A 57245-nucleotide genomic window follows, 5' to 3' on the forward strand; every position below is an offset into this window, starting at 1 on the left:
ATACTGTAGACGGCCTGAGGAATCATCGGCATATAAATCGCGACTCTATCACCCTTTTGAACACCCTGCTGTTTTAGAGCATTCGCTAAGCGGCCGACTTCATCGTGCAACATTTGATAGCTGATAGATTGGCTTGGTTGACCTTCTTCATCTTCTTCAAAGTAATAAGCAATTTTGTCGGCATTGTTTTCAAGATGACGGTCAATACAGTTATGGGCCACATTTAGCACCCCATCCTCGAACCATCGAATGTCTATATTGCCAGGGGCGAAAGAAGTATTTTTTACTTTGTTGTAAGGCACAAACCAATCGAGACGTTGCCCTTCTTTGGCCCAGAAACCTTCAGGGTCTTGTACTGACTCTTGATAACGACTGGCAAAGTCAGACTGACTCACATTTGCCTGATTCGCGATATTTTCTAATGAGGATTTATCGATTAGTTCCATGTCTTGCTCCATTGTTAAACTTGTTATTTGGATGCGTAATACAGACTACTATAATGGCACCGCGCTTTTAGACTATTCCACTTTAGTCGTACAAGCGCGGTTTAGGGTATCTAACAGAAGAGCTAAAAGCTTGAAATCAGCTCACCATCGTAACGGGTGACCAAACAGTCTTTTTGCTGTTGTTTGAGCATATTACAAAAGTCCACACTGTAAGCTTTACTGATAAAAGGGCCGACTTTAAGTTGGTGCATAACCCAACCATTCACCTCTTTGGTGTTCACTCGCGGTGCGAGGTCGACGTAATCACTTGGCGCTTCTTGACTGATCACACGCCATCCTCTTACGGCTTCTGCACGACTGCGATAGGAAGCGAGTTGTACACCGTAACCCGATGGCTCAGAAGGTTTTGTCGTTGATATTGAAGCAGCGGCTGGCTTAGCGATTGGTTCGGCTTGAGCCACTTTTGCTGTCGCAACTGGCTCGCTGACAACAGGAGCACTCGCCACAGGAGTGCTAGCAACTGGGGTAATCACAGGCACAGTTTCAACGGGTGTAATCACTGTTTCGTTAGCAGGCGCCGGATACGAACTGGTACTGCTAGAACTGTTTGGCTGCCCTTGCATTTGCGCCAGTTGTGCTTCTAGCTCATCAAGACGCTCCAACTTTGGCTGAATACTCTGCCATTTTTGGTCATGCTCTTGCACCATGTCTTGAAGCTTTTCATAAGTCATAAAAGTATTTGAACCATCTGTTGAACAAGCCACTAACAATGCAGAAGCAGACAACATAGACACCAGTCTTAACATACTCATCAATTATTCCTTAGCTTATTTAAGCAAGCAATTTAAAGAAGGTTCGACCCTTAAGCCCTATTTATAAAGATCGGACACTTTCTCTATCCATTCATAATTTGGTTTTGCGCATACAAAACTGCCGCATACCTGATAAGTTTGCCAATAAATACTATCGGCAAAAATAAGGTTAATGGCATTTTCAACACTCCTGATACTAAGGCAATTCCATCCCCAACAACAGGCAACCAACAAAAAAAGACACTCCACCAGCCATATTTAGAAAACCAGCTGGTGGCTCTTATATAAGTTTTCTCATTAACCCAACGCCAGCGCCGCTGGCTAAATTGATATGCATAGCGCCCTATGTACCAATTGAGCATAGACCCTAGAGTATTTCCCACACTTGCAACCAATAATAAGGTCACCACAGCGTATTCCCCTTGATCTGCATAATATAGCAACACCACCTCTGAGCCTAAGGGGAACAATGTGGCCGAAATAAACGCCGTCACAAAAAGGATAATTAAAGCCATCCATAACGCCTTCTGTCTGTCATAAAGCCACTCTAAAATCTCAATTTAAACAAATGATACAAGAACAGACACAAGCAATGACAAAAAAGGCACGATACTTGAAAGCAATATCGCGATAAGTGCTATATCATTGATTAGTCTCAATCTTTGGCTATAGTAGCTTAAACAATTTAACGCTACGCCAAAACTTACTATGTTAATTGTCCAAGGACCCAACATGTCGTTTGATACACAAGAAAAGCTCGACACTCTTTACAAACACATTCAGGCCGTTATTTTATCAAGACAACACCCAGTGACTGGCTTATTCCCTGCCAGTACCAGCATTAATAACCATGGTAACTACACGGATGCTTGGGTTCGAGACAATGTATACAGCATTCAAGCAGTATGGGCCTTGTACCTTGCCTACAAACGCGCAAATAATCCTGACAAACGAAGCCATGAATTAGAATACGCGTGCGTAAAAATGATGCGTGGTCTGCTGTTTGCCATGATGCGACAATCTCATAAAGTCGAAAAATTCAAATACAGCTTAGACCCTAAAGATGCCCTACACGCCAAGTACGACACAAAAACTGGCCTTGAAGCGGTAGCGGACGATGCTTGGGGACACCTCCAAATTGATGCCACCAGCTTTTATCTGCTCATGCTAGGCCAAATGACCAAAGCTGGCACCTCTATTGTTTTCTCTAGAGAAGAGTTTAACTTCATTCAGAATCTCATTTATTACATTGCCCGCACCTATCGGACCCCAGACTATGGTATTTGGGAGCGTGGCAACAAGGTCAATAATGGTAAGGCCGAAATTAATGCTAGTTCAGTAGGTATGGCAAAAGCCGCCATGGAAGCCTTAGACGGCTTAAACTTGTTTGGCGAAGATGGCCCTGAATGGGCCGTCATTCACTCTTTCCCTGACGCTGTTGCAAGAGCCGGCTCTGTATTAGAATCATTGCTTCCCAAAGAGTCTCAATCAAAAGAAGTGGATGCTGCTGTTCTTAGCATCATCAGTTTTCCAGCCTTTGCTGTGAACAACGAAAAACTCACCAACAAAACACGTAAAGAAATCATTTCAAAATTAGGTGGCCGTTATGGTTGCAAACGTTTTTTATTAGATGGGCACCAATCTGTCTTAGAGGACCAAAGTCGAATTTACTATGAATACGATGAGCTCATTAATTTTGAACACATTGAGTCTGAGTGGCCTTTATTTTTCACTTACCTCTATATTGATCGGCTGTTTGCCAGAGACTGGGAGAGTGCTAACTACTACCGCCATAAACTTGACACTCTAATGGTAGAAAAAGACGGCCAAAAATTATTGCCTGAACTCTACTACGTTCCACAAGAGAGTATTTTAGCTGAAAAAGAAAAGCCAGGTTCTCAAGACCGTGTCGCCAATGACAACTTACCTTTAGTGTGGGCTCAAAGCCTCTATTTGGTTGGCACTATGCTAGACGATGAGTTAATTCGAACAGATGATCTTGACCCTCTCGGCCTGCATCGTAATCAACACAAAGCCCATAAGGTAACCACTTCAATGGTTATTCTTGCCCAAAACACTCAGGTGAAAGACAGACTGCAAGCGGCGGGTTGTTTATGCCAGACATTGGATGAAATAGCGCCCATTAAAGCCATTAGTGCTGAGCAGTTGGTCAAAACCTACCAGCATTTAGGCGCTTCACAGCCACTGTCTCTGACCGGACGACCAGATCGAGCGCTAAACAGTTTGGCAACATCACAGGCTTTTTGCATCAATGAACAAAACTACTTATGCCTGTCTTGGATCCAGAATGAAGACAAAGACTACCGTAAAATAGACCCTATTTTATTTAAGTCTCATATTGAAAATGAATTAACGGCCATTGCTGAAGGTTGGTATTACCGAGCTAACGCTGTATTCACACTGCTCATCGACGAAGCCATTAGCACGATGCAAGGCAGTGATGAGCTATTTGAGTTCATTCGCCAACTGCAAAACCGCGAACTCGATGAGTATCGCGTCATTCCTCAGTCGGCAAAAAATTCATTTAAGTCTGGTAACCGCCGGACCATGAAAATAGAACCAAGATGGCAAAATGAACTTGGCATTCACCCAGCTCATCACGACTACAGTTGGCCACTTGGCAAGGATTACAAAGGTCTAAACCAAAATACCGAAGCGCAAGACACAGAGCAACTACTGGCTCATTTGCTTGAGCAACCTAGCTCGCAAGAAGCCCTAGATATACTGTTAGAGCTGGCCAATCGAAAAGCCTTATTGCAAACCGTACCCGGCTCTATTCCTGCCGTAACGGCTCAAAAAGTTTTAAACTCTGTTTATATACAAGCACTGCTAAAAGAAGAATGGCGCTCAGCAAGGTTGTTGTTTTCGCAAATTATTAAACCGTCTACGGACCTAGCTACCTATATTGCTGACATCACCGTGCGCCAGAGACAATTAGTCATAGGCGAAACACCTGAGACAGAAGTCACAATAAACTCCCCCATTCACCAAGATGACATTTTAGCCATGTTGCTAAAAACCTCATCGAGCTCTTTATCCTTGGTCATTGCTCATGAAGTCATTGCTGTAGTGGGAACGCTAATCAAACTTCACCCTGAGTCCTTCAATGGCATTCGCACCATTCGTGTTCACAACTTAGCTTGCTTGTGCGCTCGAAAGCTAGAGGAAAACAATCAAGCTTCAGTATTTGAAACCTTAGCGAACATATCACCAAGCCAACTCTATGATACTTTGAAGGAAGAATTTAACAGTAAGAACGAAGAGTTCCACTATGTTGCTAATCATGTGCGATATCACCACAGTTTAGATAAAGAAAACAGCCAACTTAATGATATAGATTGGTTTGAGTGGCGCTCAAAACAAGGCTTACTAACCAAACTGCCTAACTCTATGCTGCAACAGCTCTGGGAATGCCTCAGTCAAGCAGACACCATTGTGTTCGGTGATTTGCAAAGTAACACCACATTAGATTGTAAATTTGCCGCCAGCTCCATGACTCCAGGCGAAGATACTTTTGCGATACTAATTGAGTCTCTCACCGCAAACATTTACCCTAACTGGTATAAGAGTTTGATTTTTGAAGCGTTATACGCCTTTATCCAGTATTGTCAGCGTCATAAGGAATGTCATTTTTCAAATGAAGTGATTCTGCCCATACTTGTGTCACAAGCGGCTCAAGATCATGCTAAACATTATAATCTAACTCACCCAAATGAGGCCTCTTCAGAGGCCGCACTCGATGAGTTAGCACAGTTAACGCCAACTAAAGCAAATCAATATTTAAGCGTGGCCGTCGGCAAGTTACATCAATCTAATACTAATTAAATCGGTTACGTAAAGCTGGAGAAGTGAATGGATATACTTGAAACACAACTTGTAAAAGACATACTGAACACATGTTGCTCTGACCCATTCGGTTGCCTTGGCCTTCAATCATCTCCAAGCGGCTTAAGCTTAACTGTGTGGCAGCCAGATGCTGAACAAATAGAAGTCATTGCTATCGATACAGAGGATTCCTATGGCATCATGCAAATGAGCCAACAAGCAGGCTTGTTTTTATTGACTTGGCCAGATAAAACAGAGCCATTCCCTTACCGCCTAAGAATCACCTACGAAAATACTCGTGTGGATATTCTTGATCCTTACCAATTTACCGAAGCAACCTTTACCGACCCAGAACATCATCAGGCCTCCTTATACAAAAGCCAAGGAGCAATTGCAACGCAAGCCCCTCTTTCAAACTCTATAACAATTGATGGCACTCGTTTTGCGGTCTATGCGCCTGCAGCACGCTCTGTTTCTGTGGTAGGAGACTTTAATGGTTGGGATGGTCGTATCCACCCTATGTCTAGCAATGGTGATGGTATTTGGCGCCTGTTCCTTCCAGACGTTAAACATGGTGCTCGCTATAAATTCGAAATTCGTGCTAATAATGGAGAGTTACTTCCCCACCGCACTGACCCTTATGCGCAACAAATAGAGCAGTACCCGTCATTTGCGAGCGTTACCTGCTTTAACAACAAACACGATTGGCAGGACAGCCATTGGGTAAACCGTCCAATTGCAGGTATATATGAAGCTCCCATGAGCATTTACGAGCTGCATCTTGGCTCCTGGCGTCGAAAAGAAGGCAACCACCCTCTTAGCTATTTAGAACTCATCGACGAACTTGTTCCCTACGTAAAAGACATGGGCTACACCCATGTGGAGCTCCTTCCAATCACTGAGTTCCCATTTGATGGTTCCTGGGGGTACCAACCAGTAGGACTCTATGCAGTGACCTCACGTTATGGCTCTCCAGAAGAGTTTAAAGCGCTTGTGGATGCCCTGCACCAAGCCAATATTGGGGTCATTATGGATTGGGTCCCTGCGCATTTCCCAGCAGATAGCCATGGCCTTGCCAATTTTGATGGAACAAAACAATACGAATACCCGGACCCTAAAAAAGGCTGGCACCCAGAATGGAACTCCTTAATCTATGATTTCGGCAAAGAACATGTGGTGAACTACTTAATCAGTAATGCCGTTTATTGGCTCGAAGAGTTCCACATTGATGGCCTGCGAGTCGATGCTGTGGCGTCCATGCTGTATCTTGATTACTCACGTGAAGAAGGCGAATGGATTCCCAATCAGGATGGTGGCAATCACAATTATGAAGCCATAGCCTTCTTGCGGCGTTTAAATGAAACCGTGTATTTAAACCACCCCCGCTGCTTCACTGTTGCTGAAGAATCAACGGCATTTCCAGGTGTGTCCAAACCCACTTATATGGATGGCCTCGGCTTTGGCTTTAAGTGGAACATGGGCTGGATGAATGACTCATTAGAGTACATGCAAAAAGACCCTATTCACCGTCAATACCACCAAGGCGAGTTGAGTTTTAGCATGGTGTATGCCTTTGACGAGCAATTTGTCTTACCTATTTCCCATGATGAAGTTGTGCATGGCAAACACTCAATGCTGGATAAAATGCCTGGCGATAGCTGGCAAAAATTTGCGAATTTAAGGGCTTTTACCAGTTATATGTACTTTCACCCTGGGAAAAAACTCAACTTTATGGGCAGCGAATTTGCACAAGGCCAAGAGTGGAGCCACGAACGTTCCCTTGATTGGCACCTACTGGATACTGATTTCCACCTAGGCCAGCAACAGCTTTGTAAAGGCTTAAACCATCTGTACCGTGAGGAAGCCTCGCTGCATCTTGACCACTCGCCAAAGGGCTTTGAGTGGATCAGCCATGATGACAGCACAAATAGTATTTTAGCCTTTGTTCGTAAAGCAAAAAAATCCGATCAACATACCCTTGCGGTGTTGAATTTCACCCCAGTTCCTCATAGTCAGTACCGTATTGGCGTCCCTCAAGCAGGACGTTACCAAGTCATTTTCAACTCAGATGACAACCAATACATGGGCAGTGGGTTTGTTAAGAACACTCTGTACGAGACAGCAAACATCAGCAGCCATGGTCGTGAGCAAAGTATCGAATTAGAAGTTCCGCCACTGGCAGGTATATTGCTCAAATGGCTAGGAAATTCATAAATCCAACTAAGGTAGGCAATAAGCATGAGCGCAACTTGCAGTAATGGGCACCCGTTTCCACTAGGAGCCAGTATCACCCAACACGGGGTAAATTTTGCAGTTCGCTCTTTTGATGCGCAACAACTTTGGTTGTGCCTGTTTAACGAAGATGGCCAAGAAATTTGCCAGTATCCCTTTATGGCCAAAACTCACGACACTTGGCATATGGAAGTAGCAGGCCTGTCTGAAGGCCAAGCATATGGACTGCGGGCGCAAGGCCCTTTTGACCCATCTGCGCAATTTCTCTTCAACCCGCAAAAATTACTGATTGACCCTTATGCTTTAGCCTTATCAGAAAAGCTAGTTTGGCACCCAAATCAGTCGGCGATAGCACAAGACAATAGCGCCTGCCCGATTGACTCAGCCCCTTGGGTACCTAAATCCATCGTGGCATCAGCCGACACATCTGCTAGCCGCCCCGCACGAGTGAAGGTAAAAGACACCCAACGCTGTATTTATGAATTACATGTTAAAGGGTTTAGCAAGCAACTGGACATTGACCCCAAGTTGCAAGGTACTTATTTAGGGGTTATCAGCGAAGCGGGGATAACCCATTTACAACAGTTGGGCGTCACCACCATACAGCTCATGCCCTGCTTTAGCTTCGCCAATGAAAAACACCTACAAGAACTGAAACTCAGTAATTACTGGGGCTACAACCCTATTAGTTTTTTTGCCGTTGAAGAAAGCTATGCGCTCCAAAACCCTATTGAAGAATTTAAGCGCATGGTCGATGGGCTGCGCCTTGGTGGCTTTGAAGTCATTTTAGACGTGGTCTACAACCACACGGCAGAAAGTGAAGCCAACCAAGCCAGCGTGTGTTTTCGTGGTTTGGACAACCGGCACTATTATCGCCATCAAGACGGGCAATATCTCAACTACACAGGCTGTGGCAACTGCATCGACACCTTTCAGCCCAATAGCATTCGCCTAATTTGTGACAGTATGCGCTATTGGATGGAAGTCATGGGCGTAGACGGTTTTCGTTTCGATCTAGGTGTCGATCTTGGCCGCATGCAGCACGACTTTTCTGGGCAAGCTCCCCTATTACAGGCGATACGCCAAGACCCACTATTGAGCCAAGCCTGTTTGGTCATGGAGCCTTGGGACATTGGTCCAGGGGGATACCAAGTTGGTCAGTTTCCCAACGGGTTCTTAGAATGTAACGATAAATACCGTGACACCATCAGACGTTTTTGGCGCGGTGATCAGCACTCTATTGCCGACTTCGCAACTCGAATCATGGGCTCCAGAGATGTCTTTCATAAAGGCCATAGAGACCCTCTACAATCTGTTAACTATATCACCTACCACGACGGTTATACGCTCCACGATCTGGTTTCCTACCACGACCGCCATAACCTAGCCAATATGGAAGGAAACCGTGATGGCCATACAGAAAACATTAGCCAAAACTTTGGGGTTGAGGGTGAAACAGAGCAGCAAGACATTCTTGAGAAACGCCTCAATCAGCAGTTATGTTTTATCGCAACGCTACTGCTCAGCCAGGGCACACCACACCTGTTAGGCGGAGACGAGCTCAGTCACAGCCAACAAGGAAACAACAATGCCTACTGTCAGGACAATAAGTTAACCTGGTTAGATTGGCAAACCAGCCCAAGCCGAACTCAACTCGAAAACGCAACGGCACAGCTACTAGCAATACGCAAACGCTACCCTATACTGGCTAACATACATTTACCAGACGACGACCTTTACCAACACCTAACTGCAGATCAGATTACCTGGCTCAATGAGCAAGGTGGGGAAATGCAAGCTGATCACTGGCATGAAGCCGCACGAGGCTACCTTGCCATCTTATTAACACCCGCCCACCAGCAAGAAACGCTTTGGTTGGTGTTCTATCGCGATGACACGCCTATGCAAGTACCTTTGCCGAGCTCACCAGCCTCCCTAGAGGTGCTATTTAGCACTGCTGGAATGCAACTTGAAAAGCAACACCTTGTTTGTCATTATCGCGGCGTTTTAATTGCCCGCTACCGTTAACCGGAGACTCTTTTGTCACACCCTTTTTCTGTTCTTGTACCCGACGTTATTCTTGATGCTGTTGAATCTACTGGTTTATGGAGTGACTCTCGCATTTATCCACTCAACAGTTATGAGAACCGTGTTTACCAAGTCGGTATTGAAGACGCTGCCCCCATCATCGCTAAGTTTTATCGCCCTCAACGCTGGCAAACTTCACAAATTCTAGAGGAGCACCAAGCCCTACTTACTTTGCAAGGCAAAGGCGTTTCAGTTGCGGCTCCACTGTTGTTAAATGGTCAAACTCTGCATTCTTTTAAGGGCATCGAGTTTGCTTTGTTTGAACGCATTAGCGGACCTTATCCGGAAGCTGACAACCTGGATCACCTGTTTCAAACTGGAGAATTGATTGGCCAATTACATCAGGCTCTGGGTGACAAGCCCTTCGTTCATAGAAACAGTGCCACCCCTATTAAACACATTGAAAACGCAGCGCAAAGCATTTTAGGTGGACCGTTTTTGCCTAACAAGCTAAAAGCCGATTACCGCCATAAGATACAAGCCCTTAAAGATCTATGCCAAGCCAGCGTACAAGGCTATTGGCCAAAACAACTGCGGCCTATTCACGGCGACTGTCACCGTAGCAATATCATTATGAGGGATGAACAGGCTTACTTAGTCGATTTTGACGACTGCCAAAACGGTTTAGCGGTTCAAGATTTATGGCTTCACCTAACCCAATCCAATAACCCAGCTTTACAACTTAGTGAGCTCATTGAAGGGTATGAAAGTTATCAGAGTTTTGATCGTGGCGAATTAGGATTAATCGATGTCTTTAAATGCACACGCATTATCCAATACCGAGCTTGGTTACAACAGCGCTGGCAAGACCCCGCTTTTCCTAAAGCGTTTCCTTGGTTTGCCAGTGAAGACGCCTGGATAACGCACTTAAATGAGCTTGAACAGTGCCGCCAAGATTGGGGGCAATTTCATTTATGAGCCAGCTAGAACAAGCATTAACACGCCATTTCGGTTTTTCCGAATTCAGAGAGGGCCAGCGCCAAGCCATAGAAAATTTACTTCAAGGGCACTCTACTCTAGCCGTGTTTCCGACAGGTTCAGGAAAGTCCTTATGCTATCAGTTTACGGCTACTCAACTCCCTCATTTAACCTTGGTTGTATCACCCTTAATTGCCTTAATGCACGACCAACTGGCGTTTTTGGACGCAAAGAAGATTCCTGCCGCCAGCCTCGACTCCACACAAAGCAAAGAAGACAGCCTCAAAATCATGCAAGAGGTGAGAAACGGTCAAATAAAAATTCTCATGGTCTCTGTGGAAAGATTTAGTAACGAAAACTTTCGTCGCTTTCTTGCAAGCCTGGCCATTTCTATGTTGGTGGTTGATGAAGCACACTGCTTATCAGAATGGGGGCATAATTTTAGACCGGATTATCTTAAGCTGCCCAAACTACAAAGAGAGTTTCGTATTCCTACCGTTTTACTCTTAACCGCGACAGCCACTCGTCGGGTGCAAAAAGACATGGCGCAAAAATTTGCCATTTGCCCTGAACATATTGTTCAAACGGGCTTTTATCGCCCCAATCTGACTATTGAGCTCAAAGCCGCTCCTAATGATCTAAAGCACACGCTACTAATGAATGCCCTAAAGGAAGAACAAGGCGCCAGCATAGTGTATGTCACCTTACAAAAAACAGCGGATCAACTCGCTCAACAACTTCAAATACTGGGGCTGCAAGCGTCTGCTTACCACGCCGGCTTAGACAGTGAAACACGCAGTCACATTCAACAGAGTTTCATGTCTAATAAGTTGAACGTGATTGTGGCCACCATTGCCTTTGGTATGGGCATAGACAAAGCCAATATTAGGCAAGTGATACACTATGATTTACCCAAGTCCATCGAGAACTATAGCCAGGAAATTGGCCGCGCAGGGCGAGATAATCAAGCTAGTCGGTGCTTACTGCTCGCCAACTTAGACAACCTCTACACACTTGAAAACTTTGTTTATGCTGACACACCAGAAGCCCACAACATAGAGCAACTTTTGACACACATTCAAACCAGTTGTCAGCACAGCCAATACAACACTGAATGGCACACACAGCTTTTTGCCTTATCGCAACTTACCAATATCCGTTCGCTGGTGTTAAAGACGCTCTTAGTACAACTTGAGCTACAGAATATTCTTCAGCCCAAATACAGTTACTATGAGCAAGTTCGACTAAAATGGCTGCTCGCCAAACCAGACGTTCAAAGTCTTGACCCTAGTTGGCACAATGATTACCAGGCTATTTTGGACTGTATTCGCTACAAAAAAATATGGGGGACGCCGGATTTCGATTACTTAGAAGAAAAACATGCTATTGGCCGTGGCAGAGCACTCGCAATATTAGAACACCTAAATGAAACCCAGCATATCAGCTTAGAAACCAAGGTACTCACCGAGGTTTATCAGGTCAACCTAGCTGGTCTGAAAGAGCCTAATTTACTCCATAACTTAACCGCGTATGTAAAGGAAAAAGAAGCCTCAGAAATTGCTCGCATTCATACTATGCTACGATTTTTTAAGCTTGATCGCTGTTTAAGTCATAATTTAGCTCGTTATTTTGGTGATCAACAAGCCCCTGAGCAATGTGGTCATTGCTCGGTGTGCCGAGGTTCAGTGTTAAGCTTCCCCCCGTCTAACGTGGACACAACTTGCCAACCGACCGAGCAACTTCAACAAGACATGCAATCTTTTATGGCTCTGGTTGCCAATCAAGCATTGTCACTGCCGATCACAGAAACCTTAATAACACGTTTTCTCATGGGCTTTAGCCAGCCGATTTTCACACCATTGAAGGCTCGTAAACTCGCCGCCTATGGTAAATATGAACATGAATCCTACCTAGCATTACGCCAAACTGTCAGCCAGTTATTGGTCGATAAGATCTAACATTAACTATAATGTCGTATTTCAATAAGGTTGTTATCACAGTCATTTAGCAGTAAAAACTCATACTCTACATCCTGCTCTTGAGAAGCTGATGGCCCTTCTAACAGGGGTATCTCACAAGTCTTCATATGTTGCACAAACAATTCTAATGGCTCTGTTGTGGTTAAACAAAAATGGCCTGCCCCTTCCATAGCATGATGCCGAATTTCACTGCCTAACGTTTGAAATTGAATATGCACACCCGCCAATTGAATCCCCTTGTTGGATTCTCGTTCTGACGGACTAAGCTTGAATAATTTTTGATAAAAAGTGACTGAGTGCTCAGGACTCGCAACAGTGAGCACCAGATGATGAAATCCATGTATCATAGCGACTCTCAAAAAACAAAATATTAAGGCACCATGCTAGAAGCCTATGCCTAAAAATTCAAGTTAAGGAGGTATTTCAAATAGATCCGCTAAAGTAAGCTGACCGGTAATCAAAGCCAACTTTTGGCGTTTTGGTAAACGCTTAATACGATACTCTAACTGCATCGCTTCACGCTTCGACGCTACTTCACATTGCCACATTAATTCTAACGGCGCCTTTCCTCTAAGGTAGCGAGCACTTTTACTGGCCCCACTTTGGTGTTCCTGAAAGCGCCGATCAACGTCTGTAGTCACGCCTGTATAAAGCGTATTTAATCGTGTTTTAATCATGTACAAGTGCCAAGGAGCGCTTTCGTTCACTAATTTAGCCCTCTTGAGCACGGTTCGAACTGAGTGTTTTCCACTGGCATAAAAGACACAGCAGGATCAACCCACCAGCCAGAACATTACTCCATTGCCAACCTATGCTAGACATTAATAAAGCCGGTGTCATGGCACCTAGCATGGCCACAAAAGCAATCCCTGTGTCTCCTATACCTTGCCAACGTTTGGCTTGAGCATGACCTTCTAACAACACTGAAATAAGCGCACTGCCTCCCACGTAAGTGAAATTCCATGCTAGCCCTAAACAAATCAAGGACACCACCATAGCGGCATAACTATTAAATAGGTTATTGATCAGAGCCGTCACCATAAAAAATACAAAACCTGCCGTAATCACTTTCTGATGGCCAAAAGAAGTCAGTAAACGCCCCAATATAAAAGAAGGCGCAAACATAGCGACCACATGCCATTGAATGGCCAAGGATGAATGGTCAAAGTGCACGTGGCTATGGTGCATTTGCAATGAAGACTGAATCATAATGAGGTTCATCACACCAAAGCTAAAAGCCGCTGTCATAACGGCAAACAACAAACCTTTTGGCATACTAGACAGCCTATCGGCCTGCTGTTTTTGCTTCCCATTGTCACTATGCTTAGCAACTTGATCCTTCGGAAGGCAAAAAATTAACACTAGGTTCACTAGCGCTAACACAGACAAGGCACCGTAGCTTAGGGAGAACAAAGCAAAGCCATCCACCTCACGAAGCATACTCGCAATGCTAGGACCTAACACAGCAGCGACCAAGCCCCCTGCGACCACCAAAGACACCGCTTTCGATTTAGCAGCGCCTGATAACCGATCAACTGCAGCAAAACGGTAGTAATTGGCACAAGCGGTAAAAGCCCCTAGCAGTACATGGGCCAGCATTAATAACATAAAAGAGTGGTTAACCACGGCCCAATAACCGACTAAGCCTGCTAGCAGCAGTGAGCAAGCCCCTAGAACAAACCCTAAGTTTCGTCCTTTACGTGTCATCACAATGGAGACTGGGTAAGTCACCAGCAACATGGCTAAAAACTGTAACCCATAGGGTAAGGTCGCTAAGCTTTGCGAGGGAGCAATAAGGCTTCCTACTGTTGCAGCAACAGACACTGAAATGACCGCTGCGGTTAAATTAATTGCCTGACAAAAAAAGTAACCGTAAATATAAAGTGGTAATGTGGTTTTCTGCTGTTGTGCGCTCATGTAACCCCTTTTGATTCTTCGATGACGCTCTGGTCGCAATTAGTCCGCAACAATCATAGCTAATGTGGCGGCCGTTGCGAGCCCCATTATGACATTGAACCTTCTTTGTCTCACTTCATTAGTGAGTAAGCGTTTGATCCCCATTCCTAAACAAGCCCAAACTGAGATGACAGGAAAGTTTACTAACGAGAAGACCAACACAATCGCTAGACCAGATTGCCAGTAAAGATCACCGGACACACTAAAAGCACTAACAGAGCTAATGGCCATCATCCAAGCTTTTGGGTTAACGTACTGAAATAGCAAAGCTTGCACTAAGGTCATGGGCCTGGACTGGGCAGAGTCAGAAGCAATTTCGCCCACGGGGGAGCTGGCAATCTTCCATGCAAGCCAAAGTAAATAGCCTCCACCAAGCCATTGCAATAGAGTATACAAACTGGGCATCCAACTGAATAAAGCCCCCAAGCCCAATAACACTAGACTAATCAAGCTGGCTGTACCGATTGTAATACCGAACATATGAGGCAAGGTTCGATAAAAACCAAAACGTGCGCCAGATGCTAACAGCATAACGTTGTTAGGCCCGGGGGTACCAGACATGACTAAAGCGAACAAGGCTATTGCCAACAGGCTCGACCATACCATTACAGCCTCCTATTAGCAGCCCGAAAGGCGGCTATTTGTTTCAGCACTTTTGTCCATTTAGCTTTGTTTGCTTCAACCGCTTGTTGCTCTTTGCTTAAGCCAACATCCTTTAGGTGCTGAGCACTTAAACGCGCCAACTGGCGACGAGTTCGACAATCAACAAAACAGTTCTGTATGTGAGCTAATAACGCAATAATCATCATAACCACCCTCCTAACATTGAGATCAACCGGAATACCTACTAGGTTATGAAACTCCTCAAAAACAATACAGATATAAAATCGTAGAAAAATACACCATACAGAAAGCTAAAACTTACCCTGTATGCCCAATTAATCGCCTATCTGTATGGTAAATTTCAATACAGAAATAGACTATTATATAGAAAATCGTTTTTTTGGAGATCTGTATGCCTCTTTACAAAGACTTAGCTGAACGCCTTGAAGATCACATTAAACACGGCTTTTATCAGGGTGAAGGCAAACTCCCCTCAGTACGCCAACTTGCTCAGGAGCACGGAGTCAGTTTATCCACGGTACAAGAGGCTTATCGATTACTCGAAACACAAGCTTTGGTCGAAGCAGTTCCCAAGTCTGGCTATTTTATTAAACAAAACAACACACCCGTCACTAAGCTGCCCAACATTTCGCGCCCGCCACAAAGGCCATTAGAGGTCTCTCAGTGGGAAGAAGTTTTGTCGCTATTAATGAACCAAGGACAAGACACCGAAATTCAGCTACAACATGCTGTTCCTTATATGGAGGGCCCGAGTTTATCTCCACTACTAAAAAGCTTGGCCGATATTATTAAGATGAAACCTAAATCTGGTATGGCCTACAGTGACATACGTGGGGTACCAGAATTAAGACAAGAGCTGTGCCGTATTGCGGTAGCGTCTGGTTGTCACTTTCACCCTGACGATTTGGTAGTTACATCAGGTTGCCAAGAAGCACTCTCTGTTTGCTTACGAGCCGTTACCGAACCGGGTGATATCATTGCGGTAGAATCTCCTGGCTTTTATGGCTCGATGCAAGCAATAAAAGCCGCCAATTTAAAAGCTATGGAAATCCCGACCCATGCGGATCGAGGCTTGAGTTTAGAGGCTCTTGAACTGGCCTTAGACCAATGGCCCATCAAAGCGATATTTGTTACCCCAACGTGTAATAACCCGATGGGATACACTATGCCCGAGGAGAAAAAAGAGCGCCTTTATCGAATTGCACAAAGTTATGACATTGCCATTATTGAAGACGATATTTATGGAGACATCTCCTACCAATTCCCCAGACCCCGTAGCATTAAGTCCTACGATCAAGACGGCCGAGTTTTATTGTGTTCGTCTTTTTCAAAAAGTGTTTCACCTGGCATGAGGGTCGGCTGGATTGCACCTGGTAGATACCGAGATCAGGTCACCCATATTAAATACGTTAGCAGCTCCATGTGCCAAGTCTTCCCACAATTAGCCCTGGCCAAGTTTATTCGCCAAGGCCAATACGCTAAACACATACGTAAAGTGCGATTAAGCTATGAAAAACAAAGAAATCAGCTCCTAAAAGCCATAAAAGATTATTTACCAGAACATGTTCGGGTGAGCTACCCGCAGGGCAGTTTCGTTCTTTGGGTCGAGTTGAGTGAAGACATTGAAAGTCTTGAACTTGAAAAGCGCTGTCGTCAGCAGGAGGTTAGCTTTGCACCAGGATCTTTGTTTTCCGCAACCGGGAAATACCGACACTGTTTCCGATTGTGCTTTAGTGATTCAGACACAGAAAAAACGCGTCGGGGAGTAAAGGTAATTGGTGAGCAATATAAGGCTATGTTAGCTCAAATAGCGTAATCTAAAGTTAGACAATGATCGCAATGATACTGCCAAGAGTTCCTACGCCTTTAAGAATTTTGCCAGCGAAGTAGGCATCGTTATCTTCTTCCTCTACTAGTTTCTCCTGTTTAGGATCATCCAGGCCAAACACACCATGAGCAAAGGATTTAAGGCCACTGGCTTCTTCCTTATTAGACTCTTTTTCAACACTTTCCTGCGGTGCTTGAGACTCAGCTGGCTTAGACACAAGGGGCTTATTCTGCACCTGTATCGAGTAAGCATTAACAGCACTTTGGTTGATCGGAGATATCATTAACACAGTTCCACTAAAAGAGTCTTGCTAAGGGTATCGGCAGACTTTGCCATAACTTGAGTATTTTTTACTGTCGATCTGGGTCTGAATTTCCCTGTTATTTCACTCTTATGTAAAGAAATGAAAATAAGCTTAAGCTATACGTGAATTTGCGCATAATTTACGTATCACATCGAGTTTCAGATAACCCAAGCTCATTAGAATATTAAGTTGACATTAACATGACTGTAAACAACCTCATTAAGGTTGCGACTCTTTGCTCTAGCCTGCTGCTCATGGCATGTAGCACGACCAATGAGCAACCAGATTACTCACAGCTCGCCAGCCAAGAGCTGAGTCAGGCAGATACGTCATTGAGCCGTTGGCAACAGCTTGATGAAACTGAAACTACCCATTATTTAAATGATCTGATTAATAATCCAAACCTTGATCAACTTATTAATACAGCCTTAGCAGCCAACCCCAACCTGCAGCAAACCTTATTAACCTTAAAGGTCAGTGAGTGGCAAGCTACTAGTATTCTAGGTGAGCAGAAACCCAGTGCGGAAGCTGGGTTTTCCGGAAAGAAAACTGAGCACAGCAGTGCTAGCTATACAGCCGATGTTACCATTAGTTGGGAACTGGATCTTTGGAACGCCCTGTCTACCGAAGCCGCGATTGCGCAAACCAGTGTGATCAGCAATCAAGCGTTATATCAAGCAAGCCAAGACACGCTAGCGGCAAACGTCATGAAGTCTTGGTTAGGCTTAATTGCTAAGCAAAGAGCCATTAACATCGAGACCAAACGTTTAACGTTATTAGAAGCGAATGAACAACTGATTTTAAAACGCTTTCGTAATGGCCTTGGTGACTTAGAAGAGCTGGATGAAGCTCGTACCAGTACGTCTAAATCTCGCAGTGATCTAGCGGGATTTAAAGAAGCCCTTGCCATTGAGAAGCGCACCTTACAATTGTATTTGGGGCAAAGCTCTCCTCTTGAATTGAAATCTGTTAGTGATTACCCTGCATTACTCCCCGATTTATCTGCCTTTGCTCCCCAAAGCCTACAACGTCGTCCCGATTTAAAAGTAGCTTACCTTGCCATAAAGAGCGCGGATCTAAACACACAACTTGCTTATAAAAATATGCTACCTAGCGTGAGTTTAAGTGCTTCTTTGAGTGAAACCGCGCAATCTCCCAGTCAGGCTTTGTTTGGCTCACCGTTATGGAGTTTACTCGCTTCTTTAACTCAACCGCTTTATCAGGGAGGCCAGTTAAAAGCGGCGAAAGAAATTGCTCAACTGGAAACAGCGCAATCTTTCCAAGCTTATAGGGACACCTTATTAACGGCTGTCAATGAAGTGGAAAACGCTCTTGGTCAAGAAGCCGTTCTGGCCGTGCAAGAAGCACATACTCGCGAGGCGCTACAAAGTTCCCGTAAAAACCTACAACAATATGAAAACAAGTATCGCGCAGGGCTAGTGGAAATAAGTGATTTGATTAGTGCGCAAACCAGTACATTTGATCTTGAGGCTGATCTTGATGACATTATTTATCAGCAACTCAGTAACCGCATCACCCTTGGACTCGCCTTGGGGCTTGGAGTAAAAACACCATGAAGTCGATTTTTCAGTGGGTGAGCTTTCTTGTGGCTATCGCCCTATTAATTGCTACCTATTTTTTTATTAGTGATGCCCTTGAAGCTCAGCAATCTAAAGTGCGAAAAGCACGGCCTGAAGCCGCAGAAGAAGCGGTTAATATTACGGTAATGGAAGTCACGGCAGGAAGCTATGCAGCCAGTATACAGGCATCAGGGCTGGTTACGCCTCGCTATGAGCTGAATCTTACCAACCAGGTCAGCGGTGAAGTGGTAAAAATTTCTGAGCAATTCGAGCCGGGTCAAACTCTCGAAAAAGGCCATGTCTTAGCCAGTTTAGCGAACCCTCAATTACATACTGACTTAGCCAATGCCCGTAACACCTTAGCGAGCGCCACTCTTGCATTGAAAGAAGAGCAACGCCAAGGTACCCAAGCTAAAGCCGAGTGGCAAGCAGCTGGCTTTCAAGATGCTCCGGACTCTGATTTAGTCCTAAGAGAACCGCAATTGGCCGCAGCTCAAGCAGAGGTAGACGCCGCACTGGCACAAATACAAAACACTCAACAAGACCTTAAACATACCCAGATCCAAGTCCCATTTGATGCGCTGGTCGTAACGAGAGACATTGCTCTTGGTTCCTACTTAAGTGCCAACACCCAGGTTGCAACGTTATACAGCACAGATAGAGCCGAAATCAGCTTAGATTTGTCTAACTCCGACTGGCTTAAACTACCGGATGACAAAACACTTTTATCTGGCTGGCCAGTGACCATTCACAGCATAGATACTCAAGCTTCATGGCAAGGCAAGGTTCTGCGCATTGGTAAACACATTGATCAAGATACCCGCATGCGCACCCTCACGGTTAGCCTTGATCGACCTTTTGAACAATCACCGAACTTATTACCAGGCTCCTTCGTGACAGTCAACCTCAAAGGAAAAGAAATTGCTCAATTATGGCGTTTGCCGAGCTCTGCTTTAAGCCAGAAAAGTGAAATCTGGTACTTGGATCAAAACAGTCGATTAGCCGCCTTTGAGACCACCCCTCGCTTTGTAGATCAAAACTATGTTTATATCGATATCCCATCTGATATGCCGCAAGGCTCTTACCAAGTACTGGTAAACCCTTATAACAGCTATGTGCAAGGCACCTTGGTTGACCCCATTCTGCAGGCCCAGAAAGGCTCTATAGGGAGTCGTCCATGAGCCCGTTTGATCAACCTAAAGGGATTATTCCATGGTTCGCCAATAACCCTGTGGCAGCCAATCTCCTGCTCATCCTCATCATCACTTTAGGTGTCGTAAACATGGGGAGCATTAATAAGGAAGCTTTTCCCAGCTTATCTCCTAATCGGGTCAACATTTCGGTCAGTAACGACAGTGGCTCGGCGAAAGAAAATGAAGAAGGTATTGCCATTCCGATCGAGCAGGCGCTGCAGGGAACGTCTGGAATTAAAAACATCACCACCTCCTCCAACGCCAGCTCAACCTCTGTGTCCATCGAAATGGTGGATGGCTATGACATTGACACTTTAATGGATGACGTAAAAGATGAAGTTGATCAAATCACCTCCTTTCCCGATGATGCCGACCCCGCCGTCGTTTCTAAAGCGGTTCGAGAAGAACACTCCATTTGGATTCAGCTCTATGGGGACGCAGACCGCAGAACCTTACAAAAATTAGCCGATGAGCTAGAGTCTGACCTATTAGCTCAAGAAGACATCAGTGCCACCTCAATTTCAGGCTGGTTAGACCCCATCATTAAAATTGAAGTGGATAAAAATAAACTTCAATCTTATGGTCTAACGCTTACTGACTTATCCGATGCAATAAACGCTGAATCGTCTACTGCTAAGGTAGCCACGTTACGCAGTGAAGACATTTACTTGAGCATTAGTGCCGCCGAGCAAGCCTATGTAAAAAGCCAGTTTTCTAACATAGTGCTGCAAACCAACTCGAACGGAGGCCGTTTGCTCGTCTCTGATGTGGCAAATATTCAAGACACATTCGATGACGATGATTTCTCTCTATCTCGCTTTAACCGACAAAACAGCCTTGCGATTCAAGTTCTAACAAAAGGCGATACTGATATTTCAGACTCGGTTATTGCGGCAAAAGCCGTAATTGCAACATGGCAAGAAGCAGGTAAATTGCCTTCTAATGTTCAGCTGGGCACTTGGTACGACCGTAGTGAATCCATTAATCAACGCCTTGAATTAATGGTAGAGAACGCCGTCACTGGGGTACTTCTGGTGTTTGTACTCTTGGCTATTTTCTTAAACATCACCGTGGCTTTTTGGGTTGCTATGGGGCTGCCGTTCATATTTTTCGGCACTTTGTTTTTTATGGGTACCGACAGTATTGGACTAACTCTCAATATGTTTACCACTTTTGGTTTCATTATGGCGTTAGGCATAGTAGTGGATGACGCTGTGGTGGTCGGAGAAAGTGTCTACACTGTACGTTCAAATGAAGGTGATACTTTAGGAAGCACCATAAAAGGTACACTTATTGTGGCTGTACCCACATTATTTGGTGTGTTTACGACCGTGGCTGCCTTTTGGGCTTTGTCGAACATTGAGGGACGTTTAGGGCAACTCTATTCCCAATTTGCGATTGTGGTTGCCATTTGTTTGGTACTATCGGTAATCGAGTCAAAGCTTATCTTACCCGCCCACTTGGCTCACATAAACACTCGCAAATCCACTCGTAGCAACCCTATAGCGAAACTCTGGGCTTATGTTCAACATGGCGCTGATAGTGGTTTAAACTGGTTTAGCGATCGTATTTACCGCCCCACTATCGACCTTGCCTTACAATATCGCTATGCGGTGCTTACGGCATTCATTGCCATATTTGCACTGGTGATTGCTATGCCGTTTACCGGGGACATTAGAACCAGCTTTTTCCCGAGAATCCCTGGGGACACAGTTCGTGGCAATTTGACCATGTATAACGATGTTAGCTATGGACAAACTCAAACCGTGCTACTGGAGTTAGAGCGAGCCGCTTATCGTGCTGATAGACTGTTGCGCAGTGGCGAAGACTCTCCTAGGGGAGAACGCCCTAGGCCGCCTAGAGAGCAAAACGGTCAGCTGCTCAACAGAGAATTCGCCGATAAACCTCAGCGCGGTGAAGGTAAAAAGCCGTCCCCTGTGGGCGAATCCGCCATTAAGAATCTACAGGTCACCGCTAGTGATGATCAGTCAGGCAATATCCGCATTGAATTAATCACGGATAGACCCTATACCGCAGCGCAATTCGCCAGCAAATGGCAGCAATTAGCAGGCTTGCCAGAAGGTGTTAAAAACTTGCGAATTCGTAGTGCTCGGGAAACAGTAGATGCCCTTCGTATAGAGCTTAGAAGTAATGATAGCTCAGTGCTAGACGGTGCCATGCTGGCCTTATTAAAACAACTCGAGACGCTTCCTGCAGTCAGTGGCATAGAACAAAACACGGCCCCTACCGAGTCGAGAATGGTACTTGGGCTAAACGACCAAGGTAGACTCCTTGGCCTGTCTACCAGCTCCCTTGCCAGCCAAATCAGCAAAAACTTTGATGGCGACGAGGTACAAACGTATCAAAGGGATAATGCAGAAGTTGAAGTGCGCTTGGTATACCCTGACAGCCAGCAAGAATCCCCTGCAGAAATCATGAACACTAAAATCATTCTAGATGATGGTACACGTATTCCATTATCAAGTGTGGCGACACTCCACCAAGAAGAAGCAGAAACCACTATCGTTCGTATCGACGGAAAACGTTCGTTGTATTTATCAGCAGAAGTCGATAAAGACACCATGTCTGCCACGGAAGTCGTCGAATACTTAGAGAAAGCTGTTGTCCCTCAACTAACAAGACAATTTGGTGGCGTCAGTGTGTACTTTTCTGGAGAGGCAGAACAGCGAGCGGAAACGCAATCGTCCATGTCGAAAATGTTTATGATTGCTCTACTCATTATTTACGGCTTGCTGGCCATTCCACTGAAGTCTTACTCTCAGCCACTGATCATTATGATGGCCATCCCCTTTGGTATCATTGGCGCTCTGCTAGGACACTGGATGAACGATTTAACGTTAGGTATTTTCTCATTAAATGGCATATTGGCACTCAGCGGTGTGGTCGTAAACGACAGCTTGCTGCTAGTGTCACGGTTTAACAGCTTAAAACACGACACGGGGCATATCCATAAGGCCATCAGCCTTGCCTGCCGTAGTCGCTTAAGAGCCGTTTTATTGACCTCTTTTACCACTTTTGCCGGCCTTATGCCTATTTTGTGGGAAACCTCTCGTCAGGCACAAATGCTTATCCCTGCGGCAGTCTCTCTAGGCTACGGCATTATGTTTGCTACTGTGATTACTCTAGTGCTCATTCCTGTACTCTTAATGGTAAAAGAAGATTTGCACACCCTATATGGAAAATCCATAAACCTGTTCAAAAATCGCGACACAGTAAAGAATGTTTAGCCCTTTATTTAGATATAAACACATTTTTTTATGTTTCTTTTCACTATGATTGAGAACCAGATTTCAATAAACCATGGTTCACTAAAACAAGATTACAAACAACAAATACAAAGCCAACTAAAACGAAATTTAAATCTAATAAATAAAGAGAAATTAGAACAAAATGAACCTTGATAACATAGACATGCAACTCCTTGCTTTAATTCAAAGCAATGATAGTATTTCAACAGAATCTTTAGCCAACCACGTTGGGCTCTCTAAAACCCCCTGTTGGCGCCGTGTTCAAAAGCTTGAAAGCGCGGGTTACATTCAAGGTAGAGTGGCGTTATTAAACGCAGACAAGCTCGACTTAGGCGTGTCGGTTTTTGTGCAAGTAAAAACCAGCCAACATGTCGCTAACTGGGCAGAGGAATTCACTAAGGTTGTATCCGACTTCCCAGAAGTCATGGAGTTTTATCGAATGGCTGGGGAATACGATTACTTGTTGCGAGTACTCGTAAAAGACATACCAGCTTACGATCGTTTTTATAAAAAATTAATCAGTGCTACCTCTTTAACAGACGTCACTTCAAACTTTGCCATGGAGCAAATAAAGTGGACGACTCAGTTACCGCTAACCTTTGAAAACGAAGGAGCTAACGAGTAGCGTTAAGGTGTTAGCACTCAAAATGAGGCTTTACCATGCGTTGCGAATCATCAAGAACACAATCCACAACAGATCGCTTAATTGACAAAATTCGCCAAGGCATTATTGGTAAAGACGCTCTTATTGAAACTCCTTTTGGGGCCCGCCAACTGACCTATGCAGATTACACGGCATCGGGCAGAAGCTTGGAGTTTATTGAACAAAGTATTCTAGAAAAAGTATTACCCTGGTACGCCAACACCCATACTGAGGCTAACGCAACAGGCCAACAAACCACCCAGTATCGGGAACAGGCTCGTCAACAAATTAGAAAGGCCGTAAATGCCCATTCTGATGACCTGGTGGTGTTCTGCGGCCAAGGGGCAACCGCCGCTATTCAAGTTCTCATTCGTCAACTTGGTTTAATGAATTTGAGTGATCAAGAACGCCAGCGCACCTGTGTTCTGATTGGGCCATACGAGCACCATTCCAATGAGCTGCCTTGGCGTGAACTAGGGGTAAACCTTATACGTGTTAAAGAATCGAGTAGTGGCGGTATTTGCCTTGATGATCTTGAACAACATTTGCAGGCTCAACAAGGCAAACGTTTAATTGGCAGCTTTAGTGCGGCGTCAAATGTCACTGGGATTTTAGCCGACCAAAATGCCATCACCGATTTACTACAGCGTTATCAAGCTCTTGCCTGTTGGGACTTTGCTGGGGCTGCGCCCTACGTTACGTTAGACATGAATCCACAGGGTCATAGTGCAAAAGACGCCATTTTTTTCTCGACCCACAAATTTATTGGCGGCCCAGGCAGCCCGGGTATTCTAGTCGTAAAAAAACAGCTTATTGAGAACCTAAAGCCCAGTATCATTGGCGGTGGTACTGTGTCATTTGTGACACCAAATGACCATCAATTCCTTCCTGTTGGCGAGCGCCGCGAAGAAGGTGGAACACCAGGAATCGTAGAGTCTATTAGAGCAGGAATGGTATTGGCATTAAAACAGGCTGTGGGGTGTCACTATATTGAACAAAGAGAACAAGTACTAAACGAAAAAATCACACAACGCTGGTCTGAGCACCCACAAATTGAATGTTTAGGTCACACATCTGCCCCTGCCCTAACCATTACAGCGGTGCGCATTAAAACGCCAAAAGGCTATTTACACCATGGCTTTGTTACTGCGTTATTAAATGATTTATTTGGCCTTCAAGTACGCGGCGGTTGCTCATGTGCTGGACCATACGGACATCAATTGCTCAATATAGATAATCATAAAAGCCAACGCATTCAAGAAGCCTTGGCGTGTCAGGAAACGCTCCTTAAACCAGGTTGGGTTCGTTTCAATTTAAACTATTTTATTGAAGATTCAGAAGCCAACTTCATACTGCAAGCTTTTGAATTTGTAGCGCAACATGGTCTCAGCCTACTGCCTTACTATGCTTATAACAAAGCAGAGGATCTATGGCATTTTCAAAATAAAAAGGTCGCCCGTTCAAGCTTCGAAACACTCTGCCAGAGCTGGCTAAGCCCGAATGATAATGCAACTACAAAGTCTGAAAACTCACCTCCTAAAAGCCAATACATTGCACTGGCTCAAGAGGTTGTGAACGCTTGTTTGTCAGGCCAATATGAGCACCAAGAGCAGCCATTTAATCACCAATTTGATAACCTAAGAGATTTTGTACTGGTATCAGACCTAAAGCGAAGCGCCCTCACCTAGGTCAAAAATGTCGCCGACACCTAGTACGCCACTGCTTAACACATCAGCACGTAAACCGCCTCTATGGTGCCAAGCAGCAACAACCTGAGCAGGATGACACTGACTAGTAGCGAGCTTTTGCCCAAGTTGGGCACAAGGCTCGCATAATTCGACGCCATAGAAACGAACAGTTCCAACACTGAACTCTTTTCCAACTAATTGGTTTAACGATACACCTTGTGTCACAATGTTACGTCTGGTATCTGACAGGGTAATGACCTGACCGAACTCTTCGTTAAAGGCTTGAATTGCTTCGCTTTCGACAAAGGTTATGTTTTGACCTTCCTCCTGCATTAGACCGTAATGCCGATCCCCTACGATACCTTTCCCTTTGGTTACTTTGACTGCCGTCATTTCCTGTTGGACTGAATCATGTTGTGAAGCGATAAAAATGCCTGTAATCATCCTGCTCTCCCTGCACGTAGGTAATGTTTGCCACATCACCAATATAAGCTCATTTTATGATAAAGCACAGGCCCTTTATAAAAAGTATCTCCTTCAATTTGCATTGAAAACTTTTCGTAGAAGGAGGCGGCCGTCACTCGGGCATCACACCAAAAACCTGTAACCGTTGGGTCTCCTTGTAGTTCAGCCAATATCGAGCGCAACATAAAACCGCCCACACCACGACCTTGATAGGAGGCTTTGGTTGCAAATTTTCGTAATCTAGCTTGCCCATCTTGTATGAATATTGACGCTACGCAAACAAGTTCCTCCAGATGATATACCCCGTAATGATGGCCTTCGTCATCTTCTTTAAGGCGACAGGTATCTCTACTAAGTTCAGGCCACAACACGGCTTGGCGAATGGCTAACGTTTGTTCCGCTGAAATCTTAGTAATCTCTAGTTCTGAATTTGGTATTCTTTGCTTGTTCATCATAGCCACTTTAAACCGTCGTACGGATGACTTTTTAAATAAGCTAAGCGGCTGGCCAAGTTGCCCTGATGTAGCTCTAACTTGTGTCCATCTGGATCTAATAGATACAAAGAGTCGCCTTCGCTGCTATTGCTTTGCCAGACTCTTAAACCTAGCTCGTCCCTTCTTGTAATCAAATCTTGCATTTTTGCCTGATCACAAGAAAAAGCAAAATGACTGTAATCTTGGCTAACTTGTGGCTCGCCAAGAGTTAAGCAAAGCCAGCAATTTTCAAGGCTCAAATAAGCCCCTCTGCGCCAGCTAACATGGCCATGAAACCCTAGGGCTCCTTGATAGAATGCCAATGACCTTGCTAAGTCGGATACCGTTAGTGTTATATGGTTCAAGCCCCCAATTGACTGGGATTGATTAACACTTTCTTCTGCTTTGATCTGTGCATAAATTTTACTGGCTTTTTCAAAGTGGTTATAAGCGTGCTTTTCAATCCACCAGCGAGCAGCACTCATGAGTCGCTCTGGGTCATCATTCTTATTAGCAAAAAAGGCATAAAAAGAAACTTGTACGCTCTCGCCTTTCTGACGGATCTTATCTTCACAAACTGTGGCTATTTTTTCTCTTAATGCTTGATCCATTAGGACTACCTATACGACTAAAGTCTGACTTTCTTCTTGCCACTCCCCTGTTAAAGTGAAGAGGCTCATAAAAATAATTATAAGGAGATCTACCGTGTCCGATAATAGCACTAATGCAGAAAAATACTGGCAAGCAAACCTCCGGCTGATACTAGGCAGCTTAGTGGTTTGGGCGCTGGTTTCCTATGGCTTTGCCATTTTATTACGTCCTCTTTTGTCCGGCATTCACATTGGCGGTACTGATTTAGGTTTCTGGTTTGCCCAACAAGGGTCCATCATCTCATTCATCATTTTGACTTTTTTCTACGCGTGGAAAATGAACAAACTTGATGAAGAATTTGGCCTACAGGAGTAATGAATATGGATCAATTTACCATTAACCTACTCTTTGTAGGGGGCTCTTTTGCCCTGTATTTTGGTATTGCTATTTGGGCCAGAGCGGGCTCAACGAAAGAATTCTATGTAGCCGGCGGTGGTGTACACCCTGTGCTAAACGGAATGGCAACCGCAGCAGACTGGATGTCGGCGGCCTCCTTTATATCCATGGCAGGGCTTATTGCCGCAGGTGGGTATGCAAACTCAACATTCCTAATGGGCTGGACCGGGGGCTACGTATTACTGGCTATGTTGCTCGCTCCTTACCTACGTAAGTTTGGTAAGTTCACTGTACCAGACTTTATTGGCGATCGTTTTTACAGCCGAACAGCCCGTTTAGTGGCCGTTGCCTGTTTGATTATTGCTTCTGTAACCTATGTTATCGGCCAAATGACCGGTGCGGGTGTGGCGTTCTCACGCTTCCTTGAAGTAGACAAGAACACTGGCTTAACCATTGCCGCTATTGTCGTATTCTTCTATGCGGTACTGGGTGGTATGAAAGGGATTACTTATACTCAAGTTGCACAATATGTGGTCTTGATTATTGCCTATACAATCCCAGCTGTGTTCATCTCGTTACAACTAACCGATACGTTTATTCCAGCCATAGGCTTATTCTCTGAACATACTGAATCTGGCATTCCTTTATTGCAAAAGCTTGATGAAGTGGTGCGAGAACTCGGCTTTAGAGACTATACCGCCGATGTCGATAACAAGCTCAACATGGTGCTGTTCACCCTGTCCTTGATGATAGGTACAGCTGGTCTTCCGCACGTTATTATTCGTTTCTTCACGGTACCAAAAGTAGCGGATGCTCGTTGGTCTGCTGGTTGGGCGTTGGTATTCATTGCCTTATTGTACCTAACAGCTCCAGCAGTAGCTTCTATGGCTCGACTAAACTTGGTAAACACTATTTACCCTGAAGGCCCTACCGCTCAACCGATTGAGTACGCAGAACGTCCAGACTGGGTGCAAACTTGGGAAACAACAGGTCTAATCAAGTTCGAAGACAAGAACAACGATGGACGAGTTCAGTTCTATAACGACACGCCTGCCTTCCAAGAAGAAGCGACTGCACGTGGTTGGGAAGGAAACGAGCTAGTTGTAAACCGAGACATTCTTGTATTGGCAAACCCAGAGATTGCTAATTTACCAAGCTGGGTAATCGGCTTGATTGCAGCAGGTGGCCTTGCCGCCGCCCTATCTACAGCAGCAGGTTTACTATTAGCCATATCCTCGGCGGTCAGTCATGACTTAATTAAAGGGTCGATCAACCCTGATATAACGGAGAAAGGGGAACTCAAGGTTGCCAGGGTGTCCATGTTTGTTGCCATTGTGGTAGCAACCTATTTAGGCATGAACCCACCCGGCTTTGCAGCTCAAGTTGTTGCCTTGGCATTCGGCATTGCTGCCGCCTCTATTTTCCCAGCTCTGATGATGGGTATCTTCTCGAAACGCATCAACAGCACTGGGGCCGTTGCAGGTATGTTGGCGGGTTTGGGCTGTACTCTTGTGTACATTTTTATGTTCCTAGGTTGGTTCTTCATTCCTGGAACAGCGACCTTCGCTAACACACCTGATAACTGGTTATTTGGTATTTCTCCTCTGTCTTTTGGTGCCATTGGTGCGGTGATTAACTTCACAGTTGCTTTTGTGGTATCGTCAATGACAGAAGAACCACCAAAAGAAATCCAAGACTTAGTAGAAAGCGTGCGCTACCCACAAGGTGCGGGTCAAGCAGTTGATCACTAAGTAAACTCAAGCAGGCCTACCTAGTGTGGGCCTGTCTTCTTAACAAGAGAAAGTCTATGATTTGGGAATTAATTGCGACTATTTTTGCAGGTATTGGTGGTGCAGGTATCGCACTATTATTGTGTAAGCTGACTAGACAAAACGCACCAAAATGGCTGGTTCCTACCTTTGCTGGCATGGCGATGCTGGGTTTTCAAATTCAAGGAGAATATGGCTGGTACGAACACCAAGCGAGTTTACTACCTGAAGGTGTTGTTGTTGTAAAAGCCGTTGAGGAAAAAGCACCTTGGCGTCCTTGGAGTTATGTGGTTCCACAAACGATGCGTTTTATTGCTGTGGATGTTGCCAATTCAGCTCGTAATAAAGTAAACCCTGATTTAATTCTAGCGGATCTCTATTTTTTCGAACGCCGCAGTCTGGCAAAAAGAGTCCCGCAAGTTATTGACTGTCACCTTGGTGCCAGAAGCGACTTTTTAAAAGCCAATGAAGATTCAGTTGATCAACCTAAGTGGCACAATTTAAAAGCCAACGACCCTCTACTAACCACACTGTGCGGTTAGCTATATGAATAGCGCTCACCTTTAAGGGGTATTTCCTCACTTGGTGTTCAATGTCTCTTTCTGCATAATGGCAAGCTTTCAAATTTGGGTGTTATGCATTAATGATCAGTCCAACAGAGAGAGACGCCGTTTACAAGACCATATTTTCTCGACGTGATGTACGTCGTGAATTTACCCCTCAAGCCATTCCTAATGACGTTTTAGATCGTATCCTATTAGCCGCTCATCATGCCCCCAGTGTTGGATTCATGCAGCCATGGGATTTTATCGTAGTCAAGAATCCAGACACCAAGAAAGCCATCAAAGCAGGCTTTATAAAAGCCCATGAAGAAGCCGCAGAACTGTTTCAAGGTGAACGCCAAGCACAATACAAAAGCTTAAAGCTTGAAGGTATAGAAGAAGCACCTTTAGGTATTTGCGTAACATGCGACCGCAGTCGCACGGGTCCTGTTGTATTAGGTCGTACTGCCAAACCTGAAATGGATTTATTCAGCTCCGTTTGTGCGATTCAAAACCTATGGTTGGCGGCTCGAGCTGAAAACATCGGCATGGGCTGGGTGAGCATATTGCACGACGAGGTACTAAGAGAGGCATTAAGCATTCCAGACGATTTAGAAATTATTGCCTACCTATGCCTTGGTTACGTCAGTGAATTTCATGCCCAACCGGACTTACAAAGAGCCAATTGGCAAACCCGGCGACCAGTATCGTCTGCGGTCCATTATGAAAAGTGGGACAGTTCAAAAGAGAAGTCATAAATAGTTGAGTTTTTTTCAACTATGAAGGTAATTTTTATCGTTTGTCTTCTTAACAGCCGCTCTCTATCATTAGCTTATCCGGTAATTTTATTACTAACTAATGACAAGGAACCTATTATGGACACTCAAAAATCAATCGTTGAAATGCTTGAATCTGTTGACACTTCTTACCTTTCAGAGTCTGAAAAATACATGGCTATGGCCAATGCTCAGCGCGCTGAATATGTTGCAGACCTAATTGTATCTGCCACTCAAGGTGTAAAAGCTTTCTTCTCTGCACTTAAAGCTAACCTTAACCCTTTCACAATCAAACACGCTTAATCAGAGCATTTGATTTTTAAGCCACTTTTTCAAGCTGGCATTTAGGAATGGCTGCGAAAATAACAACTTAAACGCACCACCCCTAAGCCCTTCCCCACCTATTGAACTTTCCCACTACCCTGCACCATACGATTCTGCTCTTCACAAGATACTCTAATTGTCTGTTGTAATGACTTTTTCAAGCCAAATAAAAATAGCAATTCCACCAGAACAAACAAAGGCCCTATTATCAACCCAACAATATCGTCAACAAACGCTGGCTTTTTTCCTTCAATGTAATGACCGATAAATTGGAACACCCAACCTACCACAAATAAGCCTAGGCCTGTTGCTAACCAAATGACCGTATCAAGGCTGGCAACATAATGAGAAAACCAAACACAAACCAATAAAATTCCTGCCATTAAAGCACCAAGTCCTTTATCTAACCGTAAATAAAATAGCGACACTAGAATCGCTGCAACCATCGCCAAACTTATAGAAAATGTATGTATAGTGAAACTGACTTTGGCAAGCAGCACAGTAATGGCGATTAAAATCATGGGAATACCGACAAAATGAGTGGCGACATTACTCGGATTTTGATGGTAATAAGCGTATTGGGACAAGTGTTCAGATAAGTTCTTCATAAAAATTCTCTTTTTTTATTATTTTCTATATTTATATCAAAACTGAAGCTTTATACACCTTAATTATAATTTTGCGGTCCGCTTGTCAAGTTTGAACAATAATTTCCTTTACGAATGACACAGCTCGGGGCAAAATTTTCCTTTTAAACGAGCGGAGCTTGATATGTTTACTTGGCAAACTCATCCTTTTAGCCACTTTTCTACATTGCGCCTTTATCAAGTATTAAAGCTTCGCTGTGATATATTTGTGGTTGAACAAAACTGCCCTTACCCTGAATTAGACAACCTAGACATTATCGATGACACTTTTCATGTTTATGCCATTGATCAAGATCAGCCCTGTGCCTATGCACGCATCATGGCACCTGGTTTGGTTTATGAAAATGCCTTAAGCCTAGGCAGAGTATTGGTTGCACAATCTCATCGGGGTAGCAAGATAGGCCACTTACTAATGGACCAATGCCTTACTTTTTGCCAACAAAATTGGCCCAACACAAACATTAAAATAAGTGCCCAAGCTCACTTGCGAAAGTTTTATGAAAGCCACGGTTTCCATACAGTTTCAACTCCCTACCTAGAAGACAATATTCCACACGTTACCATGCTGCGTGAGCCTAGCTTGGGATTAATTGCTGAATAAGAATGCGAAGCTCAGGTATTAACTCGGCTTCAAACCAAGGGTTTTTCGCTAGCCAGAAACGATTTCTTGGGCTTGGATGGGGCAAAAGCAAACGCCCTTCTTTTAAACTACGGCGCCATAGGGCGACCTGCTCAGTCACTTTGAGGGTTTCATCGAAATGGTATTTTTGAGCATACTGACCTAGCACTAAAGTGAGCTTAATCTGTGTTAGCTGAGCGAGGACCTTCTCTCGCCAATGCTCTGCACACTGGGCAATTGGCGGTAAATCTGCCACTTTCTTCCCCGCTTGAACTTTATGGCCAGGAAAACAGAAACTCATTGGCAAAATAGCAAAGAGAGTGGGGTCATAAAAAAGTTCATCCGTCACTCCTAACCACTGCCTTAAACGAACCCCACTTTGGTCATCAAACGGCTTACCTTTGTCATGGGTTTGTTGACCAGGCGCTTGCCCTGCTATGAGAATCTTGGCCGAAGGGTGTATCTGCAATATAGGCTTAGCAGGGTTTGGTAGAATATTGTCACAAAGGCGACACTGGCGGACACTCGCTTCTAGCGCATTAAAGTCACTCACCTTGTTCATATAACTCTAATGGTAAGCCATCTGGATCATTAAAGAAGGTATAGGCTCGGTTAGTGTATTCGTCTATGCGGATGGGTTCGACTTCAACTCCTTTGGATTGAAGATATTGGCTCGCCATGGCGACCGATTCGACATTAAAAGCAAGGTGTCTAAGCCCTTGCGCTTCAGGCCGTGAGGGACGCTCTGGTGCTTTCGGAAAAGAAAACAACTCTATTTGCCCACCTTGAGGTAACGCTAAATCTAACTTATAAGATTGCCGAGCTTCTCGGTAGTTCTCTGCGATTACCCTTAAGCCTAAAATTTGCGTATAAAAGGCTTTTGACCTCGGGTAGTCTGAACATATGATCGCCACATGGTGAATAGATTTGAACACTTTCTCTTCTTCCTTATATCCGAAAAATAAATGGGGTTATCAGTATTTTATTGATCCCAATATGGGTTATCCCCAAAGTAACTGGAAAAGTAATCGATAAAAGCACGCACTTTGGGAGCTAACAAACGTGAGCTAGGGTACACAGCCCAAATGGCCGCATCTGCCGCCAACGGGTGATCCTCTAATACGACCACTAATTCACCGGATTTAAGCTCTTTATAGGCGCTCCAAGTGGCATTAATAGCCAAGCCTAAGCCTGCACTGCAAGCGTCACGCATGGCCTCGCCATTATCTGTTTGAAACTGCGCCTTGGTTTTTGCTAAGTACTCTCCCTGAGGAGACTTAAAACGCCACCCGTCTACGCCAATCAAATTAATACACATATGATTATCAAGATCCTTAGGGGATTGCGGATAGCCATGCTCAGCAAGGTAACTAGGAGCGGCACAGACAACACGTTTGTCTGTAGCCAACTTACGGGCAATCAAACTGGAATCCTTTAATTCTGCATTTCGAATCGCAATATCAAAACCTCCCTCCACCATATCGACAATGGTGTCTGATAAACGTAATTCCAGAGAGATATCAGGGTATTGGGTAAGGAACCCCTTAATAGCAGGCACTAGGTGCATACGCCCAAATGACGCCGGTGCAGTCACACGTAATTTACCTGATGGCGAATGATTACCTGCACCTACGGCATTTCGAGCAGCCTCCATGCTAGCAATGACCTCTTGTGCATAAGGTAGAAAGGATTCTCCCTCTTGAGATAACGACACCTTACGAGTGGTTCTATGCAGCAGTCGAACACCTAAGCTCTCTTCAAGCTTGTTGAGGTGATTACTGGCAACCGCAGGCGATAAACCTAACTCAGCACCAGCTTGGCTAATGTTATGAGTCGCTGCGAGACGAATAAATAGCTTGAGATATTCAGCATTCATTTTCAAAAATTCTTATAAAGTCATTCAAAATTAAACAGGATTATTTAAATATACACAAGAAGATAAAATAGTGCCACTTAACAACGAAGCATACCAAGCGAGAACATTATGGCCTATTACTCCGTACTTGAAGTCACTCCAATCTCTCAAGATTGGCTAGCAAATTATGTAGCAAAAGCTGGCGATCTGGTCACCAAATATGGGGGGCAATATCTAGCAAATACCAGCAACCACGAACGTCTAGAGGGCAAAATTACCGATCAAGAAGAACCTGCCGTTCGAGTCATATTGGTATGGCCCAATAGAAGTGCGGCAATCGACTTTATGAACGCCCCCGAATACCAACCGTTATTAAAAGCAAGAACCGCCGGCTCCCATAGCCAACATGTATTGATTGAAGGTTTGAACTAAACCTACGACGTTGCAAAGCATACTGAGATTCCCTCTTGTATGTTTTGCAATGAAATTCGAGCGTTTTTGTTATTTGTTTGCGGTTTCCTGCTCAGTACCCTTATGCAACTGGACATCATTAACAATAACAAGGATTCCATATGATAAGTACGGTACAAATTAAAGTTCGAGGCTTTCACTTAGACATATTTCAACACGTTAACAACGCTAGGTATCTAGAGTTTTTAGAAGAAGGCCGCTGGGCTTTTTTTGATGACTTTGGCATGGGGGCAGACCTCATGCAGCAGGGCATTGCTTGGGCGATCGTTAACATTAATATCAATTTTCGCAGTGAAGCCAGCTTTGCAGACATCCTAGAAGTACAAACTGTGTTTTCGAGCTTGGGGCAAAAAAGTATTACTATGTCCCAGCGTATTGTAAACGCTGACACTAAGGCGCTAGTAGCTGATGCCCAGGTCACTTACGTATGTTTTTCAAAACAACAGAAAGCTGCAATTGAGTTGCCCGAGGATTACCGCCAAAAGATTCAAGAAGCAATCACCACTTTTGAAGATGCGTAAGCTTTAGAACGAAAAAAGCGGCACTCGCTGCCGCTTTTAAGTGTGTAGGCCAATTTATGCTTTAGTGAGCACCACCTTCACCGTGAACATGACCATGTTCAATTTCTTCCGCTGTGGCTTCACGAACCTCGATGACTTCTACATCAAACGTTAGTGTTTTACCGGCCAGTGGATGATTACCATCTAGCATCACACCATCGTCTTCCACACCGATTACCGTCACAGGTTGCTGACCACCCGGTGTTTGCGCCATGAACTGCATACCCACTTGAATCTCATCAACACCTTGGAAATTCTCACGCGGCACTTTTTGAATAAGTTCTTGATGAATCGCGCCGTAAGCGTCTTCTGGGGCAACTTCCACGTCCAGCTTTTCACCCGCCGACTTACCTTGTAGAGCTTTATCTAAGCCATCAATAATGTTTTGCGCGCCACTTAGAAAAACTAAAGGATCTTGGCCCACTGAGGTATCTAGGGTTTCACCTTGTTCATCTTTCAATGTGTAATGCATGCTGACAACGGCATTTTCAGAAATTTGCATGTGCTTCTCCAACTTTTATGTGTCAGGAACGAGTGATTGATTCAAGCAAATTTTTGCAGTACACCGTCACGTCGCGACCCCTTAAGATAGCTTGAACCAAACCAAGCCATGATCGAATCAAAATAGATTGGGACTAAAAAACAAATTTCTAGCCCAAAGATATAATTCTCTCAGGATGGCGCTAGCATTTGACTATTTTGCACCGCTGTTTCTAGTCCAAAATAAAGCTCTACACCGGTTAGCGTCGCATTCACCGCCACAGCAGCCAGAATTAGTCCCATGACTCGACTAATGACACTTGCACCAGCTACACCAATGATTTTTTGAATATGCGTTGCTAGCAACATTAAAATAAAGGTAATCAATAATACGCTGAGCATCACCCCCGTTGTCACTGCCTGATGGACGACGGAAAATCGATTATTATCCGTTAGCAGCACGGCGGCCATCATAGCACCAGGAGAAGCGATCGAAGGGATAGCAAGAGGATAAACGGCACTGTGCATGCCCTTTTCGATCATTCCCACTTCTTCATCTGGCTTACTTTCCCCAAAGATCATAGTAAGAGCAAATAAGAAGAGCACCAGCCCTCCCGCAATCTGAAAGGCGGCCAAAGGAATCCCCATTTCATCCAGTAAATATTCCCCTGCAACTACAAAAAAGAGCAGTACTAAGCTGGCTATAAGTATGGCCTTAAAGGCCACTTTACGAGCAAGTTTTGGGTTAGTAAAACGCGCTGTAACGGCAAGGAATACAGGTATGGTTCCAATGGGGTCTATTACTGACCATAAAATAACAAACTGTTTGAACCAATCTTCCATTTATTCCTCCAATATTTACACCTGCCCTTTAAATAGGGATAAATCTAGAAATATCAAGAGCATAGGATTGACCTAACCAAGCTATACCCTGAGTATGATCTAAATAGTTATTCCCCGTAACAGGGTGTAAAAAAACATCCAAGTTCTGACGATTTAACATCAACCAAGGCACAATTTGAGCAAAAGTTTGCGGAGCAAAGGACAACTGACAACTCCATACAGGGTGCGGCCCAACTGGCCTTTCATGAAAATGCCCGACCTGAACTGGAAATAACTGACTCGCACGCTCCGCTATTTGCTTTGCTAACGCCAAACCTACTTTATCATGAAAATATAAATGCGCATGGTAAGCTCTAATGGAAGGTGAAGGATTATTAATCATTACCTGACGCTCCTCTAAGTGAATTTCCAAGATATTATCATTTCAAAAACTAAGTTAAGATACGATAAACAGAAAGGGATTTTTTCTAAAAACGAAATAATTTACCCTTCCTGCCGACCATAGTCGTAGAGGATTTTGGCCGAGTATGTGGTACATTTTTAGTGTTGTAACTTTGCTTAGCTTGGGTTGCTAGATATGACTCTATTCTGGATTTTGTTGGCTATTTTATATGTCTTAGGCCTTTTTTGGATCGCCCTTTGGGGAGACAAAGAAAGCCCATTAGCAAAAAAGCTCACTCGCCACCCTATCGTATACAGTCTCTCTCTTGCTATTTACTGTACCGCATGGACCTTCTTTGGCTCCATTGGTGAAGCAGCACGCTCAGGTTGGAGCTACCTTCCCATATTACTAGGGCCCATTCTACTCTACACCTTTGCTTACCCTTTCTTAAAAAAGCTAATTAATGTCAGTAATAAACAGAATATTACCTCTATCGCCGACTTCATATCATCACGTTATGGTAAGCGCCCTTTTACCGCGCCCTTAGTAATTCTTATCGCCATGCTGGCGGTAATCCCTTATATTGCCTTGCAACTTAAAGCCTTAGCATTCAATTTTTCTTTATTCGTTGATCAAGGCGAGTCTTCCGCCACGTTCGTTGTTTTCATTGCCACTGCCATGGTGGGCATCTTCGCCATGTTATTTGGGACTCGTAAAGTAGAAGTTACCGATTATCGCTCCGGTATGATGTTGGCGATTGGTACTGAATCACTCTTTAAGCTCATCGCCATTATTGCCGTGGGTGCGATTGCATTTTGGATGCTGAGAGATTTTGATAAAGAATCGATTATCGCTAGTGTCGACTCGAGTGTTTGGCATGCTAATAGCTGGGTTTCGTTTTCTTTTATTATGCAAACCTTTATGTCAGCGGCTGCGGTTGTCTGCTTACCCCGTCAGTTTCATGTGACCGTAGTAGATCATCAGCACGGCGCTCAATTTAATATGGCACGGTGGCTATTCCCACTGTACTTGATTATTTTCGCTGCCATTATTCCCCCTATTGCCATTGCTGGGCAGGTCCTATTTTCTGACCAGATTAATGCTGATACCTATGTGATTCAATTAGCACTGGGGTCTAACAACCTAGCCTTACAGATTTTAATTTTCTTAGGGGGCATTTCTGCTACCACGGCCATGATCATTATGGCGACCTTCGCCCTTAGCATCATGATCAGTAACGATGTCATTTTGCCTCTTATGTTGGCTCGTGCCTCTGCCCAACAACAGATCTTACCCGTTTATCAAAAGCGTATTCTACTTATTCGGCGCATCGTAATGCTGGGTATATTAATGCTGGCATTTTTGTACTATCAGACCATGGCCAACAGTGAGTCTCTTGCTGGCACTGGCATACTGGCTTTCTCTCTTGTTTTACAGTTAATGCCTGCGGTTGTCGGGGGATTATATTGGCGCAGAGGCCATGCTTATGGGGTCTATACAGGATTAACCTTAGGCTTTTTGTGCTGGTTACTGTTCACCATGTTGCCTTTAACAGGCAATATGGATTGGGGCCTCGAGAGAAACCAATCTCGATCCGATCTTATTAATATTGGCACCCTCATTAGCTTGGTCGCCAACATTTTTGGCTACATTGTGGGCTCTCTACTTTCCACCGAACGCTTAGTTGACCGTCTCCAAGCCACGGCCTTTGTTAGCCCCGCCACGGAGCTTGAAAACCGTTTTTTCAAACCAAAAAGTAAAGCCACTAATGGGGATTTTTTCGTCCTACTCGAAACCTTTTTAGGGCAGCAGAAATGTCAACAAGTGCTGTCCCATTTCCAGCGCGACTACAGTGATAGCCTTGGGGCAAACGCGACACCGAACCGCCTATTTATTGACTATTGCGAACGTATTCTTGGAGGCGTATTGGGAGCCTCATCAGCACGGACCATCATTAACTCTATCTTGATTGATAAACAGATCAAGGTAGAGGAAATGGTGACCTATCTCGATGAAACGACCCAAGCGATTCAGTTTAGCCAGAACTTGTTATTCGTTTCAATGGACAACCTGGACCAAGGCATTAGTGTGGTCGACAAGGACCTACGTATTGTTGCGTGGAATAAAACTTATTTGGCCCTGTACCCTTATCCCGATGGCATGTTAAGAGTCGGCTTACCTGTAGAAGAGCTGATCCGCTATAACGCTATTCGTGGGGAATGTGGCGTTGGTCCAATTGAAGAGCTCGTTCATAAACGTCTGGAACATTTGAAACGTGGGACGGCACACCGTTTTTTACGCCGCCGAGCCAGCGGCCGAGTCATAGAAATGGTTGGTAATCCATTACCGGATGGGGGTTTTGTTACCAGTTATACTGATGTCACTGATCATATTGAAAGCCAGCAAGCATTAAAAGAAGCCAACATTGATCTAGAAAAACGTGTTGCCGCACGATCCTTAGAAGTGCAGAGTGTGAACCAGGAGCTGATACAAGAGATTGATCGACGTAGTCAGGCAGAACAAGAACTGATTATGGCCAAAGCTGAAGCGGAAAAAGCCAATGCCTCTAAAACAGAGTTTCTGGCCCTTGCCAGCCATGACATTTTACAACCCTTAAATGCAGCTAAGCTCTATATGGGCATTTTGCAATCTTCAAAGTTAAACACCGCGTCGAGCCAAGTCACTCATAAACTGGCCGACGCCTTAGAATCTACCGAGGCCCTGATTTCGACGCTATTAGAGATCGCAAGATTAGATCAAGGGGCCGTTCAGCCTAATCTGAAGGACTTTAATCTACACGATATCCTGACGCCCATTATTGCCGAATTTGAGGTGATTGCAGAAAACAAAGGCCTGCGTTTAAGCACCTATCTACAAGCCAGTAGAGTACACTCAGATCCGCTGTATTTACGCAGAATTATTCAAAACTTTGTGTCAAACGCCGTTAAATACACACAACAAGGAAGAGTGTTGTTAAGCACCCGACAACGACCAGAGTATTTGTACCTACAAGTATGGGATACAGGGGTCGGTATTCCAGCTGCCGAACAGCAGAAAATTTTTGACGACTTTTACCGTTGGGAAAACACCCAAGAACCGGGCATGGGATTAGGTTTAGGCTTAGTAAGACGCATGCAAAATCAATTAGGCCTGATCACGGAAGTACAGTCGATTCCCGGTAAAGGTAGCCGGTTTGGCATACGCATTCCCCTTGCGGAGAATCAAGCAACTGAGGTCAGGATTAAAGATCAAACCTCTAAGCCACAAGAAGGTAATGTGGCACAATGTTCTATTTGGTGTATCGATGACGATGATAAGAACTTAATCGCCACACAAGCTCTCCTAGAGCATTGGCAATGCGAATGCCGTACTTTCAATCAATACGAGCAAACCTTAAATGCTTCAGGTGAGGCTGAGCTGCTTATTGTGGACTACCATTTAGACAAAGATCACGATGGTATCAGTCTTATTAAGGCTCTGAGACAAAAGTCAGGTTCAACTATTCCCGCTATTTTACTGACAGCCATGCGCGACCCTGAATTAGTGGAGACCTGCAAAAAACTCGCCATTACTTATATGGCAAAACCAGCGAAACCGGCTAAAATCCGTGCCTTAATTCAGCATATCAATTCGAGCAAGTAATTCCCAAGAATGCTTAGGGAGCAGCCCTAAGCATAGTCTGGTGGTGTGAGTTTGCAGCCAGCCAATATGATGGCGCTAACCGTGTCTCCGACCTTGCTTTTGTCCTCGTCAGATAGTGCTTGATCTTTATTTAACGCACGAATCTGAAACTCAAAATCCGCATAATGCTGAGTAGTTGCCCAAATCATGTAAATCAATGCCGCTGGGTCTACTTGGCCCATTTTACCCGCTTGGATCCAAGCATTTATTAGACCAATGCGCGACTCAAACCAAGGCCCAAGCTCTTCTTTAAGGTAATCGCTAATATGATAAGCGCCACCTAGCACCTCCATCGCAAAGATCCTTGAAGAGCGCCCTTTCGTGAAGCTGTATTCAAGCTTAGTGCGGATAAACTGATCCAATACGACAGCTGGATCATCGTCTATTGTTGCTTTCGCAAACACATCATTCCAACCCGTAATGATTTTATTCAGTACCTTCTTATAAAGATTTTCTTTACTCTGAAAGTAATACACTATATTGGCTTTTGGTAACCCCGCTTGGTCAGCAATACTTTGCAAACTCGCGCCACTATAGCCATGCAGGCCGAATTCTTGCTCCGCTGCTTCTAAAATTTTATTGAGTGTTTCAATTCGGTTAGCTTGACGAATACTCATTATTTAACCTTTTAATTGGTTGTTAAGCTCGGTTCAACCCATTGTCATATTTTACTTAGCGCTTTAGTAAACAACGACTTTCTAAGCAAGCAAATCGGTCAATTCTTGTGCGCTCGACAATTTACCTTCGTCTTCTATGTTTGGAAAAACAGCAATGGTGATGTTATCCATCTTAAGGCTAGGTAACCACTCGCTTTTGAATGTCTCTAAACTTACCGCCACAGGCTCACAGTCTTCCCAATCTTCAATGGCCCACTGGCTGGCAAATTCTGCATCTGGCCATACCATCACACAGTCGCCATCGTCTGTTTCGACCATAACGAAGCCTTCTTCATTACTTAGACTCCACACTTGCTCGGAAGCTTTTACTTGACTAACAAAGTGCTCTAATCTTTCTGCATCAGGCGCCATTAGCAGCTGAATACGTTCTTCGGTTGATAATTCTTTCATAGTGAATATTTACTCTTTTAGCCGAAATTAAAATAATGCGATTTCTTGTTCAGTTAAGGCACGGTATTCGCCCTCTAATAGGGTTTCATCTAAACACAATGCCCCTATCTGGTCGCGATGCAATTGCAATACCTTATTACCGACCGCTGCTAACATACGCTTAACCTGATGATACTTGCCTTCTTGGATGGTTAAGTAGATTTCTTTCTCGTTAACACTTTCCACTTTGGCAGGTAAGGTCGGTTTGTCTTCACCGTTGAGCATGACCCCAGTTTCTAGTGAGGCAATCGCATTGGCATCAATTGGCTCTGCCAAGGTAACTCGGTAACGTTTTGGACAAGCATTTCTAGGAGAAGTAATGCGGTGTAACCATTGCCCGTCTGTGGTTAACAGCAAAAGACCTGTGGTATCCATATCTAGACGCCCCACAATGTTTAAATCCTGCCCTCTATGGTCTGATAACAAATCCAGCACAGTCGGGTGATCAGCATCCGTATTAGCACACACGTAACCTGCTGGTTTATGTAGCAAATAATACCCTTCTGATGGCCAGGCTAGGGATTCACCATCTAAGCACACTAGATCATTTTCTTGTACAGCATGATTGGCCTTTTTAACCACCACACCATTGACTGTTACACGCTCTTTAGCCGCAGCAATTTTCGCCGCTTTTCGAGATAAGGCAGTAACATGGGATAAATAAAAATCGAGTCTCAAAGGAAGACCTTAAAATTGAGTTAATTGAACACTTCGTGAGTGGGTTCTATTTCTTTATAAAAGAATGTGGAGTTATGCAACATACCATTGGCACTGCGGGTATAGTTTGGTACTTCACCAAAAGGCACATACCCCATGCCAACATACATATCATGGGCAATATCGTCACTGCGCACTTCTAATATGAGAAGTTGTCTTTGCATGGCAGCGGCCACACGCTCTACGCCTTGCATGAGCATACCACCTATACCATTTTCCCGTGCTTGAGTATGCACCATTAGCTTTTCAATATCGCAACGATGCAGAGCATTGGCTTTAGGAGACATGCCAATTTGAACACTGCCGACTACTGTGTCTTCATCGCGTACTAATAATACCTGGCGAGCGTTAATCTGCAGGTCATCATTCACACTAAGCCAATAAGACTTGGCTTCCGTTTCGCTCATAGGGGGTAAAAAGCCAATTGGTGCCCCTGAATCCACGGCATCACAGAGCAAGTCCGTAAGGTCATCAAGGTAGGGAAGCAAACTGTCTACTTTTAGCAGTTCCAATGTTTAGTCCTTTTGTTCATACAATAGGCTAATGATACCTGAGCAAACGGATGGAAGAAACGCTAAGCAAGCCTTCTTAATGGACAAACCTGGTTTTGATGGAGATAAACTGGGCTGTCCATTACAAGTTGAATTTTTAAACCTTTTTCGCACTACTCACTAAACATTACCCATGTAACGGCCAGGCTTATGGTTTACCGTTATAATCATGTTCAACGCCACGGCACCGACAAAAGACACAGCAATAAGCATTAAGTCCACCATGAAAAATGACATAAGAACAATCACACAGTCGATTGCCATTTGGAACTTGCCCATGGACATGCCATATTTTTCAGCTAAATAACGAGCCAGTATATTCACACCACCAAGGCTTGAATTGTGGCGAAACAGCATTAGAAAGCCAACCCCCATTAAGAAGCCACCCGCAATACTGGCATAGATTGGGTTAACGCTGTCAAATGAGATAACCAATGGCGTCACATCTGAAAAAACAGACAAACAAAATACCGCCATAAAGGTCTTAACCGTAAACCCCCAACCAAAGTGCCAAATAGCCAAGGCATAAAAGGGTAAATTTAATAGGAAAAAGGCTTGTCCAAAGCTTAATGGTGAACTGTATTGCAATAAAAAGGCAAGCCCTGCTGTCCCGCCTGTTAATAACCCCGCATGGGAAAATAAATTCACGGCCAACGCAATAATTAGGGTGCCAATGATCATCGCTTGCGCATCTTCAAGGCGAGTGTGTTTCTTAACTTGTGTCATAGTCGCAGAGGACATGTCAGTCTCCAAGATTGAATGAGATAGGAATGGAGGGCATTTTATTGAAACTAGACAGCAAGACCAAGGGTATAGCAAAAAGAAGAATGACGAAAAACCGATAAAAGTGTCTACTTTTGTAGACACTTTTATCGACAGTATTAAGTTTGGGGAGCAGCGGGTTTAGTTTTACCAAAATGGGTCAACACTTTCCCCAATACGCGCCGAGGTGACACCCAGCCGATACGCTCCGACAGTAAGCTTTGCGGGTTCTCTCCCCCTAACCAAAGCTGCCCATCTGGCGCAACATGCAGGATTTTTTTCACCATGACGCCGTATAAAGCATGATCAATAACGACTATTTGACCTACTTTCAAACGACGATACCAACGTGCAGTTAATACGTAATCCCCATCCATTAGGGTTGGTGACATGCTGTCACCATCGACCTTAATTAAATTAAACATAGGGCCTCCTTGAACTGACTTATACCCTGAATTAGGCTTTTAAATCGGCATAAACAACATCTAAACTCGGTGGATAAGGGCATGGAGCGCGATAAGTCGGTACGCTTTTGGTTAACCAGAAAGTCTCAGCAAACTCATTCACCAATTCCACTAGCTTCTCACCTTCTTCACGAGCAATACTTTGCTTACATTTTGACGCCTGCATCATAATGGCATGAGCCAGATCGTGGGCATTAGGCACTTGCTCAAATTGAGGACCTTTGAAGTAGTCACCCCAAATAATACGTACCGCTTCTTTCACTTCTGAGCTAGCGGTTTCTTTCTCTGCCACTAAACGAGCAAGCTGCGCTTGGTCAGCCAGACTCAGCTCTTTGTCAGACATTTCATGAATTAAGTCCATAATACGAACACAACTTAGTGCGGCTAACTGTGCAGTCGCAGGATCATAGATTTTACATGGAATATCGCAATGGGCTTTGGCACTAGACAAACCAACAAGCTTATCAAGTGTTTGAATCATAGAGTGCAACATAATCTATTTCTCCTGTTCTTTGTTTTGGTTACGACGAGACATTTGTTTATATACAACACCGCCTACCATCACGGTACCAATCGCCACCATAGTTAAAATATGAATAGGTTCACTCGTCCAATGGGAGTGATCATGACCTGGGTGCGCACTAACTAAAGAGCTACACACAGCCAAAGGAGTTAGGATGAGTGACTGTTTAAGCGTTTGTTTCATGACTGACCTCGCAATAGAAATGTAAAAAATTAATGGGATAGCGCCGTATTTGAGTAAGACACAGCATTAGTAAGTGCCTGCATTAACGCCTTACTTTGAGACGTAAACGCTTTACCATGACTTTTGCTAAACAGTTCCCATTCAAAACGAATATGAGAGGCAGTACGGGCAATAAGTGCTTTATGCTCGTCTGCAAGACCCTCTCGTTGTAACGCGCTTTGTAAGAAATTTACTGCTAGCTCGTATTGACTGTTTGCTGAAATGAAGTCCCCAAGTGCTGTATAAGATTCCGCTATATTGAGGTAACTGACTGTCGCGGCTGCGACCATGGATTCTGCGTCTTGTCCGAAATCTTCTTTAATAGAAGCTTCCAACCAAGACAAAGCCAGCCGATTAAGTTCCACTGACTCCATGTAAGCATGGCTTGAATAAGCGCGATTCGCTTGGCGAGTAAGTCGTTCCCAATACTGCATCTGATCCTCCATCAACAAAAGTAATGAGAATCATTATTGTATATTCAAAGCCAAACGTCCAGTTTATTGAGAATAAATCTCATTAATATTTAATAATCTAGATCAATATATACCAGTCTGTGATCAGAGGTATCCTGTAACAGCGAGATCAAGGGGTCTTCCCTGCTTGGCCAGAAGACCCCTTGATTAACAAAGGTTAGTCCCGAACTGGGCCTTACATAATCTGCCATCATGCGCCAATCAGCAGTATGGTATTCGCTATACGCTTGATGCGAAGAGTGCTGCCTAGCACCTTCACTTTCGGGAAATGGGAGAGACAGCATCGAGGGGTGAGTCAATAACTGCGTAATGGCTTCCTGAAAAGCATCGCCACTAAAGGGAGATGCATTTAAGTCCCCCATTAAAACAAACTCACCACCCGCAAACCCGCCAAGCACACCCTGATCATCATACATATAGGGCTCGCCAGACAGGTAGTCTTGCCAGAAACGGATCTCGTCATGATTACGACAGGCATTACGCCTTTCTTGGCCATCAAAAACCGGTGGCGTTGGGTGAGAGCACAAACAATGCAATTGTCGATCATCTAACTGAACCACAAGGTCCCAATGAGATTTAGATGACAACGGCAAAACGGCCAAGTCCATTTCGTCAAACCATGGGCTTGCATCTTGTTTTTGGGGGAGTTTGGCATTTGGCATATCACGCCATAGAAAGTGCTGAAATGTCCGACTTGGCTTATCTAGAATTGGAAAACGCGAAACGAAAAGCATACCATATTGGCCTGGAAACCAGCCAAAACCCAATGCGTCGGCCCCTTTATTAGACACTATACCATCTTTGTCGAAATCTCGACCCGAAGGTATTCCCGTATTAACCGGGCGATAAAATGCATAAGGGTATTGATCAGAAAGCTGCTTCACCAAACTAGGACAAGCGTCGTAATCCACTTCATTGAGCAATAAGAGGTCAGCGTTAATATGCTTGATGACAGAGAGAATGGCATTCACTTGAGGGTCATCTTGCCGTGCAATAGCCGCCTTAAGCGCCCCAACATGAGGACGACTTAAGGCCGTATTATAGCTTGCTAGTCGAATTACCACTCAATACCAGCTTGAGCTTTCACACCATTCGCGAAGGCATGACGCTCATTATTAATTTTACTGTGTGTATCAACACTGTCTAACAATGCCCTTGGTGCTGTTCGGCCAGTCATCATGACATTCTGATGCTCAGGGCGTTGCGCCAAAGCGGTCAGTAAATCGGCTTCCTCTAAATAACCATATTTATACATGTAGGTTATTTCATCTAATAAAACGAAATGTATTTGAGGGTCATTAAGCACCTTTTTCGCGAGCTCCCAAGCCTGTTCTGCAGCTTGCTTTTCAAGCTCAGGGTTGCGCGTTTCCCATGTAAAACCATGCCCCATCACATGAAACTCTACTTGTGGATGCTCTCCAAAAAAGAGCTGCTCGCCTGTTGCTTTGCGTCCCTTAATGAATTGTATCACCGCGCACTTCTGCCCATGACCAATGGCTCTAGCCATAGTGCCAAAAGCACTGGAGCTTTTTCCTTTACCGTTACCCGTTAATAAAATGCTCACCCCACGCTCTTGGGTGGCTGCGGCTATACGCTGGTCGACAACCGCCTTTTTCTTCAAAAGGCGAGCCTCGCGTTTCTCTTGCTCTAAATTGTGCTTAGACTCGGTCATAGTTTATCTCTTTTTGTAAAGCAGCCAACTGGGGTAGTACAGGCCACGGTGTATTGCGAATAACCTCAGTATAAAGATTAACGCCACCGCGTAAATCGAGTTAAATTCATGGGAAGGCACGTTTTTTTCTAGCAGAACAACCAAACAAGCTCCTAATAGAGCTGGGGTAGCGTAAAACTCTTTTCCTAATACCATGGGTGGTCGGTGGCTGAGCACATCTCGAATGATGCCCCCTGCAACCCCAGTAACTATCCCCATAGTAATGGCAATAGATGGCGAAAAGCCCAGCTGCAACACCTTGTCGGTCGCAACCACTGTAAACAAGGCTAAACCAAATGAGTCTGCATAATGAAATACGGTTTGACGATTTTCTATAACTCGCACGGCAAAAAAGGCAAATGCAGAGGACAGACATGCCACCCACAAATATGAAGTGTCTTTTACCCAATAGACGGTTTCCACCGACAAAATGACATCACGAATGGTGCCCCCCCCTAGCGAGGTCACCATTCCTAAAAACAGCAAACTAAACAAATCCATGTTCTTTTTACCCGAAGAAATGACTCCGGTAATTGCAAAGGCAGCAATACCTATCATGCCTAGTACATACAACAACATACGTTACTCTCACAGACTATTGGCCAAAGCCACTTATAAATTGTTATTTTGCGCCACCCAGTCCCCTGCACCGAGACTTTTCAACGCCACTAATTCACCCTGTACCTGTAGCTCACTGATACTGCAAAACCCTACATCAATCCGATGCGACTGTTGCAAAGGCCATTGACAAAGTAAGCTGACCAGTACTTTAATCACACCCGAGTGAGTCACCAAAACACAAGCATCCGTTTGCGATGTATCCAGTGATTGCCACCATTGCCACAGGCGATCAGCTAAATCTTGTAAAGACTCCCCTTGATAAGGTGCACTGTTTGATAAGTCGGCAAACCAAGCGTCAATTTGCTGCTTACTGATTTGCTCCCATGTTGTCCCCTCCCAATCTCCAAAATCCAATTCTTTTAATGCCGTTATAGGTTTTGATTGACCCGCCGACACTCGCTCGGCAAGCTGTGACGCTCGGCTTAAAGGACTATGGAAATAAGCTATGGGATGACCAAATTTACCGTGTCGTTCATATAAATAACGCTGTATTGCTTCGGCCTGTGTTTGCCAGCCGTCAAGGATGGGCACGTCTAACTGGCCGTAACACAGCCCTGTAGCAACGTCAGGTTTAGGGTGACGTACGAGGTATAATTTCATGAAAAAGAGGCCAAAAGGATAAACAACACAAGCACTTCGCTCAACTGTTCACTTGCTCCTAATGTATCACCATTAAAGCCTTGAATTTTCTTATTCAAGTAAGCCTTTAACAAGCTCCAAAAACCAATCAATAGCAAAACCACAACCCATAATTCAGTGAGGTTGAAAGCAAAAAGTAACATCAGCAGAACAGGCGTAAGAGCCACTAGCCAGTCTCGCTTAGAAAGTTTAGCGATCATGTTAAGCGCCTTACTATTACCTAAAGTGACATAGTTCAAAAAGCTCATTAACACGAGTGGGGTTAAACGAGCCACAACCTGCACGGCACACCAAGCAACCAGCCCTAAGAGCAAATCTAAAAAGGACTCTTTAATATGGCCTAACAACTCGGTTAATAGCAGCCACTTTAGGGTCATCACAAACCAAATAGACAAAGCCCCATAACTGCCTATTCGCGAATCTTTCATGATTTCTAAGCGCTGCTCGGGTGTCCAACCACCTATCAGGCCATCCACACTGTCCATCAGTCCGTCTTCATGAAAACCACCGGTAATCAATACCGCAGTTAGCAGCATCAACAAGGCTTGTAATGACGTCGATAAATCAAACCACAAAGACCAAGCACTGATGATTCCAATGACCACTCCTACCCAAGGCAAGAAGGCAATGGGGTTCATATGTGCCACATCATCAGACCAATCTACTTTTAAAGGCAAACGGGTATAAGTGACAAGGCTTCGCTTAAAGCCCTGCCAATAAGGCTCAAATTTTACTTTGTTCAACACTTGCCCTCCAACTAGCCTTTGCTGACCCCAGCATCATCAAAGCTTGCCATTTGTTCAAGAAACAAACAGGCACTTTGAATCAAGGGGTAAGCCAAAATGGCCCCAGAGCCTTCCCCTAAACGCAAGTTAAGAGACAGGATAGGCTCTGCTTTGAGTTCGGTTAACAATCGTTGATGAGCCTGTTCATTGGATTGGTGTGCAAAAATACCAAAAGCCGCCACATTAGCAGATACCTGTTTAGCAAGCATAAAGGCCACCGAACAGATAAAACCATCGACCACGAACGCCACCCCACGTTTAGCAGACTGCAGCATAGCGCCCATCATGGCGATGATTTCAAAGCCGCCTAATTGTTCAAGCAAGGTCTGTATCGACCAAGATTGAGCGTTCCGTCCTGTGTGTTGTTCAGCCCGAGCAATCGATTGTGCAATAACATTCGCCTTATGCTCGACCCCCGCTTGATCTAGCCCCGTTCCGCGACCCACCGCTTCGACAACAGGCATATTCAATAACACAGACATTAAACCGGAAGAGACGCAGGTATTGCCGATCCCCATTTCCCCAAACATTAGCAGGTTCACACCTTGCTCAATGGCGTTATTGACTTCATCGACGCCCGCTTGTATGGCCTGCTGGCACTGATCAGCGCTCATAGCAGGTTTCAGACTGTAATCTTGACTAGCAAGGGCCACCTTACGATCAGAGATCAAAGGGTGCTTAACAAGGGTTGCATTCACACCAACATCAACTATCTCTAGCGGCACTTGATTCTGACGGCAAAATACGCTGACCGCCGCACCACCAGCAACAAAGTTCATCACCATTTGTTCGGTTACTTGCTGAGGAAAAGCGCTCACCCCCTGGTCAACAACACCATGATCGGCTGCGAACAGGATCATTTTCGGTTTATCAACTCTAGGTGTGAGGGTTTGCTGAATAACACCGAGTTGTAAGGCGAGATGCTCAAGCTCCCCTAAAGCACCAAAGGGCTTGGTTTTGTTGTCTATTTTGCGCTGTAACTGAGTCCCAATCTCTCCCTTGGGTAACGGGATATGAAAGTCATCGAACAAGGTTTAATCCTCTAGTTTTTGGCACTACGCTGACGCACAGCTTCGTACAAACAAACACCAGTCGCCACTGAAACGTTCAAGCTAGATACCACTCCAGCCATTGGCAGTTTCACCAGATAGTCACATTGTTCTCTAGTCAAACGGCGCATTCCATCCCCTTCCGCGCCCATCACGATGGCGCTTGGAATGGTCAGGTCTTGTTCATACACTGTTTGTGTAGCTTCTCCTGCTGTACCAAAGATCCAAACACCTTGGTCTTGCAGTTTTTTCATGGTTCGAGCGAGGTTAGTAACGGCAAATACCGCCATACTTTCCGCTGCACCACAGGCCACTTTACTGACAGTTGCATTCAGGCTTGCCGACTTATCTTTTGGAATGATGACCGCATGGGCGCCCGCTGCATCAGCACTGCGCAAACAAGCCCCTAAATTGTGAGGATCTGTCACACCATCAAGAATGACCAACAAAGGGTTGGTTTGCAGACCATCGACATAGCGGTGCAAATCAGCTTCATCACCCGCTTTCGTCATTTCCGTAAACGCCACCACACCTTGATGCACAATGCGCTCTTTGTGCTTAGTGAATAACTGATCAAGGTCACGACGAGCCGCTGTACTGTAGCGTACCTTAGCCTTCTTGCACAGCTGCATTAAGCGCTGAGTTTTCTTATCGTCACGCCCTTCTTGAAAACGCACTTCTTTAATGCGGTCAGGTTGTTGTGACAAAGCATTTTCTACAGCGTGTATACCGTAGATCCATTCTAAATCTGACATTTTTTAATCGTTACTCTACTATCAAGGCTTAATCATTGGCACGCGCTTTGGCGTTACTTTTTTTCGCTTTTTTGGCTTTCGCTTTTGGCTTGGCTTTCTTAGCTGAAGGCTTTTTGCCCACTGGCGACTTGCCCGTTAATTGCGCATTTTTACTCTTTTTCTGGCGTACTTTCTTGCCTTTTGAAGGCTTTCGTTTTTTGGGCTTAGTTTTATCGGCTGATTGTTTTTCAGCGTTTTCTTTAGCCTTTTTAGCCACACTTTCTTTGCTTGACGATTTAGGTTTAACACGTCCTCCTAACTCAATGGGAGGCAATTGCGCCAGCTGCATTTCTAGCTCTGTTACATCGTCGCGCTGTACTTTTTTACGTGGTGTTGAAGTGGTTTGGTCTAGGGTCAAATCAATTTTACGCTGTTCTAAATTGACGCTAGAAACTCTCACTTTTAACGAATCACCCAAACGGAATACACGGCCAGTACGCTCACCAATAATGGCTTGGTGCTCCATATCATGGACAAAGTAATCTTGCCCTAATCCTGAAATATGTACCAAGCCATCAACAAATAGACCTTGTAACTCAACAAATAAACCAAAGCCTGTTACTGCAGTCACAACCCCGTCAAAGGCTTCCCCAAGATGCTGCTCAACATACTGACACTTAAGCCAGGCTTCAACATCTCGGGTGGCTTCATCGGCTCTACGTTCTGTTAAGGAACAGGAATCCCCCAAACCGTCCATGTCAGCATGATCGTAACCGTATATTTTCTTAGCTTTTAATATGGGACTACCTGCAACCCGATGAGCTTGACGAACGACTGGACGTCCTTCCCCACGTATCAAATAACGTATGGCACGATGCACTAATAAGTCTGGGTAGCGACGAATGGGCGAAGTGAAGTGAGTGTAACCACCATAATTGAGGCCAAAATGTCCCATATTATCGGCTTGGTACACAGCTTGTGACATAGAACGCAGCATCATGGTTTGGATGCTTCGAGCATCGGCTCGGTCTTTTATTTGTTCCGCTAATGCGGCGTAATCGTCAGGGGTTGGTTTAAGCCCACCAGTCAATTCCAAACCTAATAGACCTAGGTAGGTTCTTAGAGTTAACAAGCGATCTTCTTTGGGTCCTTCGTGTACTCGGAACAAAGCTGGTAAATCGGCTTTTAGCAGTAGCTCTGCGGCGGCCACGTTGGCACATAACATACATTCTTCAATGAGTTTATGGGCATCATTACGCTCAACCGGAACAATATGTTCAATTTTTGATTGAGCATCAAACACCATGCGCGTTTCAACCGTATCAAACTCCATGGCTCCGCGTTCATCACGAGCACCTTTCAGCACCTGATAAAGGCCACTTAAATCATCAATATGAGACACGATGCTTTGATAGCGCTCACGCAGCTCTACACCTTGTTCTTCAGGTTGCTCAGCAATCATCTTAGCGACCTTGGTATAGGTTAAACGAGCATGGGAGCGAATCAATCCTTCATAGAACTTGTAACCGCGCATTTTACCACGGCTGGTTAAAGATATTTCCGCAACCATAGCGAGGCGGTCTACATCTGGGTTCAAAGAACACAAACCGTTCGACAGCACTTCTGGCAACATGGGAATCACTCGGCCAGGAAAATATACAGAATTACCTCGCACGATCGCTTCTTCGTCTAAGGCGGTACCTTTCTTCACATAATGAGACACATCTGCAATGGCTACAAACAGCTTCCAGCCACCAGGGGTTTTCTCACAATAGACAGCATCATCAAAGTCGCGGGCATCTTCACCATCTATGGTAACAAAAGGCGTATTACGTAAATCCACACGATGGGCTTTGTCTTCTTCTGCAACCTCGTTGGTAAAATGCTTAGTTTGTTGCTCTACAGCAGCGGGCCACTCGTGAGGAATATCATAGCGGTGCATGGCAACGTCGATTTCGACGCCTGGTGCCATAAAATCACCCAAAATTTGTTTCACTAGGCCTTGAGTTGCTTTGCCACGATCTGCGTAATCCGTAATTTCAGCCAACACATATTGGCCGTGTTTAGGGGTTAAGCCTGACTCAGTGGTAATCAGGATATCTTGCCCAATACGTGGGTTTTCAGGAGTGACGAAAGCAACACGGCTCTCTTCATAGTAACGCCCAACGATCTGGCTGTGCTTGCGCTCTAGCACTTCCACAACCACACCATCTAACCGGCCTTTGACCGTTCGACCAGATAAGCGGGCGCGAATTTTGTCCCCGTCCATAATGGTTTGCATTTGACGCGCAGAAAGAAAGATATCGTCGTCTGACTCACGTAAAAGAAAACCATGTCCCTCTTTATTACCTTGCACATAGCCTTCAATCAGCTCGCTGTCGAGCACAGGTCGGTACTTATCATCACGATTGCTGTTCAACTGGTGATCACGGCACATAGCAATGAGGCGGCGGCGTAAGGCTTCTATTTCGTCTTCACCTCTTAATGAGAAGGCCTCACACAGGTCTAAATGCCCTAACGGTAAATCCTGTTTGGCTAAAAATTCTAGAATGTATTCACGACTGGGAACCGGGTTGTCGTATTTTGAAGCTTCGCGTTGTTGATGCGGGTCGTTAATTTGCTTCTTACTCAATGTTATTTCCTTGCTTAAAGAGATGTTATTTAAAGGCGACTCTATACCCCTATTTATAATTAATGAGTAAAATCTCATAAGAAGATGTTATTTTCATAACAAGACATAAAAACATCTCATTTATAGAGTCATACAGCGCCCTGTTTCTCTTTATCAGCCAAGTCGCCATGGCATTATTATAGAGTATTCTTAGATAATACTCTTTAGTTAAAAGAGACAGCCGAAGGTTTTCCTGAACATTCTGCAGTGAGTATTGGTAATTCCACTACAAAACAGGGGAATCAGCCGTCTACATTCCTTCTTATCGCCCCTTTCTTTGATTACATTTCGAACTAAAGAAAAATTTTTTATGCTTTTTTGTCTGTTTTTTAGTCAAGATAACGTAACCTATCGAATATATTGATAGTTTAGGGTGTTATCTTCACTGTCTGTGGCGCTCTAAACTCATCTCAGCCATCACTTTGGTGGAAATTTCTTCCACAGAAAGTTTTGTGGTGTTCAGGTAAGGGATACGTTCTTGGCGATACATGGACTCCACTTCTTCTAGCTCATAACGACATTGACGGGGTGAAGCATATTTACTGGACGCCATTCTGCCAGTACGAATTTCATGCAACCGGCCCGCATCTATGGTCAACCCGTAAAGCTTCTTTTTATGAGCCTTTAACAGCTTAGGGAGCCCAGCTTCAGCAAAGTCATCTTCTGTTAAGGGATAATTAGCTGCCTTAATCCCATATTGCATGGCAAGGTATAAGCTGGTGGGGGTTTTACCTGAACGCGACACGCCTAACAAAATGATATCGGCTTGATCATAGTTTTTGATGGAAGCCCCATCATCATTGGCTAACGCATAGTTTATTGCGTCTATTCTGGCGTCATAAACGCCCTCTTTCATACCATGAGCTTTAGTGGCTGCTGGTTTAGCCTTGACCCCTAAGGCAGTTTCAATCGGCGACAGTAGTTCACCAAAAATGTTGTAACAATGGCAACGGCAAGACTGAATAATATCGCGAATCTCGTCATCTGAAATAGTATAAAAAACCAAAGGCAATTGGCCTTTTTCAACCTCTAAATTGATTTGCCTCTGTAGCCCCTCAGCCTGATCCCTAGAGGTCAAAAAAGGCACACTTTGGGTCTCAATTGGCACATCAAAAAAAGACAGCATAGCCGAACCAAACACCTCAGCAGTGATGGCCGTGCCATCGGAAACAAAATATATTTTCATTATTTTCCCTATTTTGTTGTTATCTAACGACATTTACTTTTTCGATTGAAATAAAACTACATCGAATAATCGATTTTATTCATTTCTACCCTGCTACATACAATGAGTCCAGACCTTGCAGTTTGGCAAGTAGGCTAAACAGCCTTTGTTATTGATCGTCATACGATCAGTCAGTCTTATTATAAAAACATACATTAAGCGAACTATGCGGGAGCGATAAGTGAGCAAGTTTATTAAGTGGTTTAAAGATCTTCGATTAGAAGATGTAGGCGAGGTTGGCGGTAAAAACGCTTCTCTAGGTGAAATGATTTCAAACCTAACTGATTTGGGCATTCAAGTGCCAAACGGTTTCGCAACCACTTCCTATGCGTATCAAAGCTTCTTAAAAGAAAGTGGTTTGGAAGACAAGATTCATGCAACACTAGATAGCCTAGATGTGGACGATGTTCATGCCCTGGCTGAAACGGGCGTAAAAATTCGCCAATGGATCGAAGATGCGGAATTTTCTGCAGAATTTAACCAAGAAATTGAAGCCGCTTTTCTTTTATTGTCTGGTGACGACAACAGCGGCGCGTCATTTGCCGTGCGTTCTTCTGCAACGGCAGAAGACTTGCCAGATGCCTCGTTTGCAGGCCAACAAGAAACCTACCTTAATGTCAAAGGACTGGCTGACATTAAGGCATCCATAAAACGCGTGTTTGCTTCTTTGTTTAACGATCGAGCGATCTCTTACCGCGTTCACCAAGGCTTCGAACACCAAGGTGTTGCCCTTTCTGCGGGTATTCAAAAAATGGTTCGTAGTGATATCGGTGCTTCTGGTGTGCTCTTCACTTTGGATACAGAGTCTGGTTTTGACCAAGTGGTCTTCATCACAGCGGCTTACGGCTTAGGCGAAATGGTCGTGCAAGGTACGGTAAACCCAGATGAATACTATGTTCACAAGCCTACTTTGGCTGCGAATAAACCTGCCGTGGTACGTAAAAGTCTCGGCAGTAAAGCACAAAAAATGGAGTACGCTGAAACAGGTAGTGACGAATTTGTGAACATTGTGCCAGTCACCCTTGATGAACAAAATCGTTTTGCCTTAACCGACGATGAGGTTCAAGAGTTAGCCAAACAAGCTTGCATCATAGAACAACATTACCAGCGCCCGATGGATATTGAATGGGCAAAAGACGGCTTAGACGGCAAGTTGTACATAGTACAAGCTCGTCCGGAAACCGTTCGCAGCCAAACAAACAGCCAAAGTATGGAACGCTTTAGCCTAAAGAAAACGTCTGACGTACTGATTACAGGCCGAGCCATTGGACATAAAATCGGTTCAGGTGAAGTTAAGGTACTGTCGTCTATTACAGAAATGGACCGTATTCAACCTGGAGATGTGTTGGTCACTGACATTACTGACCCCGATTGGGAACCCATTATGAAGCGCGCCTCTGCCATCGTTACCAACCGAGGTGGACGCACTTGTCATGCAGCGATCATTGCCCGTGAGCTGGGTATTCCTGCGGTTGTAGGCTGTGGCGATGCAACTCAAGTATTGCAAAATGGCAACAAGGTTACCGTGTCTTGCGCACAAGGCGATATGGGCTTTGTTTACCAAGATGAACTCCCTTTTGACGTCATCACGTCTGAAGTTGGCAACATGCCTGAGCTTCCGGTTAAAGTGATGATGAACGTTGGCAATCCTAATAGAGCCTTTGATTTTGCCATGCTTCCTAACGCAGGCATCGGCCTTGCCCGTCTAGAGTTTATTATCAATCGCATGATTGGTATTCACCCTAAGGCTTTGCTCAATCACAGCACCCTAGATGCCAGTTTACAAGAAGAAATTAATCACCGCATTGCAGGCTACGCAGGCCCTATTGAGTTCTACGTAGACAAGCTAGTGGAAGGTGTGGCGACTCTCGCATGCTCTTTTGCTAACAAACCGGTCATTGTGCGGTTATCTGATTTTAAATCCAATGAATATCACAACCTTGTTGGCGGGCCCTTATTTGAGCCAGAAGAAGAAAACCCAATGCTTGGTTTCCGTGGTGCAGCGCGCTACATCGATGACTCTTTCCGAGACTGCTTTGCCCTTGAATGTGAAGCCATTCGACGCGTACGTAATGAGATGGGACTCACCAATGTACAAATTATGATTCCGTTTGTACGTACCCTCGAAGAAGCTGAGCAGGTCACCCAATTACTGGCCGAGCAAGGGCTGGCAAGAGGTGAAAACGGTCTAAAAGTAATCATGATGTGTGAACTACCGTCTAACGCATTACTAGCAGATCAATTCTTAGACTACTTTGACGGATTTTCAATCGGTTCTAACGATCTAACCCAACTAACGCTGGGCCTAGATAGAGACTCAGGATTGATCGCCGACAAGTTTGACGAACGTAACCCAGCAGTTAAAAAGCTTTTAAAAATGGCCATTGAAGCCTGCAAAGAGCAAGGTAAGTACGTCGGCATTTGTGGTCAAGGCCCTTCCGATCACGCGGATTTTGCTGACTGGTTAGTTGCTCAAGGTATCGAAAGCGTTTCTCTTAACCCAGACACCGTTGTTGAAACTTGGCTGCACCTTAATGAAGTCATTGAAAACGCTCAACTTTCTCAAGATGCCGTGTAAAAAAATGGTTTCTTTTACGCCCTGCGTAAAAGAAACCACCCGCTGTAATTGCCTACTCAGGTTTGGGTAAGCAATTCAGAAGCCGTTTAATCGCGGCGCGTTATGCTTCTATCGTAACGTTACTCTCTAGTTTC

58 protein-coding genes and 1 pseudogene (1 of these 59 cut by a window edge) are annotated in these 57245 nt (G+C 44.6%); 21 read left to right on the plus strand and 38 right to left on the minus strand.

Going from position 1 to position 57245, the window contains the following annotated elements:
- The 3 genes from acs to ACYVGZ_RS10815 form a co-directional block, all read right to left on the minus strand.
- On the minus strand, positions 1-446 hold the start of the coding sequence (gene acs / locus ACYVGZ_RS10805; protein WP_460755190.1) for an acetate--CoA ligase. The gene continues 1513 nt to the left of window position 1, outside the view; the window shows 446 of its 1959 coding nt (coding positions 1-446); the start codon lies at positions 444-446; its stop codon lies off the left edge, out of view.
- 122 nt (positions 447-568) lie between these two features.
- Positions 569-1258, minus strand: a complete 690-nt coding sequence (locus tag ACYVGZ_RS10810) for an SPOR domain-containing protein (protein ID WP_460755193.1) — start codon at positions 1256-1258, stop codon at positions 569-571.
- Positions 1259-1341: 83 nt separating this feature from the next.
- Entirely contained in the window at positions 1342-1773 is a 432-nt protein-coding gene (locus tag ACYVGZ_RS10815) for a YqaA family protein (RefSeq protein ID WP_460755195.1), read from the minus strand.
- Positions 1774-1990: 217 nt separating this feature from the next.
- Here ACYVGZ_RS10815 and ACYVGZ_RS10820 point away from each other — a divergent pair, with 217 nt between their 5' ends.
- Genes ACYVGZ_RS10820 through ACYVGZ_RS10840 form a run of 5 tightly spaced genes read left to right on the plus strand, consistent with a single transcriptional unit; the run spans position 1991 to position 12300 of the window.
- The gene (locus ACYVGZ_RS10820) at positions 1991-5104 is read left to right on the plus strand and encodes a glycoside hydrolase family 15 protein (protein WP_460755198.1); all 3114 of its coding nucleotides are present in this window, start codon (positions 1991-1993) and stop codon (positions 5102-5104) included.
- A 27-nt stretch (positions 5105-5131) separates the two neighbouring features.
- Positions 5132-7318 carry a 1,4-alpha-glucan branching protein GlgB gene (glgB, locus tag ACYVGZ_RS10825; protein ID WP_460755201.1) on the plus strand — a complete coding sequence of 729 codons (2187 nt, stop codon included), beginning with the start codon at positions 5132-5134 and terminating at the stop codon, positions 7316-7318.
- A gap of 24 nt (positions 7319-7342) precedes the next feature.
- Positions 7343-9364: a glycogen debranching protein GlgX gene (gene glgX / locus ACYVGZ_RS10830; protein ID WP_460755204.1), complete on the plus strand. Its 2022-nt coding sequence runs from the start codon at positions 7343-7345 to the stop codon at positions 9362-9364.
- Positions 9365-9376: 12 nt separating this feature from the next.
- Positions 9377-10342, plus strand: a complete 966-nt coding sequence (locus ACYVGZ_RS10835) for a serine/threonine protein kinase (protein WP_460755207.1) — start codon at positions 9377-9379, stop codon at positions 10340-10342.
- Positions 10339-12300: a RecQ family ATP-dependent DNA helicase gene (locus ACYVGZ_RS10840; protein WP_460755210.1), complete on the plus strand. Its 1962-nt coding sequence runs from the start codon at positions 10339-10341 to the stop codon at positions 12298-12300. The genes ACYVGZ_RS10835 and ACYVGZ_RS10840 overlap by 4 nt, the downstream gene beginning before the upstream one ends.
- Positions 12301-12302: 2 nt before the next feature.
- Here the strand turns inward: ACYVGZ_RS10840 and ACYVGZ_RS10845 are convergent, their stop codons facing one another.
- The 5 genes from ACYVGZ_RS10845 to ACYVGZ_RS10865 all read right to left on the minus strand — a co-directional run bounded on the left by ACYVGZ_RS10845 (position 12303) and on the right by ACYVGZ_RS10865 (position 15086).
- Complete coding sequence (locus ACYVGZ_RS10845) at positions 12303-12668, minus strand: VOC family protein (protein ID WP_460755212.1); 366 nt, start codon at positions 12666-12668, stop codon at positions 12303-12305.
- Positions 12669-12731: 63 nt separating this feature from the next.
- Positions 12732-12998, minus strand: a complete 267-nt coding sequence (locus ACYVGZ_RS10850; protein ID WP_460755215.1) for a GIY-YIG nuclease family protein — start codon at positions 12996-12998, stop codon at positions 12732-12734.
- Between the two features lie 34 nt (positions 12999-13032).
- Positions 13033-14238: an MFS transporter gene (locus tag ACYVGZ_RS10855; protein WP_460755218.1), complete on the minus strand. Its 1206-nt coding sequence runs from the start codon at positions 14236-14238 to the stop codon at positions 13033-13035.
- Between the two features lie 39 nt (positions 14239-14277).
- On the minus strand, positions 14278-14883 hold the full coding sequence (locus ACYVGZ_RS10860; RefSeq protein WP_460755221.1) for a LysE family translocator: 606 nt from the start codon (positions 14881-14883) through the stop codon (positions 14278-14280).
- The gene (locus ACYVGZ_RS10865) at positions 14883-15086 is read right to left on the minus strand and encodes a DUF1127 domain-containing protein (protein WP_460755223.1); all 204 of its coding nucleotides are present in this window, start codon (positions 15084-15086) and stop codon (positions 14883-14885) included. Before ACYVGZ_RS10865 ends, ACYVGZ_RS10860 begins: the two co-directional genes overlap by 1 nt.
- 206 nt (positions 15087-15292) lie before the next feature.
- Between ACYVGZ_RS10865 and ACYVGZ_RS10870 the strand changes: the two genes are divergently transcribed.
- Positions 15293-16717, plus strand: coding sequence for an aminotransferase-like domain-containing protein (locus ACYVGZ_RS10870; RefSeq protein ID WP_460755226.1), 1425 nt, complete (start codon positions 15293-15295; stop codon positions 16715-16717).
- 7 nt (positions 16718-16724) lie between these two features.
- On the opposite strand, the gene ACYVGZ_RS10875 is transcribed toward ACYVGZ_RS10870, so the two are convergent.
- Positions 16725-17012, minus strand: coding sequence for a hypothetical protein (locus ACYVGZ_RS10875; RefSeq protein ID WP_460755229.1), 288 nt, complete (start codon positions 17010-17012; stop codon positions 16725-16727).
- A gap of 221 nt (positions 17013-17233) precedes the next feature.
- Here ACYVGZ_RS10875 and ACYVGZ_RS10880 point away from each other — a divergent pair, with 221 nt between their 5' ends.
- The 5 genes from ACYVGZ_RS10880 to ACYVGZ_RS10900 all read left to right on the plus strand — a co-directional run bounded on the left by ACYVGZ_RS10880 (position 17234) and on the right by ACYVGZ_RS10900 (position 25406).
- Positions 17234-18610 carry a TolC family protein gene (locus ACYVGZ_RS10880; protein ID WP_460755231.1) on the plus strand — a complete coding sequence of 459 codons (1377 nt, stop codon included), beginning with the start codon at positions 17234-17236 and terminating at the stop codon, positions 18608-18610.
- Positions 18607-19794, plus strand: a complete 1188-nt coding sequence (locus tag ACYVGZ_RS10885; RefSeq protein WP_460755234.1) for an efflux RND transporter periplasmic adaptor subunit — start codon at positions 18607-18609, stop codon at positions 19792-19794. Before ACYVGZ_RS10880 ends, ACYVGZ_RS10885 begins: the two co-directional genes overlap by 4 nt.
- Positions 19791-23054, plus strand: a complete 3264-nt coding sequence (locus tag ACYVGZ_RS10890) for an efflux RND transporter permease subunit (RefSeq protein ID WP_460755236.1) — start codon at positions 19791-19793, stop codon at positions 23052-23054. Before ACYVGZ_RS10885 ends, ACYVGZ_RS10890 begins: the two co-directional genes overlap by 4 nt.
- Positions 23055-23217: 163 nt before the next feature.
- Positions 23218-23700: an Lrp/AsnC family transcriptional regulator gene (locus tag ACYVGZ_RS10895; RefSeq protein ID WP_460755239.1), complete on the plus strand. Its 483-nt coding sequence runs from the start codon at positions 23218-23220 to the stop codon at positions 23698-23700.
- A gap of 35 nt (positions 23701-23735) precedes the next feature.
- Positions 23736-25406 carry an aminotransferase class V-fold PLP-dependent enzyme gene (locus ACYVGZ_RS10900; RefSeq protein ID WP_460755242.1) on the plus strand — a complete coding sequence of 557 codons (1671 nt, stop codon included), beginning with the start codon at positions 23736-23738 and terminating at the stop codon, positions 25404-25406.
- On the opposite strand, the gene ACYVGZ_RS10905 is transcribed toward ACYVGZ_RS10900, so the two are convergent.
- The 4 genes and pseudogenes from ACYVGZ_RS10905 to ACYVGZ_RS10920 form a co-directional block, all read right to left on the minus strand.
- A complete protein-coding gene (locus ACYVGZ_RS10905) occupies positions 25383-25850 on the minus strand; it encodes an MOSC domain-containing protein (RefSeq protein ID WP_460755245.1) in 468 nt (155 codons plus the stop codon). The genes ACYVGZ_RS10900 and ACYVGZ_RS10905 overlap by 24 nt on opposite strands.
- Positions 25851-25885: 35 nt before the next feature.
- Positions 25886-26323: a GNAT family N-acetyltransferase gene (locus ACYVGZ_RS10910; protein ID WP_460755247.1), complete on the minus strand. Its 438-nt coding sequence runs from the start codon at positions 26321-26323 to the stop codon at positions 25886-25888.
- Positions 26323-26718: a VOC family protein gene (locus tag ACYVGZ_RS10915; protein WP_460755694.1), complete on the minus strand. Its 396-nt coding sequence runs from the start codon at positions 26716-26718 to the stop codon at positions 26323-26325. The genes ACYVGZ_RS10910 and ACYVGZ_RS10915 overlap by 1 nt, the downstream gene beginning before the upstream one ends.
- 57 nt (positions 26719-26775) lie before the next feature.
- A pseudogene (locus ACYVGZ_RS10920) lies at positions 26776-26955 on the minus strand (DUF6500 family protein); the annotation flags it as partial.
- Positions 26956-27049: 94 nt separating this feature from the next.
- On the opposite strand from ACYVGZ_RS10920, the gene ACYVGZ_RS10925 reads away from it, so the two are divergent.
- From ACYVGZ_RS10925 to ACYVGZ_RS10945, 5 genes are all read left to right on the plus strand, one after another.
- Entirely contained in the window at positions 27050-27310 is a 261-nt protein-coding gene (locus ACYVGZ_RS10925; protein WP_460755250.1) for a DUF4212 domain-containing protein, read from the plus strand.
- Positions 27311-27315: 5 nt separating this feature from the next.
- Positions 27316-29082: a sodium:solute symporter family protein gene (locus ACYVGZ_RS10930; RefSeq protein WP_460755253.1), complete on the plus strand. Its 1767-nt coding sequence runs from the start codon at positions 27316-27318 to the stop codon at positions 29080-29082.
- Positions 29083-29138: 56 nt separating this feature from the next.
- Complete coding sequence (locus ACYVGZ_RS10935; RefSeq protein ID WP_460755256.1) at positions 29139-29642, plus strand: hypothetical protein; 504 nt, start codon at positions 29139-29141, stop codon at positions 29640-29642.
- 101 nt (positions 29643-29743) lie between these two features.
- A complete protein-coding gene (bluB, locus tag ACYVGZ_RS10940) occupies positions 29744-30400 on the plus strand; it encodes a 5,6-dimethylbenzimidazole synthase (RefSeq protein ID WP_460755259.1) in 657 nt (218 codons plus the stop codon).
- A 117-nt stretch (positions 30401-30517) separates the two neighbouring features.
- A complete protein-coding gene (locus ACYVGZ_RS10945) occupies positions 30518-30721 on the plus strand; it encodes an RSP_7527 family protein (protein ID WP_460755261.1) in 204 nt (67 codons plus the stop codon).
- Positions 30722-30819: 98 nt separating this feature from the next.
- Here ACYVGZ_RS10945 and ACYVGZ_RS10950 read toward each other — a convergent pair whose 3' ends face one another.
- On the minus strand, positions 30820-31350 hold the full coding sequence (locus tag ACYVGZ_RS10950; RefSeq protein ID WP_460755264.1) for an Mpo1 family 2-hydroxy fatty acid dioxygenase: 531 nt from the start codon (positions 31348-31350) through the stop codon (positions 30820-30822).
- A gap of 163 nt (positions 31351-31513) precedes the next feature.
- Between ACYVGZ_RS10950 and ACYVGZ_RS10955 the strand changes: the two genes are divergently transcribed.
- The gene (locus tag ACYVGZ_RS10955) at positions 31514-31990 is read left to right on the plus strand and encodes a GNAT family N-acetyltransferase (RefSeq protein WP_460755267.1); all 477 of its coding nucleotides are present in this window, start codon (positions 31514-31516) and stop codon (positions 31988-31990) included.
- Here the strand turns inward: ACYVGZ_RS10955 and ACYVGZ_RS10960 are convergent.
- The 3 genes from ACYVGZ_RS10960 to ACYVGZ_RS10970 are packed head-to-tail and all read right to left on the minus strand — an operon-like array spanning position 31965 to position 33884.
- Positions 31965-32570: a uracil-DNA glycosylase family protein gene (locus ACYVGZ_RS10960; RefSeq protein ID WP_460755270.1), complete on the minus strand. Its 606-nt coding sequence runs from the start codon at positions 32568-32570 to the stop codon at positions 31965-31967. The genes ACYVGZ_RS10955 and ACYVGZ_RS10960 overlap by 26 nt on opposite strands.
- Positions 32554-32943 (minus strand): SMU1112c/YaeR family gloxylase I-like metalloprotein, encoded by a 390-nt coding sequence (gloA2, locus tag ACYVGZ_RS10965; RefSeq protein WP_460755272.1) that lies wholly within the window; start codon positions 32941-32943, stop codon positions 32554-32556. Before gloA2 ends, ACYVGZ_RS10960 begins: the two co-directional genes overlap by 17 nt.
- 47 nt (positions 32944-32990) lie before the next feature.
- Positions 32991-33884: a LysR family transcriptional regulator gene (locus ACYVGZ_RS10970; RefSeq protein ID WP_460755275.1), complete on the minus strand. Its 894-nt coding sequence runs from the start codon at positions 33882-33884 to the stop codon at positions 32991-32993.
- A 108-nt stretch (positions 33885-33992) separates the two neighbouring features.
- Here ACYVGZ_RS10970 and ACYVGZ_RS10975 point away from each other — a divergent pair, with 108 nt between their 5' ends.
- Both ACYVGZ_RS10975 and ACYVGZ_RS10980 read left to right on the plus strand, forming a co-directional pair.
- Complete coding sequence (locus ACYVGZ_RS10975) at positions 33993-34295, plus strand: DUF1330 domain-containing protein (RefSeq protein WP_460755278.1); 303 nt, start codon at positions 33993-33995, stop codon at positions 34293-34295.
- Between the two features lie 140 nt (positions 34296-34435).
- Entirely contained in the window at positions 34436-34855 is a 420-nt protein-coding gene (locus tag ACYVGZ_RS10980) for an acyl-CoA thioesterase (protein WP_460755281.1), read from the plus strand.
- 61 nt (positions 34856-34916) lie between these two features.
- Here the strand turns inward: ACYVGZ_RS10980 and ACYVGZ_RS10985 are convergent, their stop codons facing one another.
- From ACYVGZ_RS10985 to ACYVGZ_RS10995, 3 genes are all read right to left on the minus strand, one after another.
- Positions 34917-35396: an FKBP-type peptidyl-prolyl cis-trans isomerase gene (locus tag ACYVGZ_RS10985; protein ID WP_460755283.1), complete on the minus strand. Its 480-nt coding sequence runs from the start codon at positions 35394-35396 to the stop codon at positions 34917-34919.
- A 170-nt stretch (positions 35397-35566) separates the two neighbouring features.
- Positions 35567-36217 (minus strand): MarC family protein, encoded by a 651-nt coding sequence (locus ACYVGZ_RS10990; RefSeq protein WP_460755286.1) that lies wholly within the window; start codon positions 36215-36217, stop codon positions 35567-35569.
- 28 nt (positions 36218-36245) lie between these two features.
- Positions 36246-36599 carry a DOPA 4,5-dioxygenase family protein gene (locus tag ACYVGZ_RS10995; RefSeq protein ID WP_460755288.1) on the minus strand — a complete coding sequence of 118 codons (354 nt, stop codon included), beginning with the start codon at positions 36597-36599 and terminating at the stop codon, positions 36246-36248.
- A 195-nt stretch (positions 36600-36794) separates the two neighbouring features.
- Here ACYVGZ_RS10995 and ACYVGZ_RS11000 point away from each other — a divergent pair, with 195 nt between their 5' ends.
- Entirely contained in the window at positions 36795-40241 is a 3447-nt protein-coding gene (locus ACYVGZ_RS11000) for a PAS domain-containing hybrid sensor histidine kinase/response regulator (protein ID WP_460755291.1), read from the plus strand.
- A 26-nt stretch (positions 40242-40267) separates the two neighbouring features.
- Here ACYVGZ_RS11000 and ACYVGZ_RS11005 read toward each other — a convergent pair whose 3' ends face one another.
- The 18 genes from ACYVGZ_RS11005 to ppsR all read right to left on the minus strand — a co-directional run bounded on the left by ACYVGZ_RS11005 (position 40268) and on the right by ppsR (position 54494).
- Entirely contained in the window at positions 40268-40897 is a 630-nt protein-coding gene (locus ACYVGZ_RS11005; protein ID WP_460755294.1) for a TetR family transcriptional regulator C-terminal domain-containing protein, read from the minus strand.
- Between the two features lie 81 nt (positions 40898-40978).
- The gene (locus tag ACYVGZ_RS11010; protein ID WP_460755296.1) at positions 40979-41347 is read right to left on the minus strand and encodes a DUF2750 domain-containing protein; all 369 of its coding nucleotides are present in this window, start codon (positions 41345-41347) and stop codon (positions 40979-40981) included.
- Between the two features lie 27 nt (positions 41348-41374).
- Positions 41375-42064, minus strand: a complete 690-nt coding sequence (locus ACYVGZ_RS11015) for a pseudouridine synthase (RefSeq protein ID WP_460755299.1) — start codon at positions 42062-42064, stop codon at positions 41375-41377.
- Between the two features lie 20 nt (positions 42065-42084).
- Positions 42085-42615, minus strand: a complete 531-nt coding sequence (locus tag ACYVGZ_RS11020; RefSeq protein WP_460755302.1) for a GNAT family N-acetyltransferase — start codon at positions 42613-42615, stop codon at positions 42085-42087.
- 159 nt (positions 42616-42774) lie between these two features.
- On the minus strand, positions 42775-43395 hold the full coding sequence (locus ACYVGZ_RS11025; protein ID WP_460755304.1) for a YitT family protein: 621 nt from the start codon (positions 43393-43395) through the stop codon (positions 42775-42777).
- A 140-nt stretch (positions 43396-43535) separates the two neighbouring features.
- Complete coding sequence (locus ACYVGZ_RS11030) at positions 43536-43841, minus strand: S24/S26 family peptidase (RefSeq protein ID WP_460755307.1); 306 nt, start codon at positions 43839-43841, stop codon at positions 43536-43538.
- A gap of 31 nt (positions 43842-43872) precedes the next feature.
- On the minus strand, positions 43873-44373 hold the full coding sequence (sodN, locus tag ACYVGZ_RS11035; RefSeq protein ID WP_460755309.1) for a superoxide dismutase, Ni: 501 nt from the start codon (positions 44371-44373) through the stop codon (positions 43873-43875).
- Between the two features lie 3 nt (positions 44374-44376).
- On the minus strand, positions 44377-44586 hold the full coding sequence (locus ACYVGZ_RS11040; RefSeq protein ID WP_460755311.1) for a hypothetical protein: 210 nt from the start codon (positions 44584-44586) through the stop codon (positions 44377-44379).
- A 29-nt stretch (positions 44587-44615) separates the two neighbouring features.
- A complete protein-coding gene (locus tag ACYVGZ_RS11045; RefSeq protein WP_460755314.1) occupies positions 44616-45059 on the minus strand; it encodes a tetratricopeptide repeat protein in 444 nt (147 codons plus the stop codon).
- A gap of 89 nt (positions 45060-45148) precedes the next feature.
- Positions 45149-46162 carry an endonuclease/exonuclease/phosphatase family protein gene (locus ACYVGZ_RS11050; RefSeq protein WP_460755318.1) on the minus strand — a complete coding sequence of 338 codons (1014 nt, stop codon included), beginning with the start codon at positions 46160-46162 and terminating at the stop codon, positions 45149-45151.
- On the minus strand, positions 46156-46770 hold the full coding sequence (cobO, locus tag ACYVGZ_RS11055; RefSeq protein ID WP_460755320.1) for a cob(I)yrinic acid a,c-diamide adenosyltransferase: 615 nt from the start codon (positions 46768-46770) through the stop codon (positions 46156-46158). The genes ACYVGZ_RS11050 and cobO overlap by 7 nt, the downstream gene beginning before the upstream one ends.
- 3 nt (positions 46771-46773) lie before the next feature.
- Entirely contained in the window at positions 46774-47388 is a 615-nt protein-coding gene (locus ACYVGZ_RS11060) for a trimeric intracellular cation channel family protein (protein WP_460755323.1), read from the minus strand.
- Between the two features lie 33 nt (positions 47389-47421).
- Positions 47422-48030: a histidine phosphatase family protein gene (locus ACYVGZ_RS11065; RefSeq protein WP_460755326.1), complete on the minus strand. Its 609-nt coding sequence runs from the start codon at positions 48028-48030 to the stop codon at positions 47422-47424.
- A complete protein-coding gene (cobS, locus tag ACYVGZ_RS11070) occupies positions 48027-48815 on the minus strand; it encodes an adenosylcobinamide-GDP ribazoletransferase (protein WP_460755329.1) in 789 nt (262 codons plus the stop codon). The genes ACYVGZ_RS11065 and cobS overlap by 4 nt, the downstream gene beginning before the upstream one ends.
- Before the next feature lie 11 nt (positions 48816-48826).
- The gene (gene cobT, locus ACYVGZ_RS11075; RefSeq protein WP_460755332.1) at positions 48827-49885 is read right to left on the minus strand and encodes a nicotinate-nucleotide--dimethylbenzimidazole phosphoribosyltransferase; all 1059 of its coding nucleotides are present in this window, start codon (positions 49883-49885) and stop codon (positions 48827-48829) included.
- Between the two features lie 11 nt (positions 49886-49896).
- A complete protein-coding gene (rlmB, locus tag ACYVGZ_RS11080; protein WP_460755334.1) occupies positions 49897-50658 on the minus strand; it encodes a 23S rRNA (guanosine(2251)-2'-O)-methyltransferase RlmB in 762 nt (253 codons plus the stop codon).
- Positions 50659-50686: 28 nt separating this feature from the next.
- Complete coding sequence (gene rnr / locus ACYVGZ_RS11085; protein ID WP_460755337.1) at positions 50687-53269, minus strand: ribonuclease R; 2583 nt, start codon at positions 53267-53269, stop codon at positions 50687-50689.
- Between the two features lie 421 nt (positions 53270-53690).
- Positions 53691-54494 carry a posphoenolpyruvate synthetase regulatory kinase/phosphorylase PpsR gene (gene ppsR / locus ACYVGZ_RS11090; RefSeq protein WP_460755340.1) on the minus strand — a complete coding sequence of 268 codons (804 nt, stop codon included), beginning with the start codon at positions 54492-54494 and terminating at the stop codon, positions 53691-53693.
- 220 nt (positions 54495-54714) lie between these two features.
- Here ppsR and ppsA point away from each other — a divergent pair, with 220 nt between their 5' ends.
- Positions 54715-57111, plus strand: a complete 2397-nt coding sequence (ppsA, locus tag ACYVGZ_RS11095; protein WP_460755342.1) for a phosphoenolpyruvate synthase — start codon at positions 54715-54717, stop codon at positions 57109-57111.
- Positions 57112-57245 lie beyond the last annotated feature (134 nt).

This window comes from Marinomonas epiphytica (assembly GCF_054780655.1).

Excerpts from the sequence above, each read along its gene's own strand:
- ACYVGZ_RS10880 (WP_460755231.1), top strand. The coding sequence starts at position 17,234 with ATGACTGTAAACAACCTCATTAAGGTTGCGACTCTTTGCTCTAGCCTG.
- ppsR (WP_460755340.1), bottom strand. The coding sequence starts at position 54,494 with ATGAAAATATATTTTGTTTCCGATGGCACGGCCATCACTGCTGAGGTG.
- ACYVGZ_RS11030 (WP_460755307.1), bottom strand. The coding sequence starts at position 43,841 with ATGTTTAATTTAATTAAGGTCGATGGTGACAGCATGTCACCAACCCTA.
- ACYVGZ_RS11045 (WP_460755314.1), bottom strand. The coding sequence starts at position 45,059 with ATGCAGTATTGGGAACGACTTACTCGCCAAGCGAATCGCGCTTATTCA.
- ACYVGZ_RS11040 (WP_460755311.1), bottom strand. The coding sequence starts at position 44,586 with ATGAAACAAACGCTTAAACAGTCACTCATCCTAACTCCTTTGGCTGTG.
- ACYVGZ_RS10870 (WP_460755226.1), top strand. The coding sequence starts at position 15,293 with ATGCCTCTTTACAAAGACTTAGCTGAACGCCTTGAAGATCACATTAAA.
- ACYVGZ_RS10985 (WP_460755283.1), bottom strand. The coding sequence starts at position 35,396 with ATGCAAATTTCTGAAAATGCCGTTGTCAGCATGCATTACACATTGAAA.
- bluB (WP_460755259.1), top strand. The coding sequence starts at position 29,744 with ATGATCAGTCCAACAGAGAGAGACGCCGTTTACAAGACCATATTTTCT.
- ACYVGZ_RS10935 (WP_460755256.1), top strand. The coding sequence starts at position 29,139 with ATGATTTGGGAATTAATTGCGACTATTTTTGCAGGTATTGGTGGTGCA.
- ACYVGZ_RS10960 (WP_460755270.1), bottom strand. The coding sequence starts at position 32,570 with ATGAACAAGGTGAGTGACTTTAATGCGCTAGAAGCGAGTGTCCGCCAG.
- ACYVGZ_RS10885 (WP_460755234.1), top strand. The coding sequence starts at position 18,607 with ATGAAGTCGATTTTTCAGTGGGTGAGCTTTCTTGTGGCTATCGCCCTA.
- ACYVGZ_RS10875 (WP_460755229.1), bottom strand. The coding sequence starts at position 17,012 with ATGATATCTCCGATCAACCAAAGTGCTGTTAATGCTTACTCGATACAG.
- rlmB (WP_460755334.1), bottom strand. The coding sequence starts at position 50,658 with ATGTCAGATTTAGAATGGATCTACGGTATACACGCTGTAGAAAATGCT.
- ACYVGZ_RS10860 (WP_460755221.1), bottom strand. The coding sequence starts at position 14,883 with ATGGTATGGTCGAGCCTGTTGGCAATAGCCTTGTTCGCTTTAGTCATG.
- ACYVGZ_RS10815 (WP_460755195.1), bottom strand. The coding sequence starts at position 1,773 with ATGGCTTTAATTATCCTTTTTGTGACGGCGTTTATTTCGGCCACATTG.
- ACYVGZ_RS10895 (WP_460755239.1), top strand. The coding sequence starts at position 23,218 with ATGAACCTTGATAACATAGACATGCAACTCCTTGCTTTAATTCAAAGC.
- sodN (WP_460755309.1), bottom strand. The coding sequence starts at position 44,373 with ATGTTGCACTCTATGATTCAAACACTTGATAAGCTTGTTGGTTTGTCT.
- ACYVGZ_RS10845 (WP_460755212.1), bottom strand. The coding sequence starts at position 12,668 with ATGATACATGGATTTCATCATCTGGTGCTCACTGTTGCGAGTCCTGAG.
- ACYVGZ_RS10820 (WP_460755198.1), top strand. The coding sequence starts at position 1,991 with ATGTCGTTTGATACACAAGAAAAGCTCGACACTCTTTACAAACACATT.
- ACYVGZ_RS11025 (WP_460755304.1), bottom strand. The coding sequence starts at position 43,395 with ATGTCCTCTGCGACTATGACACAAGTTAAGAAACACACTCGCCTTGAA.
- ACYVGZ_RS10980 (WP_460755281.1), top strand. The coding sequence starts at position 34,436 with ATGATAAGTACGGTACAAATTAAAGTTCGAGGCTTTCACTTAGACATA.
- ACYVGZ_RS10990 (WP_460755286.1), bottom strand. The coding sequence starts at position 36,217 with ATGGAAGATTGGTTCAAACAGTTTGTTATTTTATGGTCAGTAATAGAC.
- ACYVGZ_RS10930 (WP_460755253.1), top strand. The coding sequence starts at position 27,316 with ATGGATCAATTTACCATTAACCTACTCTTTGTAGGGGGCTCTTTTGCC.
- ACYVGZ_RS10970 (WP_460755275.1), bottom strand. The coding sequence starts at position 33,884 with ATGAATGCTGAATATCTCAAGCTATTTATTCGTCTCGCAGCGACTCAT.
- ACYVGZ_RS10900 (WP_460755242.1), top strand. The coding sequence starts at position 23,736 with ATGCGTTGCGAATCATCAAGAACACAATCCACAACAGATCGCTTAATT.
- ACYVGZ_RS10955 (WP_460755267.1), top strand. The coding sequence starts at position 31,514 with ATGTTTACTTGGCAAACTCATCCTTTTAGCCACTTTTCTACATTGCGC.
- ACYVGZ_RS10840 (WP_460755210.1), top strand. The coding sequence starts at position 10,339 with ATGAGCCAGCTAGAACAAGCATTAACACGCCATTTCGGTTTTTCCGAA.
- cobO (WP_460755320.1), bottom strand. The coding sequence starts at position 46,770 with ATGACCGAGTCTAAGCACAATTTAGAGCAAGAGAAACGCGAGGCTCGC.
- ACYVGZ_RS10995 (WP_460755288.1), bottom strand. The coding sequence starts at position 36,599 with ATGATTAATAATCCTTCACCTTCCATTAGAGCTTACCATGCGCATTTA.
- ACYVGZ_RS11060 (WP_460755323.1), bottom strand. The coding sequence starts at position 47,388 with ATGTTGTTGTATGTACTAGGCATGATAGGTATTGCTGCCTTTGCAATT.
- ACYVGZ_RS10865 (WP_460755223.1), bottom strand. The coding sequence starts at position 15,086 with ATGATGATTATTGCGTTATTAGCTCACATACAGAACTGTTTTGTTGAT.
- ACYVGZ_RS10890 (WP_460755236.1), top strand. The coding sequence starts at position 19,791 with ATGAGCCCGTTTGATCAACCTAAAGGGATTATTCCATGGTTCGCCAAT.
- glgX (WP_460755204.1), top strand. The coding sequence starts at position 7,343 with ATGAGCGCAACTTGCAGTAATGGGCACCCGTTTCCACTAGGAGCCAGT.
- ACYVGZ_RS10950 (WP_460755264.1), bottom strand. The coding sequence starts at position 31,350 with ATGAAGAACTTATCTGAACACTTGTCCCAATACGCTTATTACCATCAA.
- ACYVGZ_RS10810 (WP_460755193.1), bottom strand. The coding sequence starts at position 1,258 with ATGAGTATGTTAAGACTGGTGTCTATGTTGTCTGCTTCTGCATTGTTA.
- ACYVGZ_RS11010 (WP_460755296.1), bottom strand. The coding sequence starts at position 41,347 with ATGAAAGAATTATCAACCGAAGAACGTATTCAGCTGCTAATGGCGCCT.
- ACYVGZ_RS10975 (WP_460755278.1), top strand. The coding sequence starts at position 33,993 with ATGGCCTATTACTCCGTACTTGAAGTCACTCCAATCTCTCAAGATTGG.
- ACYVGZ_RS11000 (WP_460755291.1), top strand. The coding sequence starts at position 36,795 with ATGACTCTATTCTGGATTTTGTTGGCTATTTTATATGTCTTAGGCCTT.
- ACYVGZ_RS10905 (WP_460755245.1), bottom strand. The coding sequence starts at position 25,850 with ATGATTACAGGCATTTTTATCGCTTCACAACATGATTCAGTCCAACAG.
- glgB (WP_460755201.1), top strand. The coding sequence starts at position 5,132 with ATGGATATACTTGAAACACAACTTGTAAAAGACATACTGAACACATGT.
- ACYVGZ_RS10850 (WP_460755215.1), bottom strand. The coding sequence starts at position 12,998 with ATGATTAAAACACGATTAAATACGCTTTATACAGGCGTGACTACAGAC.
- ACYVGZ_RS10945 (WP_460755261.1), top strand. The coding sequence starts at position 30,518 with ATGGACACTCAAAAATCAATCGTTGAAATGCTTGAATCTGTTGACACT.
- ACYVGZ_RS11065 (WP_460755326.1), bottom strand. The coding sequence starts at position 48,030 with ATGAAATTATACCTCGTACGTCACCCTAAACCTGACGTTGCTACAGGG.
- ACYVGZ_RS10855 (WP_460755218.1), bottom strand. The coding sequence starts at position 14,238 with ATGAGCGCACAACAGCAGAAAACCACATTACCACTTTATATTTACGGT.
- ACYVGZ_RS10910 (WP_460755247.1), bottom strand. The coding sequence starts at position 26,323 with ATGAACAAGCAAAGAATACCAAATTCAGAACTAGAGATTACTAAGATT.
- ACYVGZ_RS11005 (WP_460755294.1), bottom strand. The coding sequence starts at position 40,897 with ATGAGTATTCGTCAAGCTAACCGAATTGAAACACTCAATAAAATTTTA.